Annotated in this window: 48 protein-coding genes (1 of these 48 running past the window's edge); 19 read left to right on the forward strand and 29 right to left on the reverse strand. The window is 72.8% G+C overall.

The genetic code is table 11. The features are described 5' to 3' along the window. The coding region (locus ACFKCF_RS41120) for a protein kinase (RefSeq protein ID WP_394500760.1) at positions 1 to 1,263 on the reverse strand (1,263 nt) is incomplete at its 3' end. Between the two features lie 45 nt (positions 1,264 to 1,308). Further along, positions 1,309 to 2,007, reverse strand: coding sequence for a M50 family metallopeptidase (locus ACFKCF_RS41125; RefSeq protein WP_394500761.1), 699 nt, complete (start codon positions 2,005 to 2,007; stop codon positions 1,309 to 1,311). Between the two features lie 34 nt (positions 2,008 to 2,041). Between ACFKCF_RS41125 and ACFKCF_RS41130 the strand changes: the two genes are divergently transcribed. The 3 genes from ACFKCF_RS41130 to corA are packed head-to-tail and all read left to right on the forward strand — an operon-like array spanning position 2,042 to position 4,535. Beyond that, on the forward strand, positions 2,042 to 2,926 hold the full coding sequence (locus ACFKCF_RS41130) for an amidohydrolase family protein (RefSeq protein ID WP_394500762.1): 885 nt from the start codon (positions 2,042 to 2,044) through the stop codon (positions 2,924 to 2,926). Positions 2,927 to 2,933: 7 nt separating this feature from the next. Next, the gene (locus ACFKCF_RS41135) at positions 2,934 to 3,401 is read left to right on the forward strand and encodes a nuclear transport factor 2 family protein (protein WP_394500763.1); all 468 of its coding nucleotides are present in this window, start codon (positions 2,934 to 2,936) and stop codon (positions 3,399 to 3,401) included. A gap of 15 nt (positions 3,402 to 3,416) precedes the next feature. Beyond that, entirely contained in the window at positions 3,417 to 4,535 is a 1,119-nt protein-coding gene (gene corA / locus ACFKCF_RS41140; RefSeq protein WP_394500764.1) for a magnesium/cobalt transporter CorA, read from the forward strand. 85 nt (positions 4,536 to 4,620) lie between these two features. Here the strand turns inward: corA and ACFKCF_RS41145 are convergent, their stop codons facing one another. Both ACFKCF_RS41145 and ACFKCF_RS41150 read right to left on the reverse strand, forming a co-directional pair. Next, positions 4,621 to 5,388: a Clp protease N-terminal domain-containing protein gene (locus ACFKCF_RS41145; protein ID WP_394500765.1), complete on the reverse strand. Its 768-nt coding sequence runs from the start codon at positions 5,386 to 5,388 to the stop codon at positions 4,621 to 4,623. A gap of 33 nt (positions 5,389 to 5,421) precedes the next feature. After that, complete coding sequence (locus ACFKCF_RS41150; RefSeq protein WP_394500766.1) at positions 5,422 to 6,177, reverse strand: IclR family transcriptional regulator; 756 nt, start codon at positions 6,175 to 6,177, stop codon at positions 5,422 to 5,424. Between the two features lie 6 nt (positions 6,178 to 6,183). Between ACFKCF_RS41150 and ACFKCF_RS41155 the strand changes: the two genes are divergently transcribed. The 4 genes from ACFKCF_RS41155 to ACFKCF_RS41170 all read left to right on the forward strand — a co-directional run bounded on the left by ACFKCF_RS41155 (position 6,184) and on the right by ACFKCF_RS41170 (position 10,013). Beyond that, complete coding sequence (locus tag ACFKCF_RS41155) at positions 6,184 to 7,266, forward strand: cupin domain-containing protein (protein WP_394500767.1); 1,083 nt, start codon at positions 6,184 to 6,186, stop codon at positions 7,264 to 7,266. Next, positions 7,263 to 8,087, forward strand: coding sequence for a fumarylacetoacetate hydrolase family protein (locus ACFKCF_RS41160; RefSeq protein ID WP_394500768.1), 825 nt, complete (start codon positions 7,263 to 7,265; stop codon positions 8,085 to 8,087). The genes ACFKCF_RS41155 and ACFKCF_RS41160 overlap by 4 nt, the downstream gene beginning before the upstream one ends. A 34-nt stretch (positions 8,088 to 8,121) precedes the next feature. Continuing rightward, the gene (locus tag ACFKCF_RS41165; protein WP_394500769.1) at positions 8,122 to 8,775 is read left to right on the forward strand and encodes a maleylpyruvate isomerase family mycothiol-dependent enzyme; all 654 of its coding nucleotides are present in this window, start codon (positions 8,122 to 8,124) and stop codon (positions 8,773 to 8,775) included. 101 nt (positions 8,776 to 8,876) lie between these two features. Next, complete coding sequence (locus ACFKCF_RS41170) at positions 8,877 to 10,013, forward strand: FAD-dependent monooxygenase (protein WP_394500770.1); 1,137 nt, start codon at positions 8,877 to 8,879, stop codon at positions 10,011 to 10,013. On the opposite strand, the gene ACFKCF_RS41175 is transcribed toward ACFKCF_RS41170, so the two are convergent. The 8 genes from ACFKCF_RS41175 to ACFKCF_RS41210 are packed head-to-tail and all read right to left on the reverse strand — an operon-like array spanning position 9,994 to position 20,421. Continuing rightward, positions 9,994 to 11,532, reverse strand: coding sequence for a heparinase II/III family protein (locus ACFKCF_RS41175; protein ID WP_394500772.1), 1,539 nt, complete (start codon positions 11,530 to 11,532; stop codon positions 9,994 to 9,996). The two genes, ACFKCF_RS41170 and ACFKCF_RS41175, sit on opposite strands and share 20 nt — an antisense overlap. A 55-nt stretch (positions 11,533 to 11,587) precedes the next feature. Continuing rightward, complete coding sequence (locus tag ACFKCF_RS41180) at positions 11,588 to 12,337, reverse strand: hypothetical protein (protein ID WP_394500773.1); 750 nt, start codon at positions 12,335 to 12,337, stop codon at positions 11,588 to 11,590. Further along, positions 12,330 to 12,941, reverse strand: a complete 612-nt coding sequence (locus tag ACFKCF_RS41185; RefSeq protein ID WP_394500774.1) for an RNA polymerase sigma factor — start codon at positions 12,939 to 12,941, stop codon at positions 12,330 to 12,332. Before ACFKCF_RS41185 ends, ACFKCF_RS41180 begins: the two co-directional genes overlap by 8 nt. 58 nt (positions 12,942 to 12,999) lie before the next feature. After that, on the reverse strand, positions 13,000 to 13,962 hold the full coding sequence (locus ACFKCF_RS41190) for a winged helix DNA-binding domain-containing protein (RefSeq protein WP_394500775.1): 963 nt from the start codon (positions 13,960 to 13,962) through the stop codon (positions 13,000 to 13,002). 17 nt (positions 13,963 to 13,979) lie between these two features. Further along, a complete protein-coding gene (locus ACFKCF_RS41195) occupies positions 13,980 to 16,109 on the reverse strand; it encodes a DUF3488 and transglutaminase-like domain-containing protein (protein ID WP_394500776.1) in 2,130 nt (709 codons plus the stop codon). Beyond that, positions 16,106 to 17,224, reverse strand: coding sequence for a DUF58 domain-containing protein (locus ACFKCF_RS41200; RefSeq protein WP_394500777.1), 1,119 nt, complete (start codon positions 17,222 to 17,224; stop codon positions 16,106 to 16,108). The genes ACFKCF_RS41195 and ACFKCF_RS41200 overlap by 4 nt, the downstream gene beginning before the upstream one ends. Further along, entirely contained in the window at positions 17,225 to 18,277 is a 1,053-nt protein-coding gene (locus ACFKCF_RS41205) for an AAA family ATPase (protein ID WP_394500778.1), read from the reverse strand. A 14-nt stretch (positions 18,278 to 18,291) separates the two neighbouring features. Then, entirely contained in the window at positions 18,292 to 20,421 is a 2,130-nt protein-coding gene (locus tag ACFKCF_RS41210; protein WP_394500779.1) for a hypothetical protein, read from the reverse strand. A 175-nt stretch (positions 20,422 to 20,596) separates the two neighbouring features. Here ACFKCF_RS41210 and ACFKCF_RS41215 point away from each other — a divergent pair, with 175 nt between their 5' ends. The 3 genes from ACFKCF_RS41215 to ACFKCF_RS41225 are packed head-to-tail and all read left to right on the forward strand — an operon-like array spanning position 20,597 to position 27,660. Next, the gene (locus ACFKCF_RS41215) at positions 20,597 to 21,793 is read left to right on the forward strand and encodes a hypothetical protein (protein ID WP_394500780.1); all 1,197 of its coding nucleotides are present in this window, start codon (positions 20,597 to 20,599) and stop codon (positions 21,791 to 21,793) included. Further along, on the forward strand, positions 21,793 to 23,808 hold the full coding sequence (locus tag ACFKCF_RS41220; RefSeq protein WP_394500781.1) for a hypothetical protein: 2,016 nt from the start codon (positions 21,793 to 21,795) through the stop codon (positions 23,806 to 23,808). Before ACFKCF_RS41215 ends, ACFKCF_RS41220 begins: the two co-directional genes overlap by 1 nt. 60 nt (positions 23,809 to 23,868) lie before the next feature. Beyond that, positions 23,869 to 27,660 carry a chromosome partitioning protein ParA gene (locus ACFKCF_RS41225; RefSeq protein WP_394500892.1) on the forward strand — a complete coding sequence of 1,264 codons (3,792 nt, stop codon included), beginning with the start codon at positions 23,869 to 23,871 and terminating at the stop codon, positions 27,658 to 27,660. Between the two features lie 108 nt (positions 27,661 to 27,768). On the opposite strand, the gene ACFKCF_RS41230 is transcribed toward ACFKCF_RS41225, so the two are convergent. Then, positions 27,769 to 29,415, reverse strand: coding sequence for a citrate/2-methylcitrate synthase (locus ACFKCF_RS41230; protein WP_394500782.1), 1,647 nt, complete (start codon positions 29,413 to 29,415; stop codon positions 27,769 to 27,771). 85 nt (positions 29,416 to 29,500) lie between these two features. Here ACFKCF_RS41230 and ACFKCF_RS41235 point away from each other — a divergent pair, with 85 nt between their 5' ends. Further along, positions 29,501 to 30,721, forward strand: coding sequence for a LeuA family protein (locus ACFKCF_RS41235; RefSeq protein ID WP_394500783.1), 1,221 nt, complete (start codon positions 29,501 to 29,503; stop codon positions 30,719 to 30,721). A gap of 231 nt (positions 30,722 to 30,952) precedes the next feature. Here the strand turns inward: ACFKCF_RS41235 and ACFKCF_RS41240 are convergent, their stop codons facing one another. Together ACFKCF_RS41240 and ACFKCF_RS41245 are read right to left on the reverse strand one after the other, a co-directional pair. After that, positions 30,953 to 31,501, reverse strand: coding sequence for a GNAT family N-acetyltransferase (locus ACFKCF_RS41240; RefSeq protein WP_394500784.1), 549 nt, complete (start codon positions 31,499 to 31,501; stop codon positions 30,953 to 30,955). A gap of 113 nt (positions 31,502 to 31,614) precedes the next feature. Beyond that, the gene (locus ACFKCF_RS41245; RefSeq protein WP_394500785.1) at positions 31,615 to 32,901 is read right to left on the reverse strand and encodes an MFS transporter; all 1,287 of its coding nucleotides are present in this window, start codon (positions 32,899 to 32,901) and stop codon (positions 31,615 to 31,617) included. 86 nt (positions 32,902 to 32,987) lie between these two features. Here ACFKCF_RS41245 and ACFKCF_RS41250 point away from each other — a divergent pair, with 86 nt between their 5' ends. After that, complete coding sequence (locus tag ACFKCF_RS41250) at positions 32,988 to 33,623, forward strand: HAD family hydrolase (protein ID WP_394500786.1); 636 nt, start codon at positions 32,988 to 32,990, stop codon at positions 33,621 to 33,623. 15 nt (positions 33,624 to 33,638) lie between these two features. Here ACFKCF_RS41250 and ACFKCF_RS41255 read toward each other — a convergent pair whose 3' ends face one another. The 3 genes from ACFKCF_RS41255 to ACFKCF_RS41265 all read right to left on the reverse strand — a co-directional run bounded on the left by ACFKCF_RS41255 (position 33,639) and on the right by ACFKCF_RS41265 (position 39,306). Then, positions 33,639 to 34,523: an NAD-dependent epimerase/dehydratase family protein gene (locus tag ACFKCF_RS41255; protein WP_394500787.1), complete on the reverse strand. Its 885-nt coding sequence runs from the start codon at positions 34,521 to 34,523 to the stop codon at positions 33,639 to 33,641. A gap of 67 nt (positions 34,524 to 34,590) precedes the next feature. After that, positions 34,591 to 38,196: an AAA family ATPase gene (locus ACFKCF_RS41260; protein WP_394500788.1), complete on the reverse strand. Its 3,606-nt coding sequence runs from the start codon at positions 38,194 to 38,196 to the stop codon at positions 34,591 to 34,593. Next, positions 38,197 to 39,306 (reverse strand): exonuclease SbcCD subunit D, encoded by a 1,110-nt coding sequence (locus tag ACFKCF_RS41265; protein ID WP_394500789.1) that lies wholly within the window; start codon positions 39,304 to 39,306, stop codon positions 38,197 to 38,199. A gap of 107 nt (positions 39,307 to 39,413) precedes the next feature. Between ACFKCF_RS41265 and ACFKCF_RS41270 the strand changes: the two genes are divergently transcribed. Next, positions 39,414 to 40,907, forward strand: coding sequence for an alpha/beta hydrolase family protein (locus tag ACFKCF_RS41270; protein WP_394500790.1), 1,494 nt, complete (start codon positions 39,414 to 39,416; stop codon positions 40,905 to 40,907). Positions 40,908 to 40,934: 27 nt separating this feature from the next. On the opposite strand, the gene ACFKCF_RS41275 is transcribed toward ACFKCF_RS41270, so the two are convergent. Both ACFKCF_RS41275 and ACFKCF_RS41280 read right to left on the reverse strand, forming a co-directional pair. Next, entirely contained in the window at positions 40,935 to 41,861 is a 927-nt protein-coding gene (locus ACFKCF_RS41275; protein ID WP_394500791.1) for an alpha/beta hydrolase, read from the reverse strand. A 1-nt stretch (position 41,862) separates the two neighbouring features. Continuing rightward, positions 41,863 to 42,756: a crotonase/enoyl-CoA hydratase family protein gene (locus ACFKCF_RS41280; RefSeq protein WP_394500792.1), complete on the reverse strand. Its 894-nt coding sequence runs from the start codon at positions 42,754 to 42,756 to the stop codon at positions 41,863 to 41,865. Between the two features lie 89 nt (positions 42,757 to 42,845). Between ACFKCF_RS41280 and ACFKCF_RS41285 the strand changes: the two genes are divergently transcribed. Next, positions 42,846 to 44,279 carry an LCP family protein gene (locus tag ACFKCF_RS41285; protein WP_394500793.1) on the forward strand — a complete coding sequence of 478 codons (1,434 nt, stop codon included), beginning with the start codon at positions 42,846 to 42,848 and terminating at the stop codon, positions 44,277 to 44,279. A gap of 11 nt (positions 44,280 to 44,290) precedes the next feature. Here ACFKCF_RS41285 and ACFKCF_RS41290 read toward each other — a convergent pair whose 3' ends face one another. Genes ACFKCF_RS41290 through ACFKCF_RS41305 form a run of 4 tightly spaced genes read right to left on the reverse strand, consistent with a single transcriptional unit; the run spans position 44,291 to position 47,592 of the window. Beyond that, positions 44,291 to 45,235, reverse strand: coding sequence for an asparaginase (locus ACFKCF_RS41290; protein ID WP_394500794.1), 945 nt, complete (start codon positions 45,233 to 45,235; stop codon positions 44,291 to 44,293). Beyond that, positions 45,228 to 46,043, reverse strand: a complete 816-nt coding sequence (locus ACFKCF_RS41295) for an amino acid ABC transporter permease (RefSeq protein ID WP_394500795.1) — start codon at positions 46,041 to 46,043, stop codon at positions 45,228 to 45,230. Before ACFKCF_RS41295 ends, ACFKCF_RS41290 begins: the two co-directional genes overlap by 8 nt. Next, complete coding sequence (locus ACFKCF_RS41300) at positions 46,040 to 46,684, reverse strand: amino acid ABC transporter permease (protein WP_394500796.1); 645 nt, start codon at positions 46,682 to 46,684, stop codon at positions 46,040 to 46,042. Before ACFKCF_RS41300 ends, ACFKCF_RS41295 begins: the two co-directional genes overlap by 4 nt. Beyond that, the gene (locus ACFKCF_RS41305) at positions 46,684 to 47,592 is read right to left on the reverse strand and encodes a glutamate ABC transporter substrate-binding protein (protein WP_394500797.1); all 909 of its coding nucleotides are present in this window, start codon (positions 47,590 to 47,592) and stop codon (positions 46,684 to 46,686) included. The genes ACFKCF_RS41300 and ACFKCF_RS41305 overlap by 1 nt, the downstream gene beginning before the upstream one ends. 106 nt (positions 47,593 to 47,698) lie before the next feature. Here ACFKCF_RS41305 and ACFKCF_RS41310 point away from each other — a divergent pair, with 106 nt between their 5' ends. Next, positions 47,699 to 48,838 (forward strand): ROK family transcriptional regulator, encoded by a 1,140-nt coding sequence (locus ACFKCF_RS41310; protein WP_394500798.1) that lies wholly within the window; start codon positions 47,699 to 47,701, stop codon positions 48,836 to 48,838. A gap of 91 nt (positions 48,839 to 48,929) precedes the next feature. Here the strand turns inward: ACFKCF_RS41310 and ACFKCF_RS41315 are convergent, their stop codons facing one another. Next, positions 48,930 to 50,162, reverse strand: a complete 1,233-nt coding sequence (locus tag ACFKCF_RS41315) for a serine hydrolase domain-containing protein (RefSeq protein WP_394500799.1) — start codon at positions 50,160 to 50,162, stop codon at positions 48,930 to 48,932. A gap of 130 nt (positions 50,163 to 50,292) precedes the next feature. Continuing rightward, the gene (locus tag ACFKCF_RS41320) at positions 50,293 to 50,757 is read right to left on the reverse strand and encodes an Lrp/AsnC family transcriptional regulator (protein WP_394500800.1); all 465 of its coding nucleotides are present in this window, start codon (positions 50,755 to 50,757) and stop codon (positions 50,293 to 50,295) included. Positions 50,758 to 50,860: 103 nt separating this feature from the next. Here ACFKCF_RS41320 and ACFKCF_RS41325 point away from each other — a divergent pair, with 103 nt between their 5' ends. Together ACFKCF_RS41325 and ACFKCF_RS41330 are read left to right on the forward strand one after the other, a co-directional pair. After that, positions 50,861 to 51,433 (forward strand): RBBP9/YdeN family alpha/beta hydrolase, encoded by a 573-nt coding sequence (locus tag ACFKCF_RS41325; RefSeq protein WP_394500801.1) that lies wholly within the window; start codon positions 50,861 to 50,863, stop codon positions 51,431 to 51,433. Next, entirely contained in the window at positions 51,430 to 51,624 is a 195-nt protein-coding gene (locus ACFKCF_RS41330; protein WP_394500802.1) for a DUF1737 domain-containing protein, read from the forward strand. The genes ACFKCF_RS41325 and ACFKCF_RS41330 overlap by 4 nt, the downstream gene beginning before the upstream one ends. Here the strand turns inward: ACFKCF_RS41330 and ACFKCF_RS41335 are convergent, their stop codons facing one another. Both ACFKCF_RS41335 and ACFKCF_RS41340 read right to left on the reverse strand, forming a co-directional pair. Then, a complete protein-coding gene (locus ACFKCF_RS41335; RefSeq protein ID WP_394500803.1) occupies positions 51,625 to 52,365 on the reverse strand; it encodes a hypothetical protein in 741 nt (246 codons plus the stop codon). Beyond that, entirely contained in the window at positions 52,362 to 53,729 is a 1,368-nt protein-coding gene (locus ACFKCF_RS41340) for an alpha/beta fold hydrolase (protein WP_394500804.1), read from the reverse strand. The genes ACFKCF_RS41335 and ACFKCF_RS41340 overlap by 4 nt, the downstream gene beginning before the upstream one ends. Before the next feature lie 111 nt (positions 53,730 to 53,840). Here ACFKCF_RS41340 and ACFKCF_RS41345 point away from each other — a divergent pair, with 111 nt between their 5' ends. Next, complete coding sequence (locus ACFKCF_RS41345) at positions 53,841 to 54,212, forward strand: hypothetical protein (protein ID WP_394500805.1); 372 nt, start codon at positions 53,841 to 53,843, stop codon at positions 54,210 to 54,212. A gap of 130 nt (positions 54,213 to 54,342) precedes the next feature. Here the strand turns inward: ACFKCF_RS41345 and ACFKCF_RS41350 are convergent, their stop codons facing one another. Then, entirely contained in the window at positions 54,343 to 56,763 is a 2,421-nt protein-coding gene (locus ACFKCF_RS41350; RefSeq protein WP_394500806.1) for a xanthine dehydrogenase family protein molybdopterin-binding subunit, read from the reverse strand. Positions 56,764 to 56,822: 59 nt separating this feature from the next. Here ACFKCF_RS41350 and ACFKCF_RS41355 point away from each other — a divergent pair, with 59 nt between their 5' ends. Next, positions 56,823 to 57,131: the 5' portion of an FAD binding domain-containing protein gene (locus tag ACFKCF_RS41355; protein WP_394500807.1), read on the forward strand. Its footprint extends 561 nt past the window's final position; the window shows 309 of its 870 coding nt (coding positions 1-309); the start codon lies at positions 56,823 to 56,825; its stop codon lies off the right edge, out of view.

Consider the following 57,131-nt stretch of genomic DNA (forward strand, 5'->3'; position numbering starts at 1 on the left):
CGGGCCGAACCGCCCGGCCGCGTACCCGCCGTCCGCGCCCGGCGCCTGCGCGCTGCCGGTGCCCGCCGCGTGCGCGCCCGGATGCCCCGCCGTCCCCGTGACGGCGCCCGTTCCCGGCGCGTGCCGGCCCGTGGCGTGCGGGCCGCCGGTGCCCGCCGCCCGCGCGTCCGGGGCGAACGGCGACGGCTGCGCTTCCGGCGCGAAGGGCGAGGGCTGCGCTTCGGGGGCGAACGGCGACGGCCGGCCGGGGCCGCCGGGCAGGTGGTGGCCGGTGGCCGGCAGGTGGTTGCCCGTGGCCGGCAGGTGGTTGCCGGTGGTCGGGAGCTGGGGCGTCCCCGGGGGTTCGCCGGTCGGCGGGTCGTCGGCGCGGGGGCGGGGGACCGTGGACATGGCCGGTCCCGGGCCGGGGTCCTGGCCCACCAGGTCGGTCACCGACAGGCCCAGCTCGGCCTGCACCTCCTGCAGCCGCCGGGCGAACTCCCGCGCCGACCCGTAGCGCACCTCCGGCTGCTTGGACATCGCCCGCAGCACCGTCTCCAAGACCTGCGGCGGCACGTCGGAGCGGTTGATCGGGGGCGGCTCGATGCTGAGCACCCGGTACATCAGGGGCGCGATCGACGGGTCCGTCGGGTTGTGGAAGGCGGGCTGGCCGGCCAGCAGGTGGTAGAGGGTCGAGCCGAGCGAGTAGATGTCGGTCGAGGCCGAGTGGGGCTGCCCCGTGAGCACCTCGGGGGCGGCGTGCAGCGGGGTGAACGCCTGCGACGTGGCCGAGATCTCCGAGGAGTCCACGACCCGGGCCACGCCGAAGTCGGCGATGGCGAGCTCGCCGTACCGGGAGATGAGGATGTTCTGCGGCTTGATGTCGCCGTGCAGGACCCCCGCCTCGTGTACGGCGGCCAGCGCCCCGGCCAGCTTCACCCCGGCCCGCAGCACGTCGGGCACCGGCAGCGGCCCCTCCTTGCGGACCTTGTCGCGCAGCGAGCCGTTCTCGAAGTAGTCCATCGCGATGTACGGCTTGCCGGAGCGGGTGACGCCGGTGTCGAAGACGGTCACGACGTTCGGGTGGCCGGTCAGGCGGCCGGTGAGCTGCAGCTCGCGCTGGAACCGGCGCATCGTGCGCTGGTCGACCCGGTCGACGGACAGCACCTTGAGCGCCACGACCCGGTCGAGGCGCTCCTGGTAGGCGCGGTACACGACGGCGAAGCCGCCCTGGCCCGCCTGATCGAGTACCCGGTAGCCGGGCGCGTCCTCGACTGGCAGCACGGCACTCCCCCCTGTTGCAGGCGAGTTTAGTGCGAATTTTGGGGGTTAGAGCGGATTCATGAGGTACGCGCCGAAGGCCGCGGACACGACCGACACCACCAGGAAGAAGAACACGTAGAACCCGCCGGGCAGCACCGTCAGCCTGGCCAGCTGGTCCGCGTCTGAGTCGCGCGCCTGCCGCCTGCGCCGCTTGCGCTGCAGCTCGATGATCGGCCTGATCCCGCCGAACAGCAGGAACCAGACCGCGACCAGGGCGACGACCTGCTGCACCTCGGCGGGCGCGTACATGATCAGGGCGAACACGGCGCCGCCGGTGGCGAGCAGGATCAGCGCGCCGTACAGGTTGCGGATCAGCAGCAGCATGCAGACCAGGAACAGCAGCACGCTCCAGATCAGCAGCGTGATGTGCCCCATCTCGGTCAGCCAGGCGGCGGCCAGCCCCAGCAGCGGAGGCGCCAAGTAGCCGGCGAGCGCGGTCAGCACCATGCCGGGCCCGGTGGGCCTGCCCCTGGTCAGCGTCACGCCGGAGGTGTCGGAGTGGAGGCGGATGCCTTCGAGCTTGCGCCGGGTGACCAGCGCCATCAGGGCATGGCCGCCCTCGTGTGCGATCGTGATCAGGCCTCTGGTCACCTGCCAGGGCATGCGGAAGCCGACGAGCACGAACGCGGCGAGAGCCGAGACCCCCACGACCCAGGGGTCGGGGTCAGGCTGAACCTTGATCAGGTGGGCCCAGAGCTGTTCCATCGTGGAGAAACCCTATCCAGGTAGAGTCTCGTGCGTGGCCACAGAACAAGATTCTGACGCCCGGGTGCCGGACTGGTGGCGCGGGCTCGGGTTGCCCGGCCTTGTCGACCTGCACGTCCACTTCCTGCCGGAGCGGATGGAGCGGCGGGTGTGGCACCACTTCAGGCACGGCGGCCCGCTGATGGGGAACGGCTGGAAGATCGAGTACGAGTGGCCGGCGGAAGAGCGGGTGGCGCGGCTGCGGGCCATGGGCGTGCGCGTGTTCCCCGCTCTCGCCTATGCGCACAAGCCGGACATGGCGCTCGACCTCAACGCCTGGACGCTGGAGTTCGCCCGCCGTACACCTGAATGTCTCCCTTCGGCGACCTTCTACCCCGAGCCTGGCGTCGTGGAGTACGTGCGCCGGGCGCTGGAGGACGGGGCCAGGATCTTCAAGGTGCACCTGCAGGTCGGCGGGTTCGACCCGCGGGCCGCCGAGCTCGACGAGGTCTGGGGGCTGCTGGCGGAGGCCGGGGTGCCGGTGGTGACGCACGCCAGTTCGGTGCCCGTGCCGGGCGGGCACATCGGTCCCGGGCCGATCGGCGAGGTGCTGCGCAGGCATCCGCGGCTGCGGGTGGTGATCGCGCATCTGGGGATGCCGGAGTACGACCCGTTCTTCGAGCTTGCCGCCCGCTACGAGCGGGTCGCGCTGGACACCACGATGGCGTTCACCGACTTCGCCGAACTGGGCATGCCGTTCCCCGCGCGGCTGCGCCCGGCATTGATTGATCTGGGCATTTCCGGCAAGGTGGTGCTCGGTAGTGACTTCCCGACGATTCCGTATCCCTACGCCCATCAGCTCGACGCGCTCGCCCGGCTCGACCTGGGCGATGCCTGGTTGCGGGCGGTGTGCTGGGCCAACGGCGCGGCCATGATCTGATAGAGGGGTGAACGATCGGCACGTGGCGCTCATCAGCGCTTTCTACGACGCTCTGGGCCGTGCGGACTTCGCGGCCATGGAGCGCTGCTACCACCCCGAGGTCAGCTTCGGCGATCCGATCTTCCAAGAGGTCGAAGGGCGTGACCGCGTGATGACGATGTGGCGGGTTCAGCTCGGCGTGCGCGACGGCCTCAGGTCCACCTACCGCGACGTGACGGCCGACGACTTCACCGGCACCGCGCACTGGACGGCCCGCTACACCTTCTCCAGGACGGGGCGCCAGGTCGTCAACGAGATCGACGCGCTGTTCAGGTTCGAGGGCGACCTGATCGTCCGCCACCACGACGAATTCGACTTCAGGCGCTGGTCGAAGATGGCATTGGGCAGGCCGCACGGGCTGCTGTTCGGCTGGACGCCGATGTGGCGCAAGACCATCAGAGACCGCGCCACGCAACAACTCGACGAGCTCTCGTAATTTCAGGAAGGGGCCATGGCCAGGGTTAAGGGGTTCAGGCGCAGCGGCGACGTCCACGAGGAAGCGCCCGAGCACTCGATGGACCCGCGTGCCACGGAGGAGCGGCCCTACCGGCCGACCGTCATCGACAACGCCATCTACCGCGACGGCAGGCGCGTCGACACCCCGGGCTCCCTCGGCGCCGCCTTCGAGTGCCTCAAGGAGATGCCGGAAAGCATGGCCTGGATCGGCCTCTACCGGCCGAAGGAGTGGGAGCTGGTCAAGCTCGGCGAGGAGTTCGAGCTGCACGAGCTGGCGCTGGAGGACGCGATCGTCGGCTCCCAGCGGCCCAAGGCCGACCGCTACGGCGACACGCTGTTCGTGGTGCTGCGGGCCGCCCGCTACCTGGACGACGTGGAGGAGGTCGCGTTCGGGGAGGTGCACGTCTTCATCGGCCCCAACTTCGTGATCACCGTACGCCATGCCGAGGCCCCCGACCTGCAGGCCGTCCGCAAGCGCATGGAGTCGGAGCCCGAGCTGCTGCGGCAGGGCCCGCAGGCCGTCCTCTACGCCATCCTCGACGCGGTGGTCGACGGCTACGCCCCGGTGGTGGCCGGGCTGCAGAAGGACATCGAGGAGATCGAGGTCCAGGTCTTTGGCGGCGACCCGTCGGTGTCGCGGCGGGTCTACGAGCTGTCCGGCGAGGTGATCGAGTTCCAGCGGGCGACGGCGCCGCTGGTGGGCATGCTCCACGCGTTCATCGCGGGGGCCTCCAAGCACGGGATGAACGACGAGCTGCAGAGCTACCTGCGTGACGTGGCCGACCACGCGATCACGGTCTCGGAGCGGATCTCCGCGTTCCGGCAGATGCTGCAGGACATCCTGATCGTCAACTCGACGCTGGTGACGCAGGCGCAGAACGCGGAGATGGCCCGGATGACGGAGGCGAGCATCCAGCAGGGCGAGGAGGTCAAGAAGATCTCCGCCTGGGCCGCCATCCTGTTCGCTCCGACGCTGGTCGGAACCATTTACGGGATGAATTTCGACTTCATGCCCGAAACGCACTGGGCATTTGGTTATCCATTCGCGATCGTGCTGATGGCCGTCGTCTGCTTGACCCTCTATCTCGTCTTCAAACGCCGCGACTGGCTCTGAGCCTCACCAGGTGGCCCCGATCACGATCCCGACCACGATCAGGGCCACAAGGGTGACGCGGATGGCGGCGGACACCTCCGGATCCTCAGGCGTCCAGGCCCACGTGCGACTCCAGCCGTTCGAGCCGCTGGAGGAGGGGCTGCAGCTCCTGGCGGACGGCGGCGGACAGCATCGCCTGGACGGCCGCCGGCTGACTCTGGCCGCCCTGGGCCTCGGCGTCCTGCCGCGTCTGCGCCCGCAGGTGGACGTAGCCGGCCAGGGCCGCCACCACGGCGCGCCGGGTGAGCCTGGGCTCGGCGCCCAGCCCGCGCAGGACCTGTCCGGCGCTCCCGTCGGGTTCGGCGACGAGGCCGAGCAGGAGGTGCTCGCAGCCGACGTAGTTGTGGCCGAGTGAGGTCGCCTCCGTGACGGCGAACTCCAGCGCGTTGGCCGCCGCCCCGCTGAAGTTGCGCGGCTCCGAGGCGCCGGCCTCGCCGGCGGCGGGCCGGTGGCGGGCGAGGTCACGCCCGACCTGCTCGGGGTCGATCTCGACGGCCCGCAGGACGTGCAGCGCCAGGTTGGTCCCCTCGCTCAGCATGGCGCCCAGCAGGTGCTCGGTGCCGACGGCTGCCGCCCCCTCCGTCCGGGCCTGTTCGGCGGCCAGTTTGAGCACGGTGCGCGTCCTGGGCGTCAGGTGCGTCAGCGCCCCGGTCGGCTCCTCGAGGTCGAGGTCGCTCAGCACGGTCTCCCTGATGGCGGTCACCCGGCGGACCGCCTGCTCCAGCGCGCGCTGGCACACCGCCGAGACCGGCACCCCGGCCTGCTTGACCGCTTCTGCGAGCTCGTCGGGCAGGTAGACGTTTATCTTAGGCATACCCCTACGATAACCCCATTAGGGTTACACACGTCAAGCGTCCGGGAAATCCGCCAGGGCCAGTTCGGCGTCCCGCACCGCGGCCTTCAGCTGAGCCGCGAAGAACCCCACCCGGTCCGGGCCGAAGCGGGCCGAGGGGGCAGAGATCGACAGGGCGGCCAGGGCGGTGCCGTTCCCGTTGCGGAGCGTGGCGCCGATGGCGGAGACCCCGCGTTCCGTGCCGTCGATGTTGAGCGCGTAGCCGCGGGCCCTGACGTCGTCGAGCTCGCGGGCGAAGGTCGCGCGCTCGCGGTCGGAAAGGTCGGGGTAGAGGTCGTGGAGCCGGTCGGGGGGCAGGGTGGCGAGCAGGACCTTGCCGCCGGAGGCCCGGCGGGCGGGCAGGATCGTGCCCCGGCGGTCGCCGACGTGGAGGATCTGCGACGACTCCACGCTGTCCAGGAAGCGCGCCTCCGTACCGACCCGGATCATGAGGTTGACGGTCTCCGCGGCCCGCGCGCACAGGGCCTCCATCGCGGGCCTGACCCGGGCGCGCAGCTCGCGCAGGACCGCCCCGCCCGCGCCGGCCCGCGTCGAGGCGAGGAACGGCCCCGGCAGGTACGTGTGCTGCTCGTCCTGCACGGCGAAGTCGCGGTAGACGAGCATGGCCAGCAGGCGGTGGGCGGTCGAGCGGGCGATGCCCAGCTCCCTGGCGACGTCGGCGACCTTGAGGCGGCCCTGGTCGCGCAGCATGTGCAGGAGCAGCAGCACGTTGTCGACGGAGCCCAGGGCGTAGGCGGGCCTGTTCTTCATAGCAGAATGCTAGTGCCGTATGCAGAATCAGCTCCTAGCGTGGGCTGCATGAACCCAGAGGAGAGGCTCTACGCCGACTTCGCGGCGGAAGGCCTGATTCCGTTGTGGACGCAGGTCGGCGACCTGATGCCGGAGCACCCGAAGCCGAAGGCCCGGCCGCACGTGTGGGAGTGGAAGACGCTCTACCCGCTGGCCGAGCGGGCCGGCGAGCTGGTGCCCGTCGGGCGCGGCGGGGAGCGGCGGGCCATCGCGCTGGCCAACCCCGGCCTGGGCGGGATGCCATACGCGACGCCGACCCTCTGGGCGGCCATCCAGTACCTGGGGCCGCGCGAGGTCGCCCCCGAGCACCGCCACACCCAGAACGCCTTCCGCTTCGTCGTCGAGGGCGAGGGCGTCTGGACCGTCGTGAACGGCGACCCGGTCGCCATGCGGCGCGGCGACTTCCTGCTGACGCCCGGCTGGCACTTCCACGGGCACCACAACACCACCGACGCGCCCATGGCCTGGATCGACGGGCTGGACATCCCGCTCGTGCACTACACCGACACCTCGTTCTTCGAGTTCGGCCCCGACCAGGTCACCGACGTGACGACGCCGAGCGTGTCGCGCTCGGAACGGCTCTGGGCGCACCCGGGGCTGCGGCCCGTGTCGGCGCTGCGGGCCACGCCCAGCTCGCCGATCGCCGCCTACCGCTGGGAGCACACCGACCGGGCGCTGGACGAGCAGCTGGCGCTGGAGGACGAGGGCCACCCCGGGACCGTCGAGCCCGGCCACGCCGCCGTCCGCTACACCAACCCCACCACCGGCGGCGACGTCATGCCGACGATCAGGGCCGAGTTCCACCGGCTGCGGGCCGGTGCCGCGACGGCCGCGCGGCGAGAGGTGGGGTCATCGGTCTACCAGGTGTTCGACGGTGAGGGGTTCGTGAGCCTCGACGGCGAGGAACGGCGGCTGTCGCGTGGCGATCTCGTCGTGGTGCCGTCGTGGTGCGCCTGGTCGTTCCGCGCCGAGACCCGTTTCGACCTGTTCCGTTTCGCTGACACGCCCGTTTTCGAGGGCCTGCACCAATATCGAGAGGAGTCCGCGTGAGGCTCGCGACGCTGCGGCTGCCGAACCGTACGACCGCCGCCAGGATCGACGGTGACCACGCCGTGGAGGTCGGCGCGCCCGACGTCGGGGCGCTGCTGTCCGACCCGGGCTGGCGGGAGGTGGCGGCCGCCGCCGACGGGGCCAGGCACCCGCTGTCCACGGCCGACCTCGCCCCCGTCGTGCCCCGGCCGGGGAAGATCGTCTGCGTGGGGCTCAACTATCGCAACCACATCCTGGAGATGGGGCGGGAGCTGCCGGAGTATCCGACGCTGTTCGCCAAGTTCGCCGAGGCGCTGGTCGGGCCGTACGACGACATCGCGCTGCCCGCCGTCTCCGAGGCCGTCGACTGGGAGGCCGAGCTGGCGGTGATCGTCGGCACGGCGGCCCGCAACGTGTCGCCCGAGCAGGCGGCGGCCTCCATCGCCGGCTACTCCGTGATCAACGATGTGACCGCCCGCGACTACCAGTACCGCACGCTGCAGTGGCTCCAGGGCAAGACCTTCGAGTCGAGCACGCCGTTCGGCCCGTACCTCGTCACCCCCGACGAGCTGGAGGGCGTGACGATGACCATGCGGTGCGAGGTGGACGGCGAGGTGGTGCAGGAGACGGACACGTCCGACCTGGTGTTCGGCCCCGCCGAGCTGATCTCGTACGTGTCGCGGATCATCACGCTGCGGCCCGGGGACGTCATCGCGACCGGCACGCCCGGAGGCGTGGGCCATGCCCGCAAGCCTCCTCGCTACCTCGCCGACGGGAGCAAGGTCGTGACCCGGATCGCGGGCCTCGGCGAGCTGGTCAACGTGGCCCGCCGCGATGCCTGACCCGCAGCCTGATCTGGGGCCTGACCTGGGATGGATGGACGCCGGCACGGCATACTTCGAGGCGCGGGTGCGCGGGGCCGACCTCGGGCGGCCGAGCCGGCTGCCCGGGTGGTCGGGAAGGCACGTGGTGGCGCACGTCGCCGCGAACGCCCGCGCTCTGGGCAGGCTGGTGCGTTGGGCGCGTACCGGTGAGGAGCGTGCGATGTACGCCTCGGCCGAGGCGCGTGACGCCGAGATCGAGGACCTGGCCACCCGGCTGGACGCCGCCGCGCTGGAGAGCCTGGCCGGTGAGACGGCCGAGGAGCTGCGCAAGGCCCTGGTCGAGCTGTCCGGCGACCAGTGGGAGGCGCGGGTGCGGACCGCTCAGGGGCGGCTCGTGCCCGCGTCCGAGGTGGTCTGGATGCGGACGCGCGAGGTCTGGGTGCACGGCGTGGACCTGGGCGGGCGGTTCGAGGATCTGCCGGGCGAGCTGGTGGACGCGCTGCTCACGGATGTGACGGCGCTGTGGGCACGGCGCGGCCGGGAACCCGCGGCGGTCCTGCGCCCCACCGACCGCACCACCGCCTGGCCGTCCGGGGCGGGCGGCCTGCCGGAGGTGCGGGGCACGGCCGCCGAGCTGGCCGCCTGGGTCACCGGGCGCGGCCCCGCCCCCGATCCCGCCGCCCCCGCCATCGACCGCTGGCTCTGAAAGCACGCGCGAGCCGGCGGGGCCGGGCGCAGGCGGCGACGTCGGGCGGGGACGGCGAGGTCGGGCGTGGGCGGCGAGGTCGCCGGTGGAGAGGAGGGCTCGTGGTCGAGGTGGTCGTCGTCGGAGGCGGCATCGGCGGGCTGGCGGCCGCCTTCGCGCAGGCGAGGGCCGGGCGGACGGTCCGGGTGCTGGAGCGGTCGGCCGAGTTCGGCGAGGTGGGTGCCGGGTTGCAGCTCGGCCCCAACGCCACCCGCCTGCTCCACCGCTGGGGCCTGCTGGACCAGGTGATCGAGAGAGGGGTGCTCCCCCGGCGGCTGGTCTTCAGGGACGCCCTGACCGGCGAGGAGCTCACCCACCTCGACCTGGGCGAGGGGTTCCGGCGCCGCTACGGCGGCCCCTATGTGGTGGCGCACCGCGGCGACCTGCACGCCGTCCTGCTGCGGGCCTGCGCGGACGCGGGCGTGGAGCTGCTGAACGGCCGGCACGTCGAGCGGGTGGACGCCGGACGCGCCAGGGCCTACTGCGCGGACGGCGAAGTGCACGAGGGCGACGTGGTGGTCGCGGCGGACGGCCTGCAGTCGGTCCTGCGGGCGCAGCTCGTCGCCGACCAACCCCACGATTCCGGATTTGTCGCCCACAGGGGTACGCGTCCGCTTCCGGAGGACTTCGACCTCTCCGACGTGGTCGCGTACCTGGGCCCCGGCTGCCACTTCGTCCAGTACGCCCTGCGCGGCGGCGAGCTGCTCAACCAGGTGGCCGTCTTCCGCGGCCCCGGCGACCTCGAGCCGGCCTTCGACGGCTGCTGCGACGCGATCGGCAAGGGCCTGCCGTACCTGTGGCGCGACCGCCACTGGCCCATGCTCGACCGCCCGCCCACCGGCGCCTGGGTGCGGGGCCGGCTCGCCCTTCTAGGGGACGCCGCCCATCCCATGCTCCAGTACCTGGCCCAGGGTGCCTGCCAGGCCATCGAGGACGCCCACGAGCTGGCCGAGCAGTCGGCGGCCGGCGACTGGGACCGGGCGCTGGCCGCGTACCAGGAGATCCGGGTGCCGAGGACGGCGCGCGTGCAGACGACGGCGCGGCTGTGGGGCGACATCTGGCACGTGGACGGCGTGGCCCGGGTGCTGCGCAACGAGCTGTTCCGGATCAGGGACCCGGCCGGCCACGACTACGTCGACTGGTTGTACGGTGGGCCGCCGCAGACAGCGGGGTCTGCGGCTACGGCCGGTGAAGCGTGACGGGGCCGTCCGGGGTGTGGACGGTCAGCGCGTCGCCGGAGACCGACACGCGCGGATCGGCCGCGCCCGGCACGATCACGGTCAGCACGCCCGCGGCGGCGGGGGACACCACGGTCGTCACCTCGGCGGTGCGCAGGTAGCCGGTCGAGACCAGCCCGGGCCGCACCCCCTGCCCCGCCCCCGGGACCTGCAGCAGCGTCACCCGCCAGTCCCCGTCCCCGAGGACCACCCGGCCGTCGCCCCGGGAGACCACCTTCAGCGACGGGTCGAAGTGCCACAGGCTGCGCAGGCTCGCCCCGGCGGCGGAGTCGTGCACGGCCATCAGGTCGGGTCCGTGGTTGACGAGGACGCGCCGGGTCCTGGTCACCCCGTAGGCGTCGTCGGCCAGCTCGAAGGACTGGCGCGACGCCTCGACGGACGATGCGACGAGCCGCGTGGGCGTTCCCGGGCGGAAGACGCCGTCCACGACGGGCACGTTGTGCGCCTCGGGCGAGCGCGTCCACTCCACGTACCCGGGGCGCTCGTAGGAGTGGAACCCGGCCTCGACGAGGATCCGGCGGCCCTGGGCGCTGTAGGTGACGCCGAGGTGGTCCTCGTGCCCGTGCAGCCGGCGGCCCGGCCCGAACCTGATCGAGTAGAACGCGGAGCGCGGGTCGTCCCAGGCGGTCCTGCCGAAGACATAGCCGCCGTCGAACACCCGCACCACCGGCCCCTCGTGCGGGAACCCGGCGGCGCGGGTGTCGGCCGGGCTGTCGCCGATCGGGGCGAGGCAGCCGTCGGGCTGGGTGGCGTGCGCCACGTACGCCTCCAGCGCGGCCCGCCGGGCGATGAGCCGCTGGGGCGGTTCGGCGCCGCTCTCGCCGATCGCCCGCAGCGCCACGCCGAGCCGCCGGTGCACGTACAGGCCGTAGCGGGGGGCCTGCTCCTGCAGCACCCCATCGGAGTCGATGGCCAGCTCGGCGGAGGCGGTCATCCGGCGGATGGCCAGATCGCGCCAGCGCGCCCGGCCGAGCCGGCAGCCGACGACGAGCAGCCCGATGTCCTGGTCCAGGCCGTGGTTGTGGCCCGCGCGGTAGAGCGACGAGTCGGCCAGGATCTCCCCGTGCTCGGCCAGGCTGTCCCAGAGTGTCCGGCTTCGTACGTGCTCGCTGAGGCACACGAGCGCGGGGGCGCGTAACGCGACCGCGTGCTCGGCCCACGCCCACGGGCTGACCTCGCGGCCGCGGCGCGGGTTCTCGCGGATCCAGTGCTCGGCCAGGGTGCTCGCGCGGTCGAGGTACGCGGGCTCGCCCGAGCGCTCGTACTCGGCGACCAGCCGGCCCATCCAGCGCAGCGCGTGCAGGTTCAGCGCCCAGGAGCGGTTGCCGTGCGGGTTGGCGGTCCAGTCGACGTCCGTGCCCAGCTCGACCGGCGGCAGGCCGACGAACGCGACCCGCCCGCTCATCACCTCCTCCGCCTTGATCAAGGGAAACTGGTCGCTCAGGCAGATGGCCTTGCCCGAGGTCGTACGCCAGAACACGTCGGGACTCCTGTTTCAGGGCGCGCGAAACCCACGCGCCGGCGTCGGAAATGCTCTAGCGGGGACCCCGGTCGGTCCAGCCCGCCTCGATCACGCGCTCCGTGCGCGGGGACGGCCCGTCGTCGGTGCAGGAGAGCACCTGCGAGGTCGCCGGGTCGATGACGAGCGTGCGCTGGGTGCCGTCGGGCAGCAGGTACGAGAACGCCTCCCCGGGGTGGCGCTCGCCCAGGTAACGGACCTCGGGCAGGTCGGCGAGCGCGCGGTAGGCGGCGGCACGCACGGCGGGCGGGGACGGCTTGGTCCACAGCAGGCCGCTGAGCGCGTCGGCGAGCAGATCCTTGGACGGCAACATGCCCGCCACCCGCTCCCGGAGCGCGACCGGGTCCGTGGGGAGGCTCTCGATCTGCTGGAACGTCAGGTCGCGTCCCGCCATGCTGAACGCCGACCGTCCCGTGACCGCCGTGATCCGGCCCTGGTCCGAGGTCCAGGCCCGGCCGTCCCTGGCCGCCCAGAGCTCGATCACCTGGGACCCGTTGCGGACCTTCTTGATGCGCCAGTAGGTCCCGTCGGGAACGTGGCCGGAGGCAGCGGTGCCGGCCGCCGCCAGCAGCACGGCACGTCCGGAGGCGGCCGGTTGGTGGATCACGAACGCCGCCGCCAGGGCCATCGCCACGGCGGGGACCGCCAGCCACGACAGCCGTCCGCGCCGGCGTGCCGGCGTCACCCGCCGCCACACCCTGGCCTGGGCGTCCGGGTCCGGCCGCGGCCGGCCGTACAGGTCTCTGATGTGCTCCATCTCATCCACGGACGGACACCTCGATCTCACCGAGCAGGGCGCGCAGCTTCTTCCTGGCCCGGTTCAGGCGGGAGCCGACGGTGCCGTACGGGATGCCGAGCGCGGTGGCGATCTCGTCGTGGCTCAGCCCGGCGAGCGCGACGAGCAGCAGGACGTCGCGGTCGCGGCGGTCGAGCTCGGCGAGGGCGCCGGCCAGCTCGGGGCGCAGGCTCTGGGCGCTGACGCGGCGGGCGACCGAGTCCTCGTGCCCGGGGGCCTCGGGATCGGGGGCGCAGCGGCCGAGCGCGCGCAGGGTGCGGGCTTCGAGGCGGCGCTGCTTGCCGATGAGGTTCGTGGCGATGCCGTACAGCCAGGCGCGCACGTTCGCGCGGGCCGGGTCGTACTGCGCCCGCTTGCGGAACGCGGTGAGGAACGTCTCGGCCACGACGTCCTCGGCGTGGTCGGGGCCGAGCCGCTGGGCGACGTAGGTGTGGATCTCGCCGAAGTGGGCGTCGAACACCGAGGCGAACCCGTCGGCGTCGTCGAGAACGTTCGGCGGCGAGCTGCGCGTCCCCCCGTGGACCTGCGCGCGAGCCGTCCACGCCGCCGGCGTCGCGATGGTCTCCCCCGTCATGTGCTGCCTTCCGGTGAATCAGTGGTCATCTCTTATCACCCGATGCACCGGTTTGCTTTCACGACCTCATTCCAGGAAACGGCGCCAGAAAACGGTGAACGTCGGCGATCTCGGCGTCGAGCAGGCCGTCCGGCAGCTCGTCGAACGGCTGGACGCTCACCCGCGTGCCCTTGCGCCCCCACACGCCCCTGATCACACCGTCCACCAGCACGACCGGCCGCAGGATCCCTCCCCCGGGGAACACCTTCCCGGCGTGCTCGGCGGCCAGGATCGGGTCGCGGCTGCGCCAGCCCATCAGGTACTCGTCGAAGGCGGGCGCGAGGCGGGCCACCGGCTCCTCCGCGGCGAAGGCGGGTGCCGGATCGGCGGCGCTCAGGCGCCAGGCCGTGCGGGCCTCGCCGAGCGGCAGGCCCGACCAGGCGGCCAGGTCCTCGGGCTCGGCCGGGTGGTGGGCGCGGCGGTAGCGGATGCCCAGCTCCTTGAGCGCGCGCTCCCGGTCGGGCTCGGGGGTGATCGGGGCGCCCAGCCAGTCGGCGGCGTGCACGTACGTGGGCCTGCCCGCGCGGAGCGGGCCCAGCACTGCCAGGCCGTGGTGGGCGGCCAGCCCCACCAGGTGCACGACGCCCTGGCCGGTGGCCCGGCCCGCCAGGCGTTCCTCCAGGTCGGCCTTGGTGAGCGGGCCCTGGCCCTCGAGGGCGCCGGCGATGAGCCCGAGCAGGTCGTCGCCGGTGACGCCTTCCTCATGAAGGCGGCGCAGGGTGTTCGTGGCGCGGCCGGTGAGGGCGTGCAGCCAGGGGAGGTCGTCGGCGTGCACGAAGTGGAGGGTGCCGCGCGGGCCCCAGGTTCTGACGATCTCGCGGGAGCTCACCGCGGCCTCGACGTCCTGCCTGGTGAGAGTGGCGGAGCGGGCGCGGAAGGCGAGCAGGGCGGAGGGGACGTCCTGGGCCTGCATCGCCGCCAGCCGCCTGACGATCCCGCCTGCCGTCAGGCCCGGGGGGCGGTGCAGGAGCTGGGGCTCCACGCTTCTCATACTCACCGTCATCTCAGGAGGAGGCGATTGCGCAGGCGGGTGGTCAGGGGGGTTCTGGCGCGTACGGCTCTGCGGATGGCGTCGCTGCGCTGCCAGGCCGCGGCGGCGGCGTCCTCGGTGACGGCCTCGGGGGCGTACCGGACGAAGTTTGAAATTTCGGCCAATGGCTGGATGTGAGAGGAAATATCACTCGAGTCTGCCTGCCTGGCGACGACGTCCGCCGCCGTCAGGGCGTACTGGTCCCTCAGCCCCAGGTCGTCGCAGGTCTGCCGCCACGCGCCGAGCACCCGCTGCTCGGGCCCCTCGGCCCGGCGGCGCTTCCGCCTGCGCCACCACGGCAGGGCCACCACCACCCCGGCGTACGCCACCAGCAGCGCCCCGCCCGCCACCGACGCGATCAGCCAGACCGCCGGGCCGCTCGAAGGCTCCTCGCCGTTCCCCGTGGCCTGCGGCTGGGACGTCTTCGGCCGGTCGCTCCCGCCCTGGGTGAACTCACCCTCCAGTTCCTCGCTCTCCTCGATGGCCGAGGACACGACGTCGTGGTCGTCCTTGGCGCCGCTGCGGCCCGGCGTGGGGTAGAACGGCCGCCAGCCGAGCCGGTCGAACTTGATCTCCGCCCACACCATGACGTGGCCCGATTTAACGTGATAAATCCCGCCGGACTCCGCGCCCGGCCTGAACCCCACCACCACCCGCGACGGCAGCCCGAGCGTCCTGGCCATGAGCGCGAACGCCGTCGCGAACTGCTCCGACGTCCCCCGGTGCGTGGTCTGCAGGAAGAACTCCAGCCCCTTGAGCGAGTGCCCCGGGGGCGCGGTGACGTCGTAACTGGCGTTGGTGCGCAGATACTTCTGCAGCCGGTACGCCCGCGTGATCGGCGAGGTCGCGCCCTTGGTGGCCTCCTGGGCGAGCCTGCGGAACAGCCGCTGCTGCGGCCCGGCCGGGAACGCGGTCAGGGCCGGGTCGTCGACGGGCGTGGCGTCGAGCAGCTCCTGCTTGGAAGGCCGGGCCACCTTCGAGGTCACCTCGTAGCTGAACCCCTTGGCGGGCTTGGCGCCGGCCAGCAGCGCGCCGCTCTCGGGGTCCACCACCAGCCCCCGCACGCCGCTGACCCGCTCGGGCCGCTCGGCCGCGGGCAGCCAGGTGCCCGGGAGCCCGTCGAACGTCACCTTCTGACGGACGACGTCCGCCCTGCCCGTCCAGTCCGGCTCGGGCACCCGGCCGCCGGTGGGCTGGAACCGGGCCCCGGAGGTCCATCGCACGCCGTCGTACCGGTCGAGCACGGCCAGCCGCCAGTTGAGCGGTTTGTCGGCCTTGACGGTGAACAGCTCCCGGTCGGGGATCTGCAGCCACGCCGAGACCCGGTCCAGCGGGCTGACGCTGTCGACGCGTACCGGCGGAGGGAGGTCGGCGTCCTGCCGCGGGTTGTACGGCTGCGCGGCGATGGGCAGCAGCGGGCCCACGACCAGCGCCGGCGCGGCCAGCGCGGCGGCGGCCGGCAATCCGGCCAGCAACCAGATCGGTGGACGGTCGTCGCGCAGCAGCGCCAGCGCGGCGATCAGCACGAACAGCGCGCCCGCCACGGGGAGGTTCGAGCCCTCGCCGTCCACGCCCAGCACGAGCGCCGTGCCGTAGACGACCAGGGCCGGGACGGCGGCGACGATCCTCGTGCGGGTGCGGGCCAGCGTCTCGGCGCCGATGACCGAGGCCGCCCAGACGAGGGTGTGGACGAGGACGAGGAGGTGCGGCTCGGGCTGGGCGGGCAGGAGGGTGGTGAGCAGGGCGTGCCAGGAGTTCGCCACGTCGGCGAACACGCCTGGGGCCGGGGCCTTGTAGAGGAGGACGGTGCCGGCGAACCAGAGGACGACGTCCAGGACCAGGGCGAGCCAGAGGGGGCGCCTGCCGAGGACCGCGGCGACGACGGCGGGGGCGACGGCCGCGGGGATCACGGCGGTCAGCAGCTCGGTGCCGGGGAACACGCGGTGGAACCCCCACCCGGCCGTTCCGGCGACGGCCGCCACCAGCGCCGCCCCCACCAACCGCCGCCACGACGCCTCACCCATGGGCGCGGCGCCGGGCGTCGCGGCGGCCGGCGCGCGCCTGCGCCGGCCGCCGCTCCTGGGAGCCGGGGTGGTCATCGGGACCCCCATGCGAGCGGGAGCGCGTCCAGGGAGCCGATCGGCAGGACCGCGACCCCGGGGACCGCGACCGCCCCAGCGCCGACGTAGACGCAGATGACGCGGTCGAAGCGGCGGCGCACCCCCGCCACCCGCCCCGCCTCCGCGGGGTCCGCCGTGACCAGCACCAGGGAGCCGCCACCCCGGGCCAGGCGCATCGGCTCCGTGACGCCGCCCGTGCCCGGCCGTACCCGGGCCAGGCGGTCCAGCACCGTCTCAGGGTCCTTGGCGTCGGGCACGGGGCCGTCGCCGGTGACGAGGCGTACCGGGAAGCCAGCCGTGGCGGCGGCGAGCGCGACCGAGGCGGCGGCGTCCACGGCCAGCTCCGTGAGGTCGCGGGTGTCCAGGACGACGGTGGTGGTGGGGAGGCTGGCGTCGATGAGCTGGCGGACCATGAGGGTCCCGGTGCGGGCGCTCGAGCGCCAGTGGACATGGCGCAGGTCGTCGCCGACGACGTACTCGCGGAGGGTGTGGAAGGTGACCGTGCCGCTGGGGGCGTTGTCGCTGGTGGGGCCCTCCAGGTGGTGGGCCCTGCCGGACGGGGGGACGGGCAGGGGGATCGTGCGGGGCCGTACCAGGAGGGTGACCGGCGAACCGTACGATCTGACGCGGCGCGTTAGCCCGAACGGGTCGGCCCGGACGAGCAGCAGCGGCCCCACTGGGATCTCGCCGCGGGCGTCCGTCGGCAGCGGGTACGACACCGTGCGGACGGCCCCCTTCGGCAGCCTGGGCAGGTCGACGGTGTGCTCCGACGTACCGATCCGGTCCTGGGCGCGCAGGCCGGACAGGCCCCGGCGGCCGAGGTTGGTCACGTTCAGGACGGCGACGGCGGCCTCCCCGCGCGGCACCTTCAGAGGCGTGACCTCGCGCCGCACCTCCAGCCTGGGCCTGGGGGCGGTCCACGCGAGCGCGGCGGCCAGCGCGAGCAGGCCGCCGGTGGCGAGCACGACGGGCTCGGGGTAACCGAGCGCGAACCCCGCCGCGTACAGCGCGAGGGACCCGGCGAGAGTCCCCCAGCCCAGCGGGGTCAGCACCGCGGTGAGCCGCTGCCAGGGAGCCGGTGGCGGGGTCGGCACCTACGCCGCCTGCGGCACCGGCATCCCGGCGAGGATCTCGCCGAGCACGGCCGCGGCGGTGACCTCGCGCAGCTCGGCCTCGGGCATGAGGATCAGCCGGTGCGCCAGCACGGGGACGGCCAGCGCCTTCACGTCCTCCGGCACGACGTAGTGCCGGCCGGCCGCGGCGGCCTTGACCCTGGCCGCGCGCAGCAACGCCAGGCTGCCCCGGGGGCTGGCCCCGAGCCGCAGGTGAGGGCTGGTACGGGTGGCAGAGCACAGCGCGACGATGTAGTCGTACACGGCGTCGGCCACGTGGATCCGGGAGGCGAAGTCGATCATCCCGGCCACGTCCGACGACCGCGCCACCACCGGCAGCCGCTCGACCTGCGGCCCCGTCGGCATGCCCTTGAGCACCTCCACCTCGGAGACGTGGTCGGGATAGCCGACGGAGATCTTCATCAGGAAGCGGTCCAGCTGGGCCTCGGGCAGCGGGTACGTGCCGTCCATGTCGACCGGGTTCTGCGTGGCCACCACCAGGAACGGCCTGGGTACCGGATGCGGCTCGGCGTCCACCGTGACCCGGCGCTCCTCCATGACCTCCAGCAGCGCGGCCTGGGTCTTCGGCGAGGCGCGGTTGATCTCGTCGGCGAGCACGATGTTCGCGAAGACGGGCCCGTGGTGGAACTCGAACTTCTGGTGCGCCTGGTTGAAGATCGACACGCCGGTGATGTCGCTGGGCAGCAGGTCAGGGGTGAACTGGATGCGCCGCCACTCGGCGTCCACGCTGGCCGCGAGCGACCTGGCCAGCGTGGTCTTGCCGGTGCCGGGCACGTCCTCGACGAGCAGGTGCCCCTCCGAGAACAGGCAGATCAGCGCCAGCTCGATCGCCTCGTGCTTGCCCCTGATGATGCGCTCGATGTTGCCGGCGAGCAGCTGGAAGCGCTGCGCGAACTGCCCGGCCAGCTGCGCGCTCTGCTGCGGCGGCTGCTGCTGGTAGGACTGTTCGGGCCCCTGCTGCTGGTACGGCTGCACCGTCTGCTCGAACTGGTCCTGGTAGTTGTACTGAGTCAACTGAGCCCCCCTCCTCAGTCGGTGCACTCGAAGAGCGGCCCCTCGGGGAAGCCGCCGTCCGGAGTCGCCACCAGAGTGTCGCTGAGCCACCCGTTCCCGTACTGCGTTTCAACTTTGTTCCAAATGTCACTCGTGCTGCCGTCTTGCGACTCGGTGACAGACTGGCCCTTGACCTGGCAGATCACGGTCACCGTGATGTACTGGCCCTGCGGGATCTTGCCGACGTTGTCGGTGCCGTTCTTGGCGGGAGCGGGCCGGATCAGGGTGTTGGTCTGGTCGTTGTTCTTGTTCTTGTACTGCTGCCTCGGGTAGGCCAGGTCCACCTCGGTCGTGGCCACGTCCGGGCTCTCCCCCGCCGCGTTCTTCGCCTTGAGCTTGAACGCGTGCTTCTGGTTGTTCTTCAGCCCGTCCACCGTGAACGACGTCCCCTTGATGCCGTCGTTGGTGGCCGCGCCGGTGAGCTCGTAGGTGACGCCGTCGTCGGCGTTCGCGGGGGCGCTCCAGCTCAGCTCGGCACCCCGGTTCTTGGCCTTGGCGGCGAAGCCGGTCGGCGAGCCGGGCGCCACGCAGGGCTTGGCCCCGGCGCTGGGCTGCGACTCGACCTCGCCGCCCGACCAGTGCGCGACCACCACGAACGTGTACTCGTTCGCGCAGTCCCCGCCCGTGAACTCGAACTGGAACGGCCCGTTCGCGTCCACCGACTGCGGCACGGACCGGCCGGCGCCGGACGAGGTCTTCAGCGTGTACCGCTCGACCTTGCCGCCGGTGGACGCGCTGAAGGTCACCGTCACCTTGCCGGGCCCGGACCTGGCGCTGACGGCGCTGGGCGCGGACGGCGCGCCGGCCGACGGGGTCGGCGTGGGCGATCTGGTGGGCCCGCGGCTCGGGGTCGGCGTGGGCTCGGCCTCGCGGGTCGGCTCGGCCTCACGGGTCTGCGTGGGACGCGGCTCGGACCTCGTCGGCACGGGGTCGGGCCTGGTGTCCGTCTTGGACGGGTCCGGGCGCGGCGTCTGCTTGGGCTTGGGCGTGCTGGTCGGTCCCGGTACGTCGGAGTCGTCCTTGTCGACGTCGTGCTTGCGGCCCTCGGGGTCGATGACGACCGCCTTGTCGCCGTTCTCGTCGTTGGCCCAGAGCAGGCCGTCCTTGACGAACACGTCCACCGGGCCGGGCGCCTGGGTCACCTGGAGCGTGGTGGGCCGGCCGCCGGCCGCGCTGTCCCAGACGATGAGAGAGCCCTTGCCCTGGTCGGGCACGTACACCTTGGTGCCGAGCACCTGCGGCACCCCGAGCTTGGCGGGGTCGTCCGACTCGAACTTGGTGCTCAGCACCGAGTTGGACGAGGTGTCGATCACCACGAGCAGCCCCGAGCCGCCGGGCGTCAGGATCGGGACCAGCGAGCCCTCGGTCGTGGCGGGGGTGAGCGCGCCGCCCTTGGCGGCCTGGGCCACGCCCTTGGGCAGGGTGATCTCGCCGACGCCGCCGTCCGAGCCGATGACCGTGGCGGTGGCGGCCCGGCTGTTGACCACGACGGGCAGGCCGCCGGCGATCGTGACCGCGAGCTCCTCACCCGGCTCGCCGACCTTGAGCGGGCTCGCCGCGGCGCCGTTCGACACCGGTACGACCTGGCCCTTCGCGGTCACGGGGACCCACAGCCGGCCGCCGCCGTCGATGCGGGCCGCGCCGAGCGGTCCTGGGAGGGTGATCGGGGCGCCGACGGCGTTGAGCGTGACCGGGTCGATCCGCTGGACCTTGCCGGACGCCGGGTCCACGGCGTACCCGGTGTCGCCGGACACCGCGAGCTGCAGCCCGGCCGCGCCGAGGTCGCGGGTCTGGGAGACGGTGAGCTGGCTGGGGTCGATCCGGCTGACGTAACCGGTGGCGTCGTCGACGAGCAGCACGTTCCCGCCGTCCTGCACGACGCGCAGCTGTCGGCCGGCCTTGTCGTCGAGGTAGCCGTCGACCTCGCCGGACAGGCCGTTGACGTGCACGATCTTGCCCTTGGCCCGGGTCCAGAGCCAGGCGCCCACGTCGGCCAGCTTCGGATTGGCGCTGGACACGCCCACGCCGAACCACGCCGCCGCGGCCACCAGGACCACGGCGGCCACGCCGGCGATCACGGCCGTGGTTCGGTCCTCTCGGAGCATGCGCAACTGCACGCGTAACTCACCCCGTATGTACGATTACAGAGCGTTTGCCCCCGTATTATCGGGCATCACACTAGCGCTCACCGGTCGCTTGTGCGTATGTACCGGCTGGTAGGACTCCTGAGGTGATTGTGGTGTGCCGAGACTGTCGGCGCGAAGCCGTACCTTAGTGCCCGTGTCCGAACAGCCCCTGACCCTCGACGCAGTCCTCACCGACGAGGCGGTCCTGTCGACCTACCGCCGGATGTTCGCCGCGCTGGCGCGCGACAGCGGCGCGGTCGTCGACGACCCCGCCCTGGTCGACATCGCCGAGACGCTGTTCTCGGCGTTCGCGGAGGCGGGCGAGGAGTGGCTGACGCACGAGCAGATGCGCTTCGCGTGCCGGGCCTATCCGGGCGACCAGTTCGACAACCGGCTGCGGGTGCTCAAGGGGCTCGGGGCCGTCCGCGAGGTGTTCCCCAAGCCCAACCAGTTGCGTTACCGGGCCTCGTTCACGAGTGTCGTCGGGCTGATGTTCATCCGGCGGATGATGTCCGACGGCGGGCAGTCGGAGATGCACCGGCTGCTGGCGCTCGAAGACCTCAATGTCGCCGATCCCCGCACCACGATGGAGGAGGCCAGGCAGAGCGCGGTCAACCTGGCGCGGGCGTTCCGGCTGTGGGCGCTGGAGCTGATCACGCTCACCACGGGCACCATCGAGGAGCTGCGCGAGCAGGCGCCCAAGCTGTGGGGCACCGAGGAGATCGCCCGGCGCGCGCAGAGTCTGCACGGCACCATCCTGACCCGCTGGCCGGAGCTCGACCGGGTCTGCACCGACCTGCGGGCGGCCATCTACGCCTACAGCGACGCCTCCCGCCGCGCCGCCGGACGCCTGGCCGACTCGGCGGGCACCACCCGCAACCTGACGTTGCTGCCCACGGAGACGTGGCGCACGTTCTCGCAGACCGCGACGCGGGAGCAGCTGGCGGCGGTGCTCGACGGGTTCGTGTTCGACGTGCCCGCGCCCTGGCACGATCCGGCCGCCATCGCCCGCGCCGTGGACGAGGCCCCGCGCCCCGCTCCCGCCCAGCCCACCCCCCCGCGCTCCAACCTCCCCGACCCCGGTCCCGGCGACTCGCTCGACACCTCGCTCAGCGCGGCCATGGAGCGGCTGAGGGAGGTGGCGGAGTCGCTGCTGGGCGACGCCCCGCGGGTGGCGCTGGCCGACGTGCTGGGCTCCGACTGGCCCTCGGCGCGACGCGTGCTGGCCGACCTGACGACCGTGGACCTGCGGCCTGAGCTGCCTTACCGGCTGGCGTGGTCCGACGGGCTCTCGATCGACCCGGACCGCGAGCCGGCCTGGCTCTCCCAGGGCTACTTGGAGCGCACCTGATGCCCACCCCAAACCACCCGGACCCCACCCGCCCGGACGCCGCCCACCCGGACCCCGCTCAGCCGGACCCCGCCCACCCGGACCCCGCTCAGCCGGAGCTCGACCGCCCAGGGCCCGACGACTCGGAAGCCGTCCTCCCGGGAGCCGACCGCCTGGAAACGTCCGCGCCCGACGCGCCTGCGCTCTCGGCGGGCGGCGCCTCCGCCGCTCGGGCTGAGGCCCTGGCCGCCGACCCACCGGCCCCGGCACCGCAAACCCCGAAGGCCCCGCAGCCTTCGGAGGACCCGCAGACCGTGGAGGCGGCTGCACGGGCCGACGCTGAAGTCCGCACCCGCCCGGCCACCGTTGGCGAGAGCGGCGGCCAGGGGGCAGGAGTCCGCTCGCGTTCGAAGGGCGCCGCGAAGGCGCGGGTCCGGGCTCGGGCGGGTGCCCTCGACGGGCCCGCCGCGCATGTGCGGGTGCGGTCGGGTGGGCCGCTGTGGCTGGCGGCCGGGGAGCCCGCGCCGCCGGGCATGGTGCGACTGACACGATCCGACGCCACCGGGCAGGCCCTGCCGGTGTGGCCCGACGGGGTGACGCCGTCGCTGCTGGAGGAGTACCAGGTTGCGCCCGTTCCGGTGGAGCGGTCCGGAGAGACCCGGCGGGTGCTGGCGGCCGTGCTCAAGTGCTGCTGGACCGACCTGTCCGTGGACCCGTGGCCGGGTGAGCCCGCGCCCGTGGAGCTGGTGCTCGACACGTACCGGGCGCTGATCGGCCGCACCGACGACCTGATGCGCAACTGGGCGATCGGCGCGATGCGGCGCCTGCACGACTCCGCGTGGATCGTCGTGGACGACGGCGTGGTCACCCTCGGCCCGCGCTGTGCGTTGTGGCCGGTGGAGTCGCACGCGCAGTTGCAGGAGCTGGTCCGCCGCCTGCCCGAGCCCGAGCGTCCCGAGCTCACCGTGGTCGGCGACGCCGACATCGTGGCCGCCGCCCACCCGGCCGAGACCGTCCCCGACCCGGAGGCGGGGCTCGGGGGGCGGGTCGAGGGCGGGTCCGCCGAGTTCGACGATCTGCTGGGGGCTTATGACGAGCGGCGCCGGGCGGAGCTGGTGGCGGCGTTCATGGTGGTGGAGCACGCGGCCGAGCCGGTGCAGGAGGTGCGCTTCGCCGCCCTGCGCGACCCGGCCCTACGCCACACGCTGAGCGAGATGCTGGCCAGGCGCGGCCGTACGCTCATCCAGCACCGCGACCGCTGGACCTCCGGCTACGACGACATCCAGGCCGCCGCCCTCACGACGTCCGCAACCGACACCCCGCACAAGGCCGCGCACGAGATCGGCGCGCGTGAAGCCACGCAGGAGGTTCCGCGCGAAGCGACGCACGAGATCCCACACGGAGCCCGGCGCGACGCCCCGCACGATGTCCCGGGCGAAGCCGTGCAGGGGACTCCTGCCGCCGGTGCTGGCCCGGCTCCGATCGAGAGCCTCTCCCCCACGGGCACGGCTGTCGCCGGGGGGGCGGGCGAGGGCGGCGATCGGGCGGGCGGTGGCGATCCGGGGAGCAGTGGCGATCCGGGAAGCGGCGGCGATCCTCGGAACGGTGGCGATCCGGTGGGCGCGCGAGCGGTGGGTCCTGCAGGCCGCTTCGCCGTCCCGGCGGGTGCGCGGCTGGGGGTGAGCGAGCGGGCGGTGCTGACGCTCGTCCTGGTGCACTCCGTCGCCATCCCCCGGGCCGAGGGGCTGTTGCCCGAGGACTCGTGGTTGTCGCCGCACCCCACGCCGGTGGACGAGCTGCGCCGCCACACCCAGCTGCCGATCGGCGAGCTGGAGGCCGCGTTGCGAACGTTGCGGCACGCGGGGCTGCTGGGGCAGGTCAAGGCCGGCGAGGAGGCGGGCGGTTACGTGCCGGGCCCGCAGTTCCACCGGCTCACTCCGGCGGCTCGGCGACGGTTGCAGGAGGAGCTGATCCTGGCGGCCGGACCCAACACGCCGCTGGCGTCCGCCGTACGAGCCCGAAGATCGGCGAAGTGACCGCCGCAACAGCACACGAATTCAGCGTCATGACGGATGGAAGGACTACGGGGGTTAACGGTGTCGCAGGTGGAGAACGTCGTCGGAGATCGGGTGCTGATCGCTGTGCAGGCGGTCAACATTTCGCGGCTCTCCACCCATCCGGTGCCCACCGTCCCCGGCACGCTCATCGTCGTGGCGGGCGCCGGGCCCAAGGACTCCAACGGCGCGGGCAAGTCATCGTTCATCGCCTCGATCACGGCGCTGCTGGGGGACGAGCAGTGGCGCTTCGCCTCGGGCGCCAAGGCGGTGTCGGAGCTGCTCTTCAACGCCGAACTGGCCAGCGGCGCCGGGTCCCGCCAGTGGGCGAGCGCCGACCATGGCTACATCGTGGGCGTCTTCGGCCCGCCCGGCATGAACGGCTTCGCCCCGTACGACGCGGCGGAGGCGGCGGCGAGCGCCGTTCCGGCCGGCGCGGCGGGCGGCGCCGCATCGGACCCCACCCAAGCTGACCCCGCGGCCCTGGGCGGCGCGACCAGGGGGAGCGCGGCCGTTGGAGGTGGCGCGGCCATCGCGGGTGGCGCGGCCGGAGCAGGTCGCACGGCCGTTGCAGGTGCCACGGCCGTCACCGGTAGCGGGGTCGTTGCGGGTGGCGCGGCCGTCACCGGTAGCGGGGGCATTCCCGGTGGCGGGGGCGTTGCGGGTGGCGGTGGTGCCGGTAGTGCCGCCGTCGCAGGTGGCGGTGGTGTTACCGGTGGTGGTGGCGGGGAGTTCGTACTTGAAAGTCAGGTGACCGGGGCTGAGCTGAGTGGGGAGCTGTTCGAGGTGCCCGACACCTCGGGCGGGGCGATCACCGTGTGGCTCAAGGTCAACCAGGAGGCGCCGCACCTGGAGATCCGGTGGCGGGAAGGGGTGCATCTGGCGGCCTCCCCGTCCGAGGCGGAGCGGGTGGCCCGGGCCGACGAGATCTGGGCGTCGCTGCCGAAATCGGCCGGGCGGCGCGACGTGGTGGCGCGCGACCTCACCAAGGTGCTCTACGGGGACCGGGTCAGGTGCGTGTCGTTCCTGTCCACGTCCGTACGCAGCAAGGTCGCCACGAACCTGCTCTCCCAGCCGCTGAACGAGATCTCGCCCGAACGCGTCTTCGAGGCCATCGCGGCCCTCACCGGCCTCGACGCCGAGCTGGAGCAGGAGCGGGAGGCCCGTCGCGACGAGCACGCCAAGCGGGTGCGCGCCGCGCAGGCGGCCGAACGGCTGGCGGAGTTCGAGACGGAGTCGAAGGCGCTGCTGACCACGTTCGACCGGCGTGATCAGGCGAGGATCCGGTTGGCGGACGCGCTGCGGTGCTGGCGCGGCAGGCAGGCGCGCAAGCTGGCCGACGCGGCGGGCAAGGACGAGGCACTGGCCGCCGACCTCGAACGGCACCACGCCGCCGGTGAGGCGGCGACCGAGGCGATCGCCATGGTCAAGGCGGAGATCGGCACGCTGCGGGAGGACACCCTCGACAGGCAGGTCTCGCAGGCCCGCAAGGAGCTGGCGGCGCTGCAGGCGCGGGCGGCCAAGCTGGACGCCGACCGTGCGGTGGCCGAGAACTCCGCCGACGAGCTGCGCGGCCTGATCCCGGCGCTGGAGGAGACGCGCAGGTTCGCGGACGGGCGTGACGTGCCCACGGCGGAGCGGGAGCTGAAGGAGGTCCGGCTGCGGCTGAACGAGGCGCTCAAGGCGCTCGGGGTGGCCGACCAGGAGGTGTCCTCGGCGCAGGCGGCGCTGGACGACGCCGAGGGCGGTCCGGCGGCGGCCCAGCTCAACGCGCTGGCGGCGGCGGGCATCGGCGCCACCGGCCTGCTGGACGCGCTCGACGTGGCCGAACAGGCCCGCGACGCCGCCCACACCCCTCCGGCGCACTCCTCCGGCGGAGGCCGCCCACTTCGCGGGGCAACCCGTGCGATCTTGGCCACCCCTGAAGCGACCGGGCCCGCTTCTGGTACGACCGCGGCCAGTTCTGGTGCGACGGGGGCCGCCTCTGGTGCGGCCGGGGCGAGTTCTGGTGCGACCCGGGTCTCCCCTGAGGTAGCCGGGGCCGCGCCTGGGGCTGTTTCTGGTTCGGGTGAGGCCGAGGCGCTCGGCGCCGCCCTCAAAGCACGCTACGGGAAGGCGTCCGGGGGCAGGGCGGGTGAGGTCGTCGGGCAGGGCCTCGGAAGCGAAATGGCCGGCGACGGCGGCGAGCAAGGCAGCGGGCAAGGTACCGGCACCACGCAAGGCAGCGGCGCGCAAGACGCTGGTACGGCGCAAGGCGCTGGACGAGGCTCGGCCAGTGGCGTCGGCGGGCGGTTGGCCGGGGTGGCGTTGGGGGATTTGCGGGGGTGGCCGAATGAGCATGCGGTGATCGTGGATGCCGCGCAGCTCGACGACGCCGCTGCCGCTCTGGCCGAGTTGCCCGGGTCCGTGCTGGTCAGCTCGGCCGGGGTGAGCGTCGTGGGGGCGTTCGACGGGGTGGCCACCGGGCGGGAGGCCCGGATCAAGGCCGCCGAGCTGCGGCTCAACCGGGCCAAGGACGTCCAGGAGACGGCGGCGCAGGCCGTACGCGACGGAGAAGAGGACGTGGCGGAGGCGCAGCGGCGGCTGGAAGGGGCCAGGGCCGGGGTGCGCCTGGCCGAGCTGGAGGCGAAGCTGGGCGAGCGGCGGGCCAGGCTGACCGAGCTGAACGCGGCGATCGGCGAGCTGGCCCCGAAGGTGGCCGAGGCCGAGCGACACGCCGGTGCGCTGGACTTCCGGGCCAGGACCAGGGACATGGAGATCGAACGCCTGGAGGGGCGCCGGCACCGGCACGAGACCGAGCGGACGCAGGCCCGCGACCAGGAGGCCAAGGTCGTCGCCGAGCGCGAGTCACTCAAGCTGGACGCGCTGGCCGCCGACTGGGGCGGCACGGTCGAGACGGCTCGCGAATGGCTGAACGCGCTGCCCGAGGAGGAGCGGCCGCGGGCGGCCGAGGAGTGGTGGCGGGTCGCCGAACGCCACTTCGACCAGGCCTTGCGCGACACGTTCCCGGAGGAGGACGCGGAGATTCCCGAGGAGCTGCGGTTCCTGCTGAGCGAGCGGGGCGGGAGCACGGCGCGGGAGCAGGCGACGTTCGCGGCGGTGTGCGGAGCGCTGGCCTCCTACCTGCGGGGCCAGGAGGAGTACGAACGGCACCAGCGCCGCCAGATCGAGGCGCAGGTCGTCTCCCGGCAGCGCGACCTGTCGGCGGCGGCCAGGGGCGCCGAGGAGGCGGCGCAGTCGACGGCCGTGCACCGGGCGGCGCTGACGGCGGCGATCAAGGCGCGGCTGACGCGGGTGGCCGAGGAGTTCGAGAAGCTCGACACGTCGTACGGGGGTTACGGAGCGACGCTGGAGTTCCCGGTGCCGCCCGCGCCGGCCGATCCCGAGCAGCGCTGGCAGTGGCGGGTGACGCCGAAGTGGCGGCGGGGCGAGGGGCAGGGGTTCGTGCCGTACAACCGGCGGGCCAACACCGCGCTCATGGACGAGAAGGCCGTCAAGCTGGTGTGCGCGGCGGCCATTGCCTCGTCTGGGGGCGGTCACCTGTGCCTGGTGCTCGACGAACTCGGCCGCAACCTGGGCAAGGAGCACCGGAGGGAGGCGGTCGCGCTCTTCAGGCGGATCGGGGAGACGTACGGGATCACGGTGATCGGGGCGCTGCAGGACGACATGGAGCCGTACGCGATCGACGCCTGCGGGCAGTACATCAAGCTGCGGCGCTCGTCGGACGCGATGCCGTACAACGAGCCGCCGGTGATCGTCGGGCACGACCAGCACGCCGAACGGGTGCGCGCCCTGGCCGCCTACGTCGACAGGACGGCGGCGGGGCTCACCTGACGGGGAGATCTGGGTAGGAGGCGTGACGCACCTGACGGGCGGATCCCGGTAGCAGGCGCGACTCACCTGACGGGCGGACCCCAGTAGCAGGCGCGCAGGCGGCGCCACTCACTTGACGGGCGGGCCTGTGTAGGAGGCGCGCAGGCGGAGGAGGGCGCCTCGGTCGTACTCCTCCATCGCGTGCGCCAGCCACCCCGCCACCCTGGCCACCGCGAAGATGGCCTCGCCCGCGCCGCTCACCATGCCGCTGACGGCGGTGAGGGTGGCGAGGGCGAAGTCGACGTTGCGCTCCGGGAGGCGGCGCCTGCGCATCTCCTCCAGCACGGCCACTCCCGCGGCGATCCGCTCGTGCCCCGGCGCGGCCTCCTTGACCAGGTCGAGCAGGAGGGCGCCGCGCGCGTCGCCGTTCTTGTAGACGCTGTGGCCGAAGCCGGGGATGCGCTCGCCACGACGTACCCGCTCGGCGATCGCCCGGGCGGCCTGGCGCGGCTCGGCGACCTCGGCCAGCAGGCGTTCGGCGCCGTACGACGCGCCGCCGTGCAGCGGGCCGCCCAGCACGCCGAGCCCGGTCAGCACGACGGCGTACGGGTCGGCCTTGGCGGAGGCGGCGACCCTGGCGGCCAGGGTGGAGGCGGCGAGCTCGTGGTCGGCGAGCAGGACCAGGGCGGCCTGGACGGCGTTCAGGAGCCCGGGGGTCCCGGGGCGCGGGCACAGCCGGGACCAGAGCCGCTCGGCGATCGAGTCGCCTTGGGGCTCGCTGAGCTGCGGGAGCGCGTCGACGAGGCCCGCGATCATGCGGCGGCCGGTCGCGGCTACGGAGGTGGGGTCGAGCTGGTAGCGCAGGGAGTCGGAGGCGCCCAGGACCGTGGTGATCACCTGCAGCCGGTCGAGGGGCAGGAGGTCATCGGGGAGGCCGCGCTGGGCGGTCACGGCCGCCCGCAGCGCGTCGGCCTCGCAACGCCACGGCTCCGGCCACCGAACCCGCACCCCTTGAGCGCTCGCGCCGGGATGAGCGACGGCTTGATCCCCGGGGACGGCACCTCCCGCCACGCCGCGCGGGTCCCCTTGGTGAGCGGGGGCTGGGGGTGAATGCGGGTCCCCTTGGTGAGCGGGCGCTGCGGGCGAGCGCGGGTCCGGCGGCGTAGCGGACGGGTGCAGGTCCCTTTGATGCGCGGGCGTGGCCGACGAGGGCGGGGCCGCTCGGTGGGCGGGCGTGGCGGGCGGCTGTGGGTCCGGAGATGTGGCGGGCGCGGTGGACCAGCGTGGGTGCGGCGGGGTGGTGGCGGTGGCGGGCGGCTGTGGGCCCGGAGATGTGGCGGAAGTGGTGGACGAGCCTGGGTGCGGCGATGTGGCTGACGTGGTGGACCAGCGTGGGTGCGGCGGGGTGGTGGCGGTGGCGGGCGGGTGTGGGTGTGGCGGGGTGGGAGGGTGCCAGAGGGATGGGTCGGCGGTCCAGAGCCAGGCGGCGACCGTTTCGAAGTCGCTGGTCAGCGCGAGCCCCAGCGCGTCGAGCCCCCGGTAGTGGGGCCGGTCCACGCCCAGGGCCGTGATGGCCGACTCGATGACGAGCTCCGGCGGCTGGCTCCGGGGGCGGCCGCGGCGGGCGAGGCGCTCGATCTCCTCCACCGAGAAGAGGCTGCGCCGCCCGTCCTCGCTGTGCCGCCGCTGCAGCACCCCCCGGCTCACGTACGCGTACAGCGTGGCCGGTTTGACGCCGAGACGCTCGGCCGCCGTGGCCGCGTCGATCCACTCCACGCCGGCGGATCCCTCCGAACGGACAGCTGATGGTTGATGAAAATCAATATTGATACACGTTGAAAGACCATGTCAACGTGAGGGCATGCCAAAAGTTCACTTCCTCGATGTGACCAACCGGGACGGCGTGCAGACCGCGCGCACCGGCCTGTCGAAGTTCGGCAAGACCATGGTCAACTTCTATCTGGCCAAGCTCGGCGTGGCGCAGTCCGAGATCGGGTTCCCCTTCCTGTTCCACGAGGTCCCCTACGTCAAGGCGCAGGTGGCGCTGGCCGAGGCGGGGGCGTTCGGCGGCCTGCGGTTGTCGGGCTGGTGCCGGGGCGTGCCGCAGGACGTGGAGAAGGCGGCCCCGCTCGGGCTCAAGCACTACAACCTGTCCATCTCCACGTCCGACTACATGATCCAGAACAAGTTCCGGGGACGGCTGGACAGGGACGCGATCATCAGGGAGATGACGGCCGCCGTGCGCACGGCCAAGGCCGCGGGCGCCGAGAGCGTGGGGGTCAACGCCGAGGACGGTTCGAGGACGGACGACGGGTTCCTGCTGGAGTTCGCGCTGGCGGCCAAGCAGGCGGGCGCCGACCGGGTGCGTTACTGCGACACGATCGGCGGCGACACGCCCGACAGGATCCGCGAGCGCTTCGCCAAGCTGGCCGCCGCCACCGCGATGCCGGTCGAGACCCACTGCCACAACGACCTGGGCATGGCCGTGGCCAACTCCGTCTCGGGCGCCCTCGGTGACCTCGACGCGGGGCAGGACGCGTGGATCAACACGTGCGTGAACGGCATCGGCGAGCGCTCCGGCAACGCCGACCTGCTCTCGACCATCCTGGCCTTTCAGCACGGCTTCGGGCTCAACGCGGAGATCGGCGACGCCCTCGACCTGTCATGGGCCCGCAGGTTCGGCCTGTGGGCCGGTTACGCGTTCGGGCAGCCGCTGCCGTACAGCCAGGTCGGGGTGGGACGCAACGCGTTCGCGCACGAGAGCGGCATCCACGCCGACGGCGCGCTCAAGGACCACGGCAACTACGAGCTGTACGACGAGGCCTCGCTGGGCCCGTTCCCGCAGGACTGGCACACGCGGGACGGCCGGGTGGTGCTGACCGGCGAGTACGGCGGCAAGGCGGGCTTCCGGCACGTCATGGACGGGCTGGGTGTGGAGGTCCGCGAGGAGGACCTGGCGTTCCGGCTGGTTCAGCTCTGCAACGCCATGACCGGCCGCCCCCTCACGGACGACGAGCTGCGCCTGATCGCCGCGTATCCGCGCGAGTTGTCGCTGCTCTTCCCCGGATACGAGAACCCTTAGCTGGTCGTTCCACCGCCGGTCACAGTGAGAAGGCCGAGCACCAGATGACCCCGGCCGGCCGCGGACGACCACCCGGCTCCAAGGACCGGCCCGCGCCCCGCCACGGAGGGTCACCGGCGAACTCCACGAACGCCCGGCTCATCACCGCGAGGGCACCAAACCGCGCCGCATCACTTGACCGGCTGCACCCAGCCACATCCCGGCATCTTCGCGAAGTCCCGAAAGCGAAGATCAGCGGTTGGCCTTCGAGTCCTGCTTCCACTCCTCGGAAAGGAGCCCGAGCAGCACCTCGTCCAGGAACTCGCCCATCACCCAGGCCGAGGAGCGCAGCACGCCCTCGCGGACGAAACCGTTGCGCTCGGCGGAGCGCAGCATCGCGGCGTTGTCCGACAGCGTCTCGATCTGCAGGCGCTGCAGACCGCGCACGACGAAACCGTAGTGGCACAGCACCGCGACCACGTCGGTGCCGTAGCCCCTGCCGCGGGCCGACGGCAGCAGCCCAAGCCCGATGTGCGCGGACCGGTTGTGGGTGTCGATCCCCCACAACGTCGCGGTGCCGACCAGCGTGCCGCCGTCCAGCTCCACGACCGAGAACGGGACGTGCCCTTGCTCCTTGTCGTCGACCACGAGCCGCGGATCCTTCGAGCCGGGGGTGATCGGCCGCCACGGCCGGCCCTCGGCCCGCGAGGCGTTGACCACGTCGTCGTAGAGCTCGGCCAGCAGGATCGGAATGTCGTCGTCGTGCCGGGCCCTGAGCCCGACCTTGTCACCTCTCAGCACGCAGGTTTCCTATCTGACCGGGCTGTCAGGTGGCAAACCAAGCTCATCCTGACGGGCAAATCGCAGACAGACCCGCCATGCCGTTGAACCGCCACCAGCCGAAGAAGGCAAGCTCAGAGACTGTCGTCGCCGGTCTCGGGGAGGGCGAGCAGGCAGAGCAGGCTCAGCAGGGCCATCGCCGAGACGTAGGCGCCGACGCCCATCACGCCTGCCCCGCTGGCCTGCAGGCTGGTGGCGACCAGGGGCGGCACCGCGCCGCCGAGCACGCCGCCCAGGCTGTAGGCCACCGAGGCGCCGCTGTAGCGGTACTGGGTCCTGAAGAGCTCCGGCAGGTACGCGCCCATCGGCCCGAAGACCAGCCCCATCAGGCCGAGCGCCCCCGCCAGCGCCACGCCCACCAGGAGCACGGACCCGGTCTCCATCAGCGGGAACATCACCAGCCCCCAAACGACGGCCACGCCGGTCCCGGTGAGCAGGGTGCGGCGGCGGCCGAGCCGGTCGGAGACCATCGCGGAGGCCACCGTGCCCGCGGCCATGAACACGACCCCGACCATGGTCAGGCCGAGCATGGTGGTCTTCGGGATCTTGAGCGCGGTGGTGCCGTACGCCAGGCAGTAGGTGGTGGCGGTGTAGAAGAGGGTGTAGGCGACGGTCATGGCGCCGGCGCCGAGGAGCACGCGCCGCCACTGGTGCCGCAGCAGGCCGGCGATCGGAACCTTGGCGATCCGGCGCTGGTCCATGGCCGCCTGGAAGACCGGCGTCTCGGAGATCTTGAGGCGTACGTACAGGCCGACGATCACCAGCAGCAGGCTGGCCACGAACGGCAGCCGCCACCCCCACGCCCCGAACTGCTCGTCGCTGAGCGTCTCCCCGAGCACGAGGAACAGCCCGTTCGCCACGATGAACCCGGCCGACGGGCCGAGCTGCGGGAACATCGCGTACAGCCCGCGCCGGCCGGGCGGCGCGTGCTCGGTGGCCAGCAGCGCCGCCCCGCCCCACTCGCCCCCGAGCCCGATGCCCTGCGTGAACCGCAGCAGCACCAGCAGCACGGGCGCGATCACGCCGATGGCCGCGTAGCCGGGCAGCAGCCCGATGGCGACCGTGGAGAGCCCCATCACCAGCAGCGACACCACGAGCATGGACTTGCGGCCGACCCGGTCGCCCCAGTGCCCGAACAGGGCCGAGCCGAGCGGGCGCGACAGGAACGCCACCGCGAAGGTCGAGAACGCCGCCAGGTTGCCCGCCACCGGGTCCATACCGGGGAAGAACGCGGTGTTGAGCACCAGGGCCGCCGCGGTCCCGTAAATGTAGAAATCATAGAATTCGATCGCCGTGCCGATGAGGCTGGCGGCCGCGATCCTTGACCGGCTGGGTGCGGCGACTTGGGGGGACGTTGTCATATTTGTCTCACTATGCGGAATAGCGTCTTGTGAAGCGATACGAAGAAGCTATCACCTGCGAAAAGACACCTCTGAAGGGAACGGTCTTGACTGTCGATCTTGTCATCTTCGACTGCGACGGAGTGCTCGTGGACAGCGAGCCGATCTCCGTACGCGTGGGCACGGCGGCGCTGCGCCGCCTGGGCTGGTCGATTGACGAGACCGAGTACATCGAGCGGTTCGTGGGCTGCACGAACGACTACTGGGACGAGCAGGTGGGCGAGACGCCGCAGGGCTGGCGCGAGCAGCTCATCGCCGAGTACACGGCGGCGGTCAAGGCCGAGCTGCGCGCCATCCGAGGCATCGAGGAGGCGCTCGACCGGCTCACCGTGCCGAGCTGCGTGGCCTCGAACGGCCGGCACAGCGTGATCCGCCGCAGCCTGGAGGTCACCGGGCTGGCCGGGCGGTTCGACGGGCGGGTGTTCAGCGCCGAGGACGTCGCCAGGGGCAAGCCCGAGCCGGACCTGTTCCTGCACGCGGCGGCCACGCTGGGGGCCGAGCCGGAGCGGTGCGTGGTGGTGGAGGACAGCCCGTTCGGGGTGACCGCCGCGATGCGCGCGGGCATGCGCTGCCTGGCCTTCGCCGGCGGCCTCATCCCCGCTGACCGCCTCGCCGGTCTGGGCGCCACCCTGTTCCACGACCCGGCCACGCTGCCGGAGCTGATCGCCTCTCTCGAACGCTGAGACGGAGCGCGGCCGTCACGCCTGACGGGTACGGCCGTCCTCGTCCAGGTAGTCGCGCCACGACCGCTTCGGGGTCCAGCCCAGCAGCCGGTGGGCCTTGTCGCACGAGATGCCCGAGGAGTCCGTACGGGAGAGCGGCCGCAGCTCGATCCGGTCGCCGTAGTGCTCCCGCAGCTTGGCGGCGAAGTCGTGCCCGCCCGCGTTGTCGGGCGCGGCGATGTAGAACACCTCGTGACCGGGCAGGCCGGACTCGACGGCCAGGACGATCGCGTCCGCGAGGTCGTACACGTCGGTGTAGCTCCACAGCCCCGCGCCGATCAGGGAGGCGTCGCGGACCTGCGGTCCGATGTTGCGCTCGTAGTTGCCCTCGTGCTGCACCCAGCTCGGCCGCAGCGAGATGCACTTGATGTCGGAGCGGCGCACCGCGGCGTCCATGAGCTGCTCGCCGAAGTGCTTGGACAGCGCGTAGGGGTCCTGCGGCCGGGCCGGATGCTCCTCGTCCACCGGCGCGTAGTCGGGCAGGAAGGGCCGGTCGGCGAAGAAGTAGCCGGGGACGGTCTCGCTGGAGATGTTCACGAAGCGGGGGACGCCGAGGCGGACCGCCGCCTCGATCATGTTGAACGTGGCCATCAGGTTGTTCTGGAAGACCACGTGCGGCGCGTTGGCGGTGGGGTCGGGGATGGCTGCGGCGTGCACGACCGCGTCGGCCCCGTGGACCACGGCGTACGCCTGCCCGGCGTCGGTCAGCTCGGCCTGCTTGTAGGCGGGTTCGCCGGGCTCGTGCCGCTCCCAGATCGGGCGCGTGAGATCCACGGCGGTCACCTCGTGACCGGCCTCGGCCAGCGCCTTGACGGCCGCTCGGCCGACCTTGCCATGGGCTCCGGTGACGACGACGCGCATGGGATGATCCACTCCTTCACGGGGTTCGGTGCGAGCAATCTACGCGAGGCCGCGCCGGTCGCGCCGCTCAGCCCACCCCCGACAGCGACACGGTCGAACCGGTGCGGGTCTTGGTGACCTTGAGCTGGGCCGTGATCCTCGAGCGCAGCTCGGCGACGTGGCTGACGATGCCCACGGCCCGGCCGCCGTCGCGCAGCCCGTCGAGGATGTCCAGCACGCCGTCGAGGGTGTCCTCGTCGAGCGTGCCGAAGCCCTCGTCCACGAAGAGCGTGCCCAGCTCGGTGCCCCCGGCCTCGGCCGTGACGACGTCCGCCAGCCCCAGCGCCAGCGCCAGTGACGTGATGAAGCTTTCGCCGCCGGACAGCGTGGCCGGGTCGCGGTCGACGCCGGTCCATCCGTCGGCCACCCGCAGCCCCAGCCCGCCCCCGGAGCGCCCGCGGGACCCGGCCGTCTTGCGCAGGTCGTGGCGCAGCAGGTAGCGGCCTGCCGACATGTGGTCGAGCCGTTCGTTCGCGGCGTCCACCACCTGCCGCAGCCGCTCCCCCAGCACGTACGACGACAGGCTCATGCTCCACTGGTTGTCGCCGGACGTGCCGCTGGCCAGCGACGCCATGCGCTCGGCCAGCCGGTGCCGCTCGGCCGCCGGTCGCCAGCGCTCGATGCGATCGGACAGCTCGCCGTGCAGCTGGGCCAGCCGCTCCGCCCTGGCCACCGCCCGGTCGCGCGCGCTCGACAGCCTGGTGTACGCCTCCTCCAGCCGGTCGCGCTCGCTGCCGATCGAGGCCAGGTCGGGCGCGGGCGCTGCGGCGGCCGCGACCAGCTCGGGGTCGGCCAGGACGCTCATGACGGCGGCGTGCTCGTCGTCCAGCTGCCGCAGCGCCTCCGCCCGCCGCTCCCGCTCCGCGGGACTCCGGAACGCCGCCTCGGCCTCCGGCACGTCCGCGAACCCGGCCTCGGTCGCCGCCTCCTCCGCGGCCTGCCTGGCCCTGGCCAGCTCGTCGACGGCCGCCACCGCCGCCTGCGTGGCCGCCAGGGCCTCCCGCAGCAGCTCGGCCTCGTCGTGCAGCCTCGACAGGCGCGCGGTCAGGGTGGGATCGTCGCCCCGCGCCACGTCCAGCCGGGCGCCGAGCCGCCCGGCGTCCCCGCTCAGCTCCTCATGGCGGGTGCGGTACGACGCCAGCCGCGCCTCGACCCGCCGCCGCTCCTCCTCCAGCTCCAGGCGCTCCCGGTTGAGCGCCGCCGCCTCCCGCGCCAGCACCGGCTCCCCGTCCGCCGATGCCCGCAGCCTGCGCAACTCCCGCTCGGCCCGCGCCAGCACGGCCGGCCCGTCCAGACGCGCGGACTCCGGGCCACCGGTGACAAGGGCCGGGTCGTCCGGGTAAACGGACTCCGGGTCTCCAGTGAGCGCCCCCGCACCATCCGGGCGGGCGGACGCCGGGCCTCCGGTGAGCGCACCCGTGCCGTCCGGGCGGCTGGACTCCGGGTCTGCGGTGAGCAGGGCCGTCTGGATGAGGCGGGTGCGTTCGGACTCCAGGTGGGTGTGGTGGGCGCGGTGGCCGGCCAGGGTCTCGGCGATCTCCCTGGCCTGGTCCCTGACCCGTTCGCGCTCGATCTCGACGCGTTCGAGCGCCGCCGCCAGGGCGGGCTCGCGGTCGGCCACCGCCTGGAGGCGGGCCAGCTCCTGCTCCGCCCCCAGCACCTGCGCCTCGGCCGTCTCGACGTCCAGCCCCTCGGTGGCCTCGACCGCGTCGGCGTGCCGGGACTCGAGGGAGGCCAGGGCGCGTTCGGCGGCCTCGCGCTGGGCCAGGGCGGCTTCGTGGGCGCTCTCGGCCTCCTGCTCGTCGTCGGCCGAGGGCGCGCTGGGGACCGGGGAGGCGGGATCGGGGTGGTGGTCGGAGCCGCAGACCGCGCAGGGCCGGCCGTCGGACAGGTCGCGGGCCAGCTCCGCCGCCATGCCGTCGATGCGGGCCTGGCGCAGGTCGAGCCAGCGTTCGCGGAGCGTCTGGGCGTGGTCCACGAGCGCCTGGTGGGCGGCGGCGGCCGCCTCCAGCTCCGCGGCGAGGGCTTCGCGGCGGTGGGTGGCCTCCAGCGCGGCCCTGGCGGCGTCGAGACCCGCGGACGCGGCGGGGATGGCCGCCGCCTGCGCCTGCACCTCGGCGAGGGCCGCGGCGGCGTCGGCGATCCGCCCGGGCAGCTCGGCCTCGGCGGCGGACACCTCGGCCTCGCGCTGCGCCAGCGCGTCGAGCTCGGCGGCCAGCCTGGCCAGCTCGTCGTCGATCTCGATCAGGTGGGCGGCGGCGTCGCGTACGGCCTGCGCGGCCGGGATCCGGGCGGCGTCCACGCGCGCCTCGGCCAGCCTGCCCTCGGCCTGCTCGATGAGGGCGGGCAGGGCGGCCAGCCGCGCGCCGACGGCCTCGTCGGCGCCGACCAGCCCGGCCAGCTCCTCCTCCACGCGCAGCAGGTCACGCCGGACCACCGACAGCCGGGCCTCCTCGGTGAGCAGCTCCGACAGCCGCGCGATCTCGGCCTGCCGCTCCCGCTCCAGCGCGGCCAACTCGCCCGCCGACGGCTCCCCCACCGAGCGCCCGTCCCGCACGGCGCCGGCAGTGCCTTCCGGCTGCCGGGCGAGGAGGGGGCGGGCTCGGGCGAGGGCGTCGGCGGCCAGGGAACGCGCCTTGGCGGCGGCCTCCGAACGCTGCCTGACCGCCGTGATCAGGGGCACCACCCGGTCGGCCCTGGCGGCGTCGTCGAGGATGGCCTGCAGGTCGGCCCGTTCGTCCGCCCGCTCGTCAAGGGTGCGGCGCATGGTGAGCGCCTCGGCGTGCCGGCGCTGCCGGTCGGCCAGCGCGGCGGCCTGCTCGAACCGCAGCCGCGCCGAACGCGCGGCCCGCCCGGCCGCCTCGTGCTCCTCGCCCGCCCGGCCCACAACGGCCCGCGCGGCGTCGAGCAGCGCCCCCGCCCACCGCAGGGGATCGTCATCGACCGAGGGGGCCCCGTCCAGGTCGCCGCCCGCCGCCTCCTCGACCCGCTGGACGGCGAAGTCGACCTCCTGCCTGAGCTCCTGCGCCTGCCGGAAGGCGAGCTTGCGGTGCTCGGCCAGCCACGACTCCGCCTGGGTGAAGACCTTGACCGAGAACAGCCGCTCCAGCAGCTTGCGCCGCTCCTCCCCCTCGGCCCTCAGGAACTTGGCGAAATTGCCCTGGGGCAACATCGCCACCTGGCAGAACTGGTCGGCGTTCATGCCCAGCAGCCCGCCGATCAGGTCGCCCGCCTCGTCCAGCCGGGTGGTCAGGCCCTGCCACTCCGACCCGCGCCACTCCGAGACGACGACCTTGGGCTTCTCCTCGGTGAACCCCGTCCCGCGCAGCTTGGGCCGCTGCCAGGACGGCGAGCGCTGGATGCGGAGTAACCGCCCGCGGATGGACACCTCCAGCGTGACCGAGGGCCCGGCCGAGGGCGGGGCGTGGTCGCAGCGCAGGCTCCGGGCGTCGTTGCGCTGCCCGGGCACCTGGCCGTAGAGGCCGAAGCAGAGCGCGTCGAGGATCGTGGTCTTGCCCGCCCCCGTGGGCCCGTGGACCAGGAACAGGCCCGCCTCGGCCAGCGCGTCGAAGTCGACCGTCTCGGTGCCCGGGAACGACCCGAACGCCGTCAGCGAGAGCCGGTGCGGCCGCATCTACGCCATCGTCTCCTTCACCCTCGACGCCTCGACCGCCTGTCTTAGCAGGTCTTCCTCGTCACGTGCGGCAGGCTCGCCGCGTACTTCCCTGACGAAATCGAGGGCCACCTCCGCCTCCGGCCGCCCGCTCAGCCGCACGGGCTGGGCGGCGGGCGCGGCGCCGACCGGGTCGAAGGAGAGGGCGAGGGTGTGGGGGAAGCGGGCGCGCAGCCGGTCCATGGCGGATCTGGGGCGGATGGCGTCGGTCAGGGTGACGTGCAGCCAGTGCTCCTCGTACGGAGTGTGCCGCGCAGAGGTCAGCAGCTCCTCCAGGTCACCCCGCAGCCGCCCCACGGGCCGCGGCACCGGCGCCGGCACGAAGTCGACCCCCGAGCCGAGCGTGACCAGCCACGAGCCCTTGACGTGACCGACCTCCGAGAACGAGTACGCCAGCGGCGACCCCGAGTAACGCACCGTCTCCGACATGCGCTGCCGCCCGTGGAGGTGGCCCAGCGCGACATAGGACACCCCGTCGAAGGCCGACAGGGGAACGTGGGCCACCCCGCCCACGCTGATGTCGCGCTCGCTGTCGCTGGCCTGGCCCCCGACGACGAAGCAGTGCGACAGCACCACCGAGGCGCGGCGGCGGGCGGCGTCGGCCCGGACGCGGTCCATCGCGTACGTGACAGCGGCAGTGTGGCTCCGGTCGGGCAGCTCCCAGGCATGGCGCACCAGCTCGGGCTCCAGGTAGGGGATGCCGTAGAAGGCCACGTCGTCGATCAGCACCGGCTCCCAGGCCAGGTCGGGCGAGGCGCGCACGTGCACCCCGGCGGCCTCGAAGAGGGCCGAGCCGAAGCGCAGCCGCAGCGCCGAGTCGTGGTTGCCGCTGATCAGCACCACCCGCGCCCCCGCCCCGCGCAGCCGCCCGAGCGCCGAGTCGAGCAGCGCGACCGCGTCGACCGGCGGCAGCGCCCGGTCGTAGACGTCGCCCGCGACCGCCACCACGTCGATCCGCTCCGCCCGGACCGTCTCCACCAGGTGGTCGACGAACGCCTCCTGCGCCGAGAGCAGGCTCTCACGATGGAACGAGCGCCCCAGATGCCAGTCCGAGGTGTGCAGGATCCGCATGTCGCAGGAAGCTAACAGTTCTCACCGACAAATGCGGCCTCATCTGTCCCCCGGGCCGGGAGTAGGCTAGAAGATCGGCGGGCAAACCAACGCACATGGGGAGGCCGATGCGCACTGGCCGTGGCACCTTGAGCGTCGCCGCCGGTCTGGTGCTGGTGGCTCTCGCGACGGTCGGATACGTGCTTCCGCCCGCGTTCGATCCGCCGCCGCTCAAGGTGGATCCAGCCTTCCAGACGATTCCGGCCCAGCCCGCGAGCGAGCTGCGGCCGGTGGTGGCAGTCGATCCCATCCGCAGGGAAGAGATCTCCGTATCTGCGGAGGGCCAGCGCCTGGACGGCACGCTCCGGGTGCCGATGACGCCTGGACGCCACCCGGCGATGGTGTTCGTGTCGGGGTCGGGCAACGGGTCGCGGACGGAGTTCACGCCGCAGGCGGAGTTCCTGGCCAAGGCGGGCGTGGTGACGATCGCGTTCGACAAGCGCACGATCGGCTACAACTTCCGCCAGCGCGACTTCTCGCTGCTCGCCGACGACGCCCTGCGCATGGTGGAGCTCCTGCGTACGCGTCCCGAGGTCGACCCGGCGCGCATCGGCCTGTGGGGGGTCAGCGAGGGCGGCTGGGTGGTGCCGATCGCCGCGGCGAAGAGCACGGCGGTGGGGTTCGTGATCCTGGTGTCGTCCCCGAACGTCTCCCCGCTGCGCCAGGTCGCCTGGGCGCTGAACGAGCAGTTGCTCCGGCTGCGGGCCCCGATCGGCGCCCGCGACCTGCTGACCAGGGCCATGGGCGGGGTCGGCTTCAACTTCCTCAGATATGACGCGCTGCCGGCATTAAGTGGGATCAAACAGCCGGTCCTGGCCTTCTACGGCACCACCGACCCCTCGATCCCGTTCGTCGAGTCCACCCAGGCGCTCATCAAGGGCATGAACAAAGCGGGTAACGACGACTACACGATCCGCTTCATGGCCAAGGGCGACCACGCCATGCGGGTGAACGGCGGCCCCTTCACCAAGGGCTACCTCGAGACCCTGGCCAACTGGATCACCGGCCTGCCCGGCACCGCGCGGCCCGCCGTGCACATGGCGGGCGCCACGCCGGTGCAGCGGTTCGAGGCGAGCGACGTGCCGGCCGCCCCCTGGTACGCGGGCGGCACGATGCTGGGGCTGACGATCTGCCTGGCCGCCGTCGGCTACGTGGCGGGCCCCGTCGCGGCCATGGTCGTACGCCTGCGCGGCCGCACCCAGGTCCCCGTCGAGACGAACGCCAGGCTGTGGCCCCCGATCAGGCGCCGGCTCAGCCGGATGGCCTGGACGGGCCTGGGCCTGCTGGCCTCGGTGCTCGCGTTCATCACCCTGCTGGTGCTGTTCTCGGTCAACCAGGCAGGCGCCTGGCCTGCCGTGCTGGCCGGCTGGCTGATCGTGCGGCTGCTCGCGGCGCTCATGCTGATCCAGGAGGTGACGGCCGTGGCGGCGTTCGTGTCGGCCCTGCGCGAGGGCATGCGGCCCGGCCGCTGGCAGCACGTGGCGGTCGCCGGCGTGCTGGGCGGCACGGGGCTGCTGCTGGTGGCGGCGGCCTACTACGGGTTGTTCTCCTTCCCCTGGTAGACACCGGTGGACGCAGGCGCGGACCCGCTAGGTGTCCTGGTCCGCCGGACGCGGCCCAAGGTAGGCGTCCATCCAGCGGTCCAGCTCGGCGAAGAACTGCTTGCGCGCCGGCTCCGCCGACAGCACCAGGTCGTGCAGGCCGTCCGGGATGCGCACGCACGTGACGTGCGGGCCGACCGAGGTGGACCAGCGGGCGATGTGCCGGGGGTCGAGCACGATGTCCGCCGAGCGCGCCTCCGGGACGAGGTCGCGTACGCGCAGCCCGTTGGTGGAGGCCAGCACGAGGACCGGCACGTCCACGGCGAGGCCCGCGTGCAGCCGCCGCTGCGCCCGGCGGATGGCGGCCAGCCACATGGCGTGCACGGAGAAGCCGCCCAGCGGCTTGAGCTCCAGGTCGTAGTCCCACTCGCCGCCCTCGCTGCGGTGCAGCGTCTGCCCGTAGACGGTGCTGATCCCCAGCGGGAGCGGCCACCGCGTGTACGACAGGGGCGTCTTGAACAGGTCGGCGGCCATGCGCATCGGGGCGGGCACGTTCAGGTCGAAGAACGGGCTGTTGAGCACCATCCCCTGCACCAGCCCCCGCCCGCGCACCCGGTCGGCCCACAGGGAGGCGACCAGGCCGCCGGTCGAGTGGGCGTTGACCGTCAGCTCGTCGTGGTCCTGCCTGATGATGCGGACGGCCTCGTCGATCTCGGGGAAGTAGTCGGTGACGCTCCTGATCAGGCCCCTGGTCTGGTGCGGGAGCAGCGAACGCCCGTATTTGCGCAGGTCGAGAGCGTAGAAGTCGATGCCGCGCTGGACGTAGTGGTCGGCGAGGTGGTCCTGGAAGAAGTAGTCGGTGAACCCGTGCAGGTAGAGCACGGCCCTGCGGGATCCCGCCTTCCTGGAGACCAGCGTCGCGACGACCTCGCCCTCGAAGTCGTCCGGCAGCTGCAGCACGGTGATCTCGTACATGCTAGACACCATAAGGATTGTCCGGCCACGACGGGACACCGGGCGGCAGATCCTCGCTCACCCGCATCGGGAAGTCCGCCCGGCGCTTCTCCAGGAACGCCGTCACGCCCTCGACCGTGTCGGGCGCGCCGCCCAGCTCGGCCATGATGCGCGAGTCGGCCGCGTGCGCCTCCCACGGCGAGGACACCGACAGGCCCGACCACATCAGCCTGCGGATGGCGGCCACGGAGACGGCCGAGGTGTTGTCGGCGATCTCGCGGGCCAGCGCGTACGCCGCCGGCAGCAGCTCGTCCGGCGGATACACCCGCGAGACCAGCCGCCCTTCGAGCGCCTCGGAGGCGGGGAAGACCCGGCCGGTCGCGGCCCATTCCATGGCCTGGGCGATGCCGGCGATCCGGGGCAGGAACCAGCTCGACGCCGCCTCGGTGACGATGCCGCGCCGCGCGAACACCAACCCGAACCGCGCCTGCGCCGAGGCCAGCCGGACGTCCATGGGCAGCGTCATCGTCAGCCCGACGCCCACGGCGGGGCCGTTGATCGCGGCGATGACCGGCTTGAGGGAGCGGGCGATCCTGAGCGCGACCGTGCCGCCGCCGTCGCGCGGCACCCCGTCCACCAGCTCCCCGTCCGCCGAGTCGGGGTGCGCGCCGCGCGCGAAGGTGTCTCCGCCGCCGCTCAGGTCCGCCCCGGCGCAGAACGCGCGGCCCGCCCCGGTGACCACCACCGCGCGCACCCCGTCGTCGGCGTCGGCGCGGTCGAAGGCCGAGATCAACTCTCTCCGCATCGTAAAGGTGAAGGCGTTCAGCCGCTCCGGGCGGTTCAATGTGACGGTGGCGATCTGGTCGGCGACTTCGTACTCGATCTCGGTGAAGTCCGTTCGGCTACTGATGTTCATCCTCCGATAAAGACATATTTCGTATTTGGTGCGTAGGCTGCCGCCTCTGTAAGAGGCCTAGGGTTGTAATTCGGGGAAACGGGGAAGGCGTGCGGCAGGCAAAGGAACCCTCGAGCGCCGGAGCGGTCCTCGGATGGCTGGCGCTGGCGGCGCTGGCGCCCGGGGCCGCCCATCTGCGCGCCGGTTGGCGCAGGACCGGCCTCGCCCTGATCTCCTGCTACATCGTGGGCGTCCTGGCGCTGCTCGCGTTCGCGCTGACGACCGACAACCTGCTGGGCACGCTCGTCGCGCGGATGACGGCGATCATCGTGAGCACCGCCGTGCTGGGCGTGGCCTGGTTCGCCGTGATCGTGCACTCGTTCATCGTGCTGCGGCCGGGGCGGCTGCCACAAGGCGGGCAGATCGTCACCGGGACGCTCGCGGGGCTGCTCGCCGTCGCGGTGGTGCTCCCGTTCGGCGTGGTCACGCAGTACGTGTGGACCCTGCAGAGCACGGTCAACGACATCTTCCAGGAGACCCCGTCCGACGCCCCGCCGTCCGACGGGGCCGTGGCGCGGCCGGAGGACCCGTGGGCGGGGCGGCAGCGGGTCAACATCCTGCTGCTGGGCGGCGACGCCGACGACAACCGGATCGGCGTCCGCACCGACAGCATGAACCTGGCCAGCGTCGACGTGAAGACCGGCAACACCGTGCTGTTCAGCCTGCCGCGCAACCTGGAGAACGTGCGCTTCCGGCCCGGCACGCCGATGGCCCAGCACTTCCCCAACGGCTTCCGCCTGCCGCCCGACCCGGGCGGCGGGCGCAGCGACCTGCTCAACAGCGTCTGGGAGTACGCCGACGCGCACCCGGAGATCTTCGGCGGCAAGCAGCACCAGGGCCCCAGGGTGCTGATGGACACGATCGGCTACACGCTCGGCGTCAAGGTCGACTGGTACGCCCTGGTCAACATGTGGGGCTTCGCCCGGCTCATCGACGCCATCGGCGGCATCACGATCACCGTCGAGAAGGACGTGGTGTTCGGCAAGTACAACGAGGGCCTGGTCAAGGCCGGCACGCGCAAGCTCAAGGGCGCCGACGCCATGTGGTACGCCCGCTCGCGCACGTTCAGCGACGACTACACCCGGATGCGCCGCCAGCGCTGCGTGCTCGGCGCGCTGCTCACCCAGGCGGACCCGGCGACGGTGCTGATGCGGTTCAACCGGATCGCGCTGGCCACCAAGGAGCTGATCAGGACCGACATCCCGCGGGACATGCTCAAGAACCTGGTGCCGCTGGCGCTGAAGGTCAAGAACGCCAAGGTGACGAGCGTGCAGTTCGTGCCGCCGCTGATCAGCACCGGCTATCCCGACTGGGAGAGGATCCGCGCCATCGCGGCGAAGGCGATGCGGGACTCGGGCGACACGAAGCCGCCCGTCGCCGCCACCGCCTCCGCCGGTCCTTCTCCCAGGAAGACGGCGGCCGCCAAGAAGGCCGGCCAGAACCCGGCGAAGGGCATCACGGACGGCTGCGACGGCTCGCTCTGAGCTCCCGCGGCCTACCCGCGGGCGACGATCCGGCCCACGGGGACCCCGCCGCCCAGCACCTCCACCTGCTCGAACGCCGCCGCCGAGGTGACGTCGCAGCCCATGCGCCGCAGGACCGCCAGGGCGACGGCCGTGGTGGCGCGCGGGCTGCCGTCGATGACCTTGACCGCCACCGAGTGTCCCGACTCCAGGGCCACCACCAGCACGCCCTCGGCGCCGCCCTTGGCCACGGCGCCCGGCAGCGCCCGCATCAGCTCGGTGTTCTGGTGCCCGGTCCCGCCCACGTACTCGGGGTGCGCGCGCATGGCGTCGGCGACCTGGCGGGGCGCGCTGCCCGGCGCAGCCAGCACCAGGCCCTGCACGGCCCGCGCCAGCCCGGTCAGCGACAGGCCGAACAGCGGCGCGCCGCAGCCGTCCACCGCCACGTGCGCGGCCTTCTCCCCCGCCAGGTCCTCGGTGACCGAACGGACCTGGAGCTGCAGGGGATGGCCGGCCGACAGGTAGCCGGGCACGTCCCAGCCGTTGGCCACGGCGGCGGCGAGCATGGCGGCGTGCTTGCCTGAGCAGTTCATGCGCTCGCGGGACGGGTCGGCGCCCTGCCTGATGAGCCCGTACATGGTGGGGCTGTCCTCCGGCCACGACGGCGGGCACGCCAGCGCGCCGAAGTCCAGGCCGTAGTCGTCGAGGATCTCGCGGACCAGCTCCACGTGGAAGTCCTCGCCCGTGTGGCTGCCCGCCGCGATGGCCAGCCGCGGCCCCGCCAGGGCCGCGCCGGCGGTCAGGCAGGCCAGCGCCTGGAACGGCTTGGCGGACGAGCGCGGCAGCACCGGCGCGTCCACCTGCCCGAGGGCCACCTCCGCGCGCCCGGACGGGTCCAGGCCGACGGCGCTGCCGTAATGGACGCTCTCCACGAATCCGGAGCGGATCACGTCGGCGAGCACGGCGTAATCAGGCACGAGCGGCCCTCCTCCTGAGGGTGACGAGCTGGCGCGCCTCCAACGTGCGGGCCAGCTTGGACAGGGACACGTTGACCGCCAGGTAGATCAGCGCGACGACCAGGTACGTCTGGATGAGCAGGCCGTTGTAGGCGGCCAGGACCTTGCCGCTGTAGAGCAGCTCGCCGTAGCTGACGACGAAGCCCAGCGAGGTGTCCTTGAGCAGGCCGACGGACTGGCTGACGATCGACGGCAGCACGCGGCGGGCCGCCTGGGGCAGCACGACCAGGCGCATCGTCTGGAGCGGCGTGAGGCCGACGGCCAGGCCCGCCTCGGTTTGGCCGCGTTCGACGGAGTTGATGCCGGCGCGGAAGATCTCGGCGAAGGCGGCCGCGTTCGACGCCGTCAGGGGCACGGCCAGCTTCCAGAACAGCGGCAGGTCCAGGCCGTAGCGCGGCAGCGCGAACAGCACCACGTACACCAGCAGCAGCGCCGGCACGACCCTGACGACCTCGACGTAGGCGGCGGCCGGGAGGCGGATCCACCTGCGGTGCGAGAGCCGGTTCAGGGCCAGGACCAGGCCGAACGCCATGGACAGCGCCGCCGACACGACGGCCGCCAGGAACGTGGACCACAGTCCCGTCAGCAGGTAGCGCCACATCGGCCAGGTCGCGTACGGCTGCCAGCGGGCGGCGTCGAGCTGCCCGTTCGCCGCGAACTGCCGCACGGCCAGGGCGGCGAGCGCGACGGCGGCCAGGACGCCGAGCACGGTCGCCACGCGGATGCGCCTGCGCGCCTTGGGGCCTGGCTCGTCGAAGAGGACGCTCACCGCAGGATCACCAGCTTGCGTTCGAGCCGCCCGGTGACGAACCCCGCCGCCGCGGCGATCAGCGCGTACGCCAGGCCCGCGCCGACGAAGATCGGGATGGGCTGCGCCTCGACGAGGTTCACCCGGTTGGCGGCGGCCGTCAGGTCCACGACGCCGACGGCGGCGGCCAGGGCGGTGTTCATCGTGGTGGCGATGAAGATGTTGCCGAGCGGCTGGACGACCGTGCGCAGCGCCTGCGGCAGGACCACGTGCCTGAGTGACTGGCTGAACGTCAGCCCGATCGCCCGGGCCGCCTCGCCCTGCCCCTTGCTCACCGAGTTCACGCCGGAGCGCAGGGCCTCGCCGACGTACGCGGCCTCGTACACGGCGATGACCACGATGGCGGTGACCAGCGGCTCGGCCTTGACGCCGATCTCCGGCAGGCCGAAGAAGGCCAGGACGAGCAGGACGAGGAGCGGCAGGTTCTGGAAGGACTCCACGTACGCGGTGCCGATGGCACGCAGCACCCGCACGGGGCTGACCCGCAGGGCGCACACGAGCGCGCCCAGCACCGCCGCGCCCGCGAAGGACGCGGCGGTGAGCTGGAACGTCACGATCAGCCCCTGCCACAGCTCGGGCAGGTGATCGAGGAGAACGGACATCAGGACCCCGGCACGGAGCCGATCTGCGGCGGCTGGGGAGCGTCGCCGGTCACCACGGTGCCGATGGACTTCTTCCAGATCTCCTGCCAGACCCCGGTGTCCTGGGTCTTCTTCAGCCAGTCGTTGACGAACTTCTTGAACTGGTCGTCGCCGTGCTTGAGCCCGATCCCGTACGGGTCCACGGTGAACGGCTTGGTCACGATCTCGATCGACGGGTCCTTCTTGGCGTCCGCGATGAGGATCGTCTCATCCTGCACGTAGGCCACGCCCCGGTCCTGCTTGAGCGCCTGGACGCACTCCGGGTCGCTGCCGAAGGTGATGATCTCCGCCTGCGGCGCCAGCTTCTTGATCGCGGGGATGGCCGGTGTGTTCGCGCCCGCCAGGACCTTCTTGCCGTTCAGGTCCTCCGGCTTGGCGATGCCCGCCGTGCCCTTCTTCACCGCGATCGTCAGCCCCGAGGTGTAGTACGGGCCCGCGAACGCCACCTGCTTCGCCCGCTCCTCGGTGATCGTGTACGTCTGGAAGACGACGTCCACGGTCCCGTTGGCGAGCAGCGCCTCCCGGGTCTCCGACGCCGAGTTGACGATCTTCACCTTGGGCTCGCCCAGGATGTACTTGGCCAGCGCCTTGCCCATGTCCGCGTCGAACCCCTCGACCTCGCCGGTGGCGGGGTTCTGCTGGGAGAGCAGGGGCGCGTCCAGCGAGCCGCCCACGAGGAGCTCGCCGCGCTGTTTGATCTTCTCCATGGTGGAGCCGGGCAGGATGTCGGCCGCCGCCGCGACGGGCGCCTTGGCCAGGACGTCGCTGCCCTTCTCGGACGGCGCCCCGGGCACGGCGGGACTACTCGACTCACCACAGGCCGCCAGCCCTAAGAGCGAGACGGCGACGACGGCGACAAACCTCTTCATGAACGGTCACTTCCTTCGATTTCGAAGATAGGCCGGACCGTAGTGGGAGATTTCGTAGCAAGTCAATACGTTGTCGGTGGAAGTCTGGACATGGTAGGTATCTCACATGAAGCAGCGGCTGCCCGTGCAGGGGGCACAGGGCGACCTGCTGAGACTCGTCGCCACCGGCAAGGCCGAGTCCCGCGCCGACCTCGCGCGCTTATCGGGCCTGGCGGCGTCCAGCGTGTCGCTGCGCGTCGAGGAGCTCATCGACGCGGGCCTGCTGGCCGAGGAGGGCTCGGGCACCTCGCGCGGCGGCCGCCGTCCCCGCCGGCTGCGGCTCTCCCCCGGCGCCGGCGTGCTGGCCGTCGCCGATCTGGGCGCCCACCACGTACGCCTCGGCCTCCTGGACCTCAGCGGCACGCCGCTCGTGATCGAGGAGCGCGGCTGCGAGATCACGGACGGCCCGCAGGTCACCCTGGACCGCATCGCGGACGCGTTCGACGAGCTGCTGGCCGCCCACGTGCCCCCCTCGATCCCCCTGCGGGGGGTGGGCACCGGCATCCCGGGGCCGGTGGACCCGTCGAGCCTGCGCGTGGTGACGCCCTCGCGCATGCCCGGCTGGAACGAGTTCCCGGTGGCCGGCCACCTGGCCGCCCGCTACGACCTGCCGATCCTCGTCGAGAACGACGCCAACCTGATGGCCGCGGGCGAGGCGCGCTGGTGGCCCGGCAGCCAGAACCTCATGGTCGTCAAGGCCGGCACGGGCATCGGCTGCGGCGTCATCGTCAACGGCCGCCTGCACCGGGGCAGGGGCGCGGCGGGCGACATCAGCCACGTGCGGGTGCGCTCGGACTCCTCGGTCGTGTGCGCCTGCGGGCATCCGGACTGCCTGGAGGCGTACGCGAGCGGCGCCGCCCTGATGGCGTCCCTGCGCGAGGCCGGCATCGAGGTGACCCGCACGGCGGACATCGTCACCCTGGTCAACGACGCCGTCCCGGAGGCCACGAGCCTGGCCCGCACCGCGGGGCGCCGCATCGGCGAGGTCCTGACGGTGCTGGTGAACTTCTTCAACCCGGACGTGGTGGCGGTGGGCGGCAGCCTGTCGGCGGCGGAACCGCTGCTCACCTCGATCAGGGCGGCGGTGTGGGAACGCTGCCTGCCGCTGGCGACGCGCGACCTGGAGATCGCCCCGGCCCGGGGCGGCCGGGACGCGGCCCTGCTGGGCGCCGGCACCCTCCTGCTGGAGGCCGCCCTGGCCGGTTGAAACCGGTCGACTCCTACGACGAATGAACCGGCCCCGCCGCTGCGCGCCGTCTCCGCGGCGGAGGCGGGCGAGGTCGCGGCCCTGATCGAGGTTATCGCGACTTCGCCGTCCCGCCCGGCAGCCGGTACGGCTCGCCGCAGAAGTAGCGGTTGAGCGCGTCCACGGCGGACAGCAACAGCTGCGCGACCGCCCGGTCGTTGCGCTGCACGTTGACCGACAGCGTCATCCGGCGTCCGCCCGTGGCGTCGGCGAAACTGAAGGTCTGGTAGCCGGGGATCGAGCCCGTCGCGCCCCACGTCTCGCCGCAGGTGAGTCCCACCGACTCCAGCCCGAGCCCGTACCGGGGGAAGATCGGGGCTTGTGGCGTGGTGACGCCGGTGCGCATCTGCGTCAGCAGCTGCCGGCCGACGAGCCGGCCGCCGAAGAGCGCCTGGTAGAAGCGGTTCAGGTCGCGGGCGTCGGAGACCTCTCCGTACGCGGCCCAGGCGAAGGACGGGTTCAGCCGGGTGATGGGCCGCAGCGAGCCCGGCAGGCCGGGGTCGGCGCCCGTGGGCAGGTGGTAGCCGGTGGCGTGCGGGCCGCGGATGCCGTCCCAGGTGGTGGGCAGGTAGGAGCGCGTCATCCCGGCCGGACGGAAGATCCTGCGGTCGAGCTCGGCGCTCAGCTCATGGCCCGTCACCTTCTCCACGAGGAGCCCGAGCAGGATGTAGCCGGTGTTGGAGTAGGCGAAGCGCCCCTGCTCGGGCCTGGGCAGCCGCTCGGCCTCGTCGACGAGCTGCCGGGGGGTGTAGGTACGCCTGCCGTACTGCTCGGGGTCGGCGAACTCGGGGGCGCGGTCGTAGGTGGCCAGGCCGCCGGTGTGGTTCAGCAGCTCGCGCACGGTGATCCGGTCGCCGCCGTCGATCCAGCCGGGCAGCCGCTTGCCGATCGGCTCGTCCAGGCTCAGCCTGCCCTCCTGGACCAGTTGCAGGACGACCGTGGCGACCATGCTCTTGGTCACGCTGGCGACGCGGAACCGCGCCTCGCGCGGCATCGGCTCGCGGGTGTCGAGGTCGGCGGTCCCGCTGGTGCCGATCCAGGTGCCGCGGTCGTCGTCGATCCGGGCCAGCACGCCGGGGGCGCCGGCGGCCACGGTGGCATCGAGCGCCTGCCGCATTCCGGCAGGCTCTTCGTGCCGCGCCCGCCGTGGCTCGGCGGACTCCTGGGCCGGCCGTGCTGCGGTGGGCTCTTGGCGCTGCGCCTGCGCGACGGCCGGAAGGGGTGACGACAGGCCGGCGACGGCGAGCGCGGCGACCGCCATGCGGGCGCCTTTCACTGGCGGCATGCTTCTTTCCTTCGGTGGAGGTCGTGGAAACGATCTCCATCCTGGCTACGCCGGCAGCCGTCCTCGTCCCCACTCGTGACGATCTCCACGTGCGACCGCAGTCGCATCCCCCGTACTCTCCAGGCTGACCTCAGGCGGGGCGGGGCGGGGTGATCGCCTTGGTTTCGTAGGTCCGCAGCACCAGCGACGTCGTGACGGGCCCGAAGCGGGCGATGCTGTCGACGACGGTCTCCAGGCGCCCGGCGCTGGAGGCGTGCACGTCGACCAGGAAGCAATCCTCGCCGGTGAGCCGACGGACGTCGGTGACCTCGGGCAACCGCGCGAAATGGTCGAGGCAGGCGGAGATGCGGGCATGGGTGGTGCGCAGCCGGACCACCGCGTGGATGCTCAGGCCGAGGCGCGCGGGGTCGACCACGGCGCGGTAGCCGGTGATGACGCCCGACTGTTCCAGGCGCTTGATGCGCGCCGACACGGCCGGCTGCGAGAGGTTGACCCGTCGGCCGATCTCCGTGACACCGAGCCGCCCCTCGGCCTGCAGGATGCCCAAGATCGCATGGTCGACCGAATCCAATGAAACCGTCGTCTCGCCCGTCATCGACCTTCCATCCATCAGCGGTAGGCGACTCTACTCGATCGTTCGCACATACTGACGCCCTGGACGCGGACAGAAGCCGCGAACGACGAAGGAACAACAAGCGATGCGCTATGTCATCATCCCTGGGATCAACGGCTCCGACGAGGACCATTGGCAGACCGTCTGGCAGGCGGAGTGGGGAGCCTCCGCCTCACGGATCTCCCCCTCCTCCTGGGACGAACCGGAGCTGGACGACTGGTGCCGGGCGATCGATCGGGCCGTTGACGAGCACCTGTCGGCCGATGTGGTGCTCGTCGCGCACAGCCTGGGCTGTCTTGCCGCCGCCTGCTGGGTCGCCCGGCATCAGCCGGACATCCGCGGGGTGCTCCTGGTGGCCCCGCCGGACAACGCCGGACCGAACTTCCCCGCCGAGGCGCCCACCTTCACCACCGTGGACGCGACCCCTCTTCACGTGCCCGGCCTGGTCGTTTCCAGTGACGACGACCCCTACTGCTCCGCGGAGGTCGCGCTGCGGCTGGCCGCTGACTGGGGACTCCACCATGTCAGCGTCGGCCTGGCGGGCCACATCAACTCCGCCAGCCGGCTGGGCCGATGGGATTCCGGGCACGCGCTGCTGACAGCCTTCACGGCCGGCACGCGTCGCCACCTGGCCACCCAGCTCGAGGATCGCGCATGACCCACGTCGAAGAGCTCCCGAGATACCGCGTTCTCACCGGCCCCGACGACGCCGCCTTCTGCCGGAGGGTGAGCGAGATGCTCGATCTCGGCTACGAGCTGCACGGCTCGCCGTCGCTGACGTTCGACGGTGAACGCGTCATCGTGGGCCAGGCGCTCCTGCGGAGGGACTCGCCTGCCACGCGGCCTTGATCACGGTGATGGCGATCGCCCGGCGGCCGGCATAGGAAGGATGTCCGGGAAGGGCTGTCCTGCCGACAGCCGTTCGACGAGGGTTCGTAGGCCCTCTTTCCCGCCGTTCGTCCCTGCCCAGCGGCTCACCTGGCAGGCGGCCTTGGCGTACAGCCGGGGATCCGCCGACGCCGCCCGCAGCCACTCCCCCAGCGTGACCGGCAGTGGCTGACGGGAGTCGAGCAGGCACCGGTCGCCGGCCGGCGCGAGGTAGCGGGGGTCGTCGCTGACCAGGACGGCGAGGCCCTCGTCGAACCACTGCGGGACTTCGGCACCGTTGAGACGCGCGTGAAGTTCGACGTGGGTCAGCTCGTGCGAGGCGATCACGGGATCGACGCCGCGCGGGGACAGCATCACCGACCGGTTGAGCACGGCGATGCCGCGTTCGCCGCCGCCGCCGATCCTGCGGTAGCAGTCGTCGGACAGGCACACGAGGAGATCCGGAGAGCTCTTCCGTCCTCCGAAGAAGTCACTCACCCGCTTGTTCGCCTGCTCGACGACCTCGCTGACCCGCCGGCGCCGATCCTGCGGGAGGCCGGGTTCGGCGTACACGCCGGGGCGCAGCCGCTCCAGGCCGTAACAGCCGGGACAGACGGTGGCCGCGACGGACGGGAAGGCGATCGCCGTCACCACCACGGCGGCAGTGAGGACCCCGATGACGGCGCCCGCGATCCACCAGCGCTTCCCTTTTCGTCGCCTCACGGGCACGTGGTCCCCCGGGGCGGCAGCCGGCGCTCGGTGACGTACCTGCTGACGTGGTCGATGACGCAGGGGTTGGCCATCGCGCCGAAGAGGTTGTGGCCGGGACCGTCGTGTTCGATCATGCGGCTGCCGGGGATCTGCTCGACCACTCGGCGGGTGGACGCGTAGTCCTGCCAGGTGCCCGCGCCGAGGAGCGGCGGCAGCGTACGGGGCATCGGCGCGGGCGGGTTGGTCGCACGGGTCGGCCAGCCGGCGCAGGTGAGCGGCAGGTGCCAGGCGAGGGGGAAGGCGGCGCCGAGGTTGGGCGCGATGGCGCGCAGCCGCTTGACCGTCCGTGCGACGTCCCGCTGGGTGGCCGGGCGGGGGAAGTCCAGGCATTCCTTGACGCCGCCGCCGGGCAGGCCCGGGTAGGGCTGGCGGCTCGACAGCGCGAAGGCCGACGCGTCGCCGGCCTCGGCCGCCGTGATGGCCGCCACCAGGTCGCCCCATCGGGTGGGGCCGGGCCGGAGCTTGAGGAACGCGAGCGACCGCAACTGCGTGCCGTCGTAGCGGGCTTCGGCCTTGGGGGCGGGGATCGGCTCGCGGTCCGCCTTGGCGATCAGCGCCCGCCAGCGCTTCTCCGTCCCGGCGGGCGCCCAGGCGAGGAACCGGCCCATGAGCCGCTCGTTGTCGCGGGCGATGGAGCCGAGCTCCCGGCCCCAGTCGCGCGGGCTGTGGTTGCCGGTGCCGTCGACGTACATCGTGCGCACGCGCTGCGGGAACAGCCGGGCGTAGGACTGCGCGATCGTTCCGCCGTACGACAGGCCGAGGAAGTTCATCTTGTCCTCGCCGAGCGCTTCGCGGACGGCGTCGGCGTCGCGGGCGTCGGAGGCCGCGTCCATGTGGTCGAAGAGCTCGGGGTCGGTGGTACGGCACTTGTCGCCCCTGGCCTTGTTCGCCGCGGCGAGCCGGTCGAACCCGGCCTGGTCGGCAGGGAACGCCGGGGTGCGCACGAAGCCCCAGTCGCACTGGAGCGCCGCGCCGCTGAGCCCGGGATAGCCGCGCGGGTCCCAGGTCACGACGTCCATCGACGTGCGGATCCTGTCGAAGATCTTGGTGCGTGAGCCCAGCGAGGCGATCTGGTACCCCTGCGGGCCGCCGAAGTTGACCAGCACGGACCCCTTCTTGGCGCCGGTGGCGGGCAGGCGGGCCACCTTCAGGGTGATCTTGCGGTCGCTCTTGGGCGACAGGGCGACGGGCAGGTCCGCACACTGGAGCTCCGGTGCGTCCGCGACAGGGCAGGAGCTCCACTGCAGGGCCGGCTGCGGCGTCGCGGCGCTGACCGGCGTCGTGAGAACGGCGAGCGCCATGAGGGTCTTGAGCATGCGCAGAACGTTAGGAGCCGCGGGCGGCCGGGGTCTGCCCGCGAAAGTCATCGATGGCTGTTCACCAAAGTTGACTCTAAGTCCCTGCGCGGCGTACGTGGAGTCGGTGAGGTGACCTTGGCGTCCGGTGCGCGTGCTGTCTTCAAGGCCGCCGCCGCGCGCGAGGTCGAGGTGGAGCTGTGGGCCCTGCGGTCCATGTCGGAGAGGGGCGTTAGGGTCCCCGAGGTCATCGCCGGGGCGCCGGACGCGCAGATCCCCTACCTGGTGACGCGACTCGTCCCCGGTGAGCCGGGGGTCGCGACGCCCAAGGCGGCGTCCGCGGTGGGACGACTGCCGCGTGCCGTGCACTCTCTCCCCGTGGAGGGGGCGGCCTTCTTCAAGGAGGCGTCCGCGCGCCACCATGCGCGGGTGAGAAGACCTGGGCCGGACAGGTCGCCGGGCTGGCGGATCGGCTCGGCCCTGTCGCCGACGCCGGGATCCTGACCGACGCGCCGTCGCACCTGGCGGACCACCGGCCGCTCTACCTGCTGCTGGCGCTCGTGTGGGAGTACGAGTGCGGCGGGGACTGGCTGCACGAGCGCGTCCCCGGCATCGAATCGGCGCTGACCGCGACCTAGCCGCGCCGGCGCGCCCCGGTGGTGGCTTCCCAGACCGCTGCGGGGGTCAGGGGCATGTCGATGTGGTCGATGTCGAGGGCGTCGCAGACGGCGTTGACGATGGCCGGGGGGATGCCGATGCAGCCGGCCTCCCCCGCGCCCTTGGCGCCCAAGGGGGTGTTGGGGTTGGGAGTCGCGGTCCCCAGGAGGGTGACCGGGGGCATGTCGGCGGCGGTGGGCAGGAGGTAGTCCAGGAGGGTCGAGGCGTGGGGCAGGCCGTTCCCGCCGATGACCGCCTGCTCGTAGAGGGCCTGGCCGAGGCCCTGGGCGATGGAGCCGTGGCCCTGGCCGGCGACGATCATGGGGTTGACGACCACCCCATAGTCGTCCACGGCCACCAACTGGCGTACGTGGACGGTGCCCAGGTCCGGGTCCACCTCCACCACGGCGACGTGGGCGCCGTACGGGAAGGCCTGGGGCGGGGCGACGATCTCGTCGGCGCGCAGGGGACCGGTGCGGGCGACCAGTTCGCCGACGGGCAGCCCCGGGAGAGGGCCGACCTCGACGTCGAGCGGCCCCGTCTCGGCGTCGCCCTGGAGGCCGGGGTGGGAGGCGCCGCCCACCACCAGACGGCCCGCGGTGTACGAGACGTCCTCCTCCCCCACCCCCAGGAGTTCGGCGCAGCGGCGGCGGGCGGCGGCGACGAGGGCTTCGGCGGCGCGCCACAGGGCCGCGCCGCCCACCTGCATGGAGCGGCTGCCGAAGGTGGCGAAGCCGTAGGGCACCTCGCCGGTGTCGCCCTCGACGACGCGGACCCGGTCGACCTCCACGTCCAGGACCGAGGCCACCACCTGGGCGAACGCGGTGAAGTGGCCCTGACCGGTGGATGTCGATCCGACACGGGCGATGAACGTCCCGTCCGGGCACGCCTCCACGCTCCCGAACTCGTCGCTGTCCGGCGGGCCTCCCGAGCGCTCGACGTACGTGGCGATCCCCACCCCGAGCGGCGCTCCGCCGTCCTCGCGGCGGCGGGCCTGCTCGGCGCGGATCTCGTCGTAGCCGACCGCGGCCAGGGCCCGGTCGAGGGCGGCGGCGTAGTCGCCTGAGTCGTAGGTGCGGCCGGTCGGCGTCAGGTAGGGGTACTGGTCGGGACGGATGAAGTTGCGGCGGCGCAGCTCGGCCGGGTCCAGGCCGAGCCGGCGGGCGAGCCGGTCCACGGTGCGTTCGAGGGCGTAGGCGGCCTCGGGGCGGCCGGCGCCGCGGTAGGAGGTCGTCGGGGCGGTGTTGGTGAGCACGCACCTGACGCGCGTGTGCACCCGGGGCGTGCGATAGGCGCCGGTGCTCATCGCGCCGGTCATCATGGGGACGAAGGCGCCGAGGTGCGGGTAGGCGCCGATGTCGGCGTCGACCAGCAGTTCGTACGCGAGGATGGTGCCGTCCTCGTCGGCCGCCAGCCGTACCCGCTGATGCTGGCCGCGGCCGCGCGGGCCCGCCAGCATGGCCTCGGCGCGGTCCTCGCACCAGCGCACCGGGCGGCCGAGGTGGACGGCGAGCAGGGCGGCGACCAGATACTCCGGGTAGGTCTGGCTCTTGGCGCCGAACGCCCCGCCGGTGGCCGGGACGATCACCCGGATCCGCTCCCTGTCGAGGCCGAGCGCCGTGGCGAGAGCGTCGCGCAGCCGGTGCTGGGCCTGGTGGGAGACCCACACGGTGAGGCGGTGGTCGCGTCCCGGGTCCACCAGGATCGCCCGTGGCTCCAGGGACGTGGGGAGCAGCAGTTGCTCGCGGTAGGCGGCCTCGACGACGACCGGGGCGGTGGCGAACACGTCGTCGGCCGGGCGGCCGAAGGTACGTGCGGCGGCCAGGTTGTCGCGGTCGTCGAACAGGCGGGGCGCTTGCGCCGCCAAAGGGTCGCCGAACAGGCGAGGCGTCCCCGCCGTCCAGGAGTCCCCGGCCGTAGGAGGCGTCCCCGCCGTCCAGGAGTCCCCGGGCGTGGGAGGCGTCCCCGGTGTCGAAGGGGCACCGGACGTGCGCGGCTGGTCGATGCGGGTGAAGGGCAGCGGTTCGAGGTTCAGGCGGACGGCCTCGGCGCCGTCCTCGGCGTGGGCGCGCGTGCCGCCCGCGACCACGGCGAGCGCCTCGCCCGGGTAGCGGACGCGGCCGGTGGCGAGCAGCGGCCACGGCGGCGTGCCCTCCTCGCCGGGCACCGTACGGGCGGCGAGGTACGGCAGGTCGGCGGCCGACCACGCGCCCGCCACCCCCTCCTCCTTGAGCGCGGCGGCGACGTCGACCCCGCGCACCACCGCGTGCGGCACCGGGCTGCGGGCGAACGCGAGCTCCAGCGTGCCCGGGATCTCCAGATCGGCGACCCGGCGCGCCCGCCCGGTGAGCAGGTCGCGATCCTCACGCCGCGCGAGCGGCATCCCGATGTACCGCAATGTTTGGACACCCCCGCTTTCGGTACCAACGTCGATATCGGATTCCCGGGATGGGGGACATGAAACCGGCACAATTCGACTACGTCGCGCCTGCCTCCGTACCCGAGGCGGTGGCCGTGCTGGCCGAGCGCGGGCCGGAGAGCCGCGTGCTGGCCGGCGGCCAGAGCCTGCTCATCGAGCTGCGCTACCGGACCACCCGCCCGGCGCTGGTGGTGGACGTCAACCGCATCCCCGGACTCTCGAAGGTCACGGTCGAGGACGGCTCCGTCCACGTCGGCGCGCTGGTCAGGCATGCCCAGCTGGAGCGGGCCGGGTTCGACGACCCGCTGGCCGAGGTGTTCCGCCAGGTGGCGCCGTACGTCGGCCAC

The sequence above is a fragment of the Nonomuraea sp. JJY05 genome (assembly GCF_043496855.1).
Taxonomy (GTDB): domain Bacteria; phylum Actinomycetota; class Actinomycetes; order Streptosporangiales; family Streptosporangiaceae; genus Nonomuraea.

What these genes read in the sequence shown, in the direction of transcription:
- ACFKCF_RS41300 (WP_394500796.1), bottom strand. Translation starts at nt 46,684, where the DNA reads ATGTCCGTTCTCCTCGATCACCTGCCCGAGCTGTGGCAGGGGCTGATC.
- ACFKCF_RS41320 (WP_394500800.1), bottom strand. Translation starts at nt 50,757, where the DNA reads ATGACGGGCGAGACGACGGTTTCATTGGATTCGGTCGACCATGCGATC.
- ACFKCF_RS41280 (WP_394500792.1), bottom strand. Translation starts at nt 42,756, where the DNA reads ATGAACATCAGTAGCCGAACGGACTTCACCGAGATCGAGTACGAAGTC.
- ACFKCF_RS41270 (WP_394500790.1), top strand. Translation starts at nt 39,414, where the DNA reads ATGCGCACTGGCCGTGGCACCTTGAGCGTCGCCGCCGGTCTGGTGCTG.
- ACFKCF_RS41185 (WP_394500774.1), bottom strand. Translation starts at nt 12,941, where the DNA reads ATGACGGGGGAGACCATCGCGACGCCGGCGGCGTGGACGGCTCGCGCG.
- corA (WP_394500764.1), top strand. Translation starts at nt 3,417, where the DNA reads ATGGCCAGGGTTAAGGGGTTCAGGCGCAGCGGCGACGTCCACGAGGAA.
- ACFKCF_RS41330 (WP_394500802.1), top strand. Translation starts at nt 51,430, where the DNA reads ATGACCCACGTCGAAGAGCTCCCGAGATACCGCGTTCTCACCGGCCCC.
- ACFKCF_RS41260 (WP_394500788.1), bottom strand. Translation starts at nt 38,196, where the DNA reads ATGCGGCCGCACCGGCTCTCGCTGACGGCGTTCGGGTCGTTCCCGGGC.
- ACFKCF_RS41155 (WP_394500767.1), top strand. Translation starts at nt 6,184, where the DNA reads ATGCTAGTGCCGTATGCAGAATCAGCTCCTAGCGTGGGCTGCATGAAC.
- ACFKCF_RS41125 (WP_394500761.1), bottom strand. Translation starts at nt 2,007, where the DNA reads ATGGAACAGCTCTGGGCCCACCTGATCAAGGTTCAGCCTGACCCCGAC.
- ACFKCF_RS41145 (WP_394500765.1), bottom strand. Translation starts at nt 5,388, where the DNA reads ATGCCTAAGATAAACGTCTACCTGCCCGACGAGCTCGCAGAAGCGGTC.
- ACFKCF_RS41265 (WP_394500789.1), bottom strand. Translation starts at nt 39,306, where the DNA reads ATGCGGATCCTGCACACCTCGGACTGGCATCTGGGGCGCTCGTTCCAT.
- ACFKCF_RS41305 (WP_394500797.1), bottom strand. Translation starts at nt 47,592, where the DNA reads ATGAAGAGGTTTGTCGCCGTCGTCGCCGTCTCGCTCTTAGGGCTGGCG.
- ACFKCF_RS41275 (WP_394500791.1), bottom strand. Translation starts at nt 41,861, where the DNA reads ATGTACGAGATCACCGTGCTGCAGCTGCCGGACGACTTCGAGGGCGAG.
- ACFKCF_RS41325 (WP_394500801.1), top strand. Translation starts at nt 50,861, where the DNA reads ATGCGCTATGTCATCATCCCTGGGATCAACGGCTCCGACGAGGACCAT.
- ACFKCF_RS41255 (WP_394500787.1), bottom strand. Translation starts at nt 34,523, where the DNA reads ATGCGCGTCGTCGTCACCGGAGCCCATGGCAAGGTCGGCCGAGCGGCC.
- ACFKCF_RS41315 (WP_394500799.1), bottom strand. Translation starts at nt 50,162, where the DNA reads ATGCCGCCAGTGAAAGGCGCCCGCATGGCGGTCGCCGCGCTCGCCGTC.
- ACFKCF_RS41310 (WP_394500798.1), top strand. Translation starts at nt 47,699, where the DNA reads ATGAAGCAGCGGCTGCCCGTGCAGGGGGCACAGGGCGACCTGCTGAGA.
- ACFKCF_RS41220 (WP_394500781.1), top strand. Translation starts at nt 21,793, where the DNA reads ATGCCCACCCCAAACCACCCGGACCCCACCCGCCCGGACGCCGCCCAC.
- ACFKCF_RS41210 (WP_394500779.1), bottom strand. Translation starts at nt 20,421, where the DNA reads ATGCTCCGAGAGGACCGAACCACGGCCGTGATCGCCGGCGTGGCCGCC.
- ACFKCF_RS41235 (WP_394500783.1), top strand. Translation starts at nt 29,501, where the DNA reads ATGCCAAAAGTTCACTTCCTCGATGTGACCAACCGGGACGGCGTGCAG.
- ACFKCF_RS41150 (WP_394500766.1), bottom strand. Translation starts at nt 6,177, where the DNA reads ATGAAGAACAGGCCCGCCTACGCCCTGGGCTCCGTCGACAACGTGCTG.
- ACFKCF_RS41245 (WP_394500785.1), bottom strand. Translation starts at nt 32,901, where the DNA reads ATGACAACGTCCCCCCAAGTCGCCGCACCCAGCCGGTCAAGGATCGCG.
- ACFKCF_RS41165 (WP_394500769.1), top strand. Translation starts at nt 8,122, where the DNA reads ATGGACGCCGGCACGGCATACTTCGAGGCGCGGGTGCGCGGGGCCGAC.
- ACFKCF_RS41195 (WP_394500776.1), bottom strand. Translation starts at nt 16,109, where the DNA reads ATGACCACCCCGGCTCCCAGGAGCGGCGGCCGGCGCAGGCGCGCGCCG.
- ACFKCF_RS41340 (WP_394500804.1), bottom strand. Translation starts at nt 53,729, where the DNA reads ATGCTCAAGACCCTCATGGCGCTCGCCGTTCTCACGACGCCGGTCAGC.